The sequence below is a fragment of the Fructilactobacillus sp. X8R2C1 genome (assembly GCF_059900955.1).
Genome location: NZ_JBWXVI010000001.1, coordinates 346029 through 403699 on the forward strand (window position 1 = coordinate 346029; position 57671 = coordinate 403699).

The following is a 57671-nucleotide window of genomic DNA, read 5'->3' on the forward strand; positions in this document are numbered from 1 at the left end:
TCCCGAACGATTAAAGAAGGTCAGAGATTCTGACGCCATTCTACGCGACGAGTTCAAAAATGCCGGTCTGGACAAGAAGGTTTGGCAGTATTTCACTGCCCTTCCTGGGATTCGGACCGTTGGTGTCATGGGTGATGAACGAACCTATGATGAAGCCATCAATATCCGAGCCGTCAATTCCGTTGATGGAATGACCGCTGAATTTGCCGAAATTCCGTGGGATGTTTTGAGTAAGGTCTCATCACGAATTGTCGATGAAGTCCCCGGGATCAACCGCGTACTCTACGACATTACCGGGAAACCACCGGCAACCATTGAGTATCAATAAAAATAATTTTTAAAACAAAATGCTCTATAACTAATAGATAATCTAATGGTTATAGAGCATTTTTTTGTGTTTGCCATTTAAAATAATTAAAGGCTTTAAAATTATTGTCATTGCAGGGATAATAAAGGTGTAAGCAAATACATGCGGCATTTGGAGGTTTGATAATGAAAGATTCGGCGAATAAAACAACTGGCAATAATTTTTTAGATACACCTACAGCACAAAATGCGAAAAAAGATGCTGAAACTAATAACGTAACCACAATTGGATCGTTAAGTGATTTTGATGCTTGGGTAGATAAACTAAACGAAAACTAAAGTACCATAATCAACGAATACATAACTATTATTAGGAGGATGAATATCATCGATAATTTAAGTGAATACCAGCAACTATTAAAAATTTCTTATAACGATGCAGTTAAAAAACTGTTGGACAAGTAAAGGGTAATTATTTCAATAAAGTATCATATTGTCATTACATACATTATCAGAATAAAAGAATACACAAGGGAAAATATAAAAAGACAGGATTATATTGTCATCATGTAAAAGAAGATAAGTACCCTAATTTATCTACTTCACGTTCTGTAAGAAAACAACAGGCACCTTTTTGTACACAGATTAAAAAAAATCTTGTTTACTGTAATTTAATTGAACACACAATCTTACATGCTTTAATATATAGTCAAGATAAAAGTCATACTTATCCTGATGGACTATTAGCCAATATACACTCATGGTATATAGACAATAAAAAGCCAACAAAAGGGTACAATCAATATTTATATAATGAATCACGTTTAAACTCTAAGGATGCAGAAATGATTATAAATGACATTAAAAATAAAATACCAAAATGATAATTTAAATATACAACTTTATTTCAAAAGAACCATTTCCACTAACATTGGAAATGGTTCTTTTGATGATTGTACTAGTTACCCCCCTATTTTGATGTATACTTATCCTTGGATTTTATATCAAAATACATAACGAGGATGGTTATTATGAATATCAAGAAAATCGCTCTTTCACTTCTAGTCGGTACTACCATGTTTGTCAGTGGACTGTTTGTAACCCATCCAAACACGGTCTATGCTGACTCAAATGTCGCGGCAGGTACTGCGCAAGGTCAAGTTGTCGTCCAGTACGTCAATGCTTTAACTGGTCAACCAATTCGTGCCAGTAAAGTTATCTATGGTGCTCCTAACAGTATGCTTGACCTATCAAACGACGTTCCAAACATTCCCGGCTACGTTGCCGGAAGCAACCGAGCTGATAACGGTGGTAACACTTATCCAGCTGCTGGTCAGTCAATGACGGTCACCATTGCGTACCAACCACTTAATAAGCCACAGCAAAGTGGGAATTATCAGGGTGGAAACGCAACGTCTCCTTCAAATGGCACGACCACAAACGGACAGAATAACGGTTCAAGTGGCGGAAACGCAGCGATAAATAAAAACGGTAATTCTCAAGCAAATAATAACCAAGGACAAACCGCTGGTAGTAACGAACCCAACCAAGCAAATAAAACCAAGCAACAAAATAAAGAACAAACGACTAAAAATCGTAATAATCAAAATAAAACCAAAAAAGACCAACAAAAGCAGAAGAACAAGCATCATAATGACAAGAACCAAAAGGCTAAAAGAGACAAGTGGAACCACAAATCAGCCAAAAAAGACCATACCAAATGGATGATCGGTGGTATTATTGTCATTCTAATTGTCGGAATTGGAGCTTTTGTCTGGTATCGCGTAAAAAAAGCACATCATTTTAGACACTAAGTTAACTTAATCAATTGTAGGTGAAAAGACTGTCAAATAATGTTGTTTGACAGTCTTTTTAAGTCGGAATTAGTAAGCATTGAATTAGTAGGGAATTTTAATAATGGAAACAAATATGGCAAAAAATCGTTTTATCACTGGCTTCACAGGACTTAGAGCACTAGCAGTTATTTGTGTTATTCTCTACCATCTCAATCAAAATATCTTTAGTGGTGGCTACTTAGGTGTTCCGGTATTTTTGACTCTTTCAGGATACCTAATTACCGACCATTTAATTAACGAATATGAATCAACTGGACATTTTCGGTATGGTCACTTCTGGTACAAAAGATTAAAACGTTTATATCCAACCTTAATCGTGATGTTATTTGCTACAGCAACTTATATCACATTATTTCAACGAAATTTACTAGCCAATTTGTGGCAAAGTGTCGTTACCAATTTAACGTACGTCTATAACTGGTATGAAATTGCTAACGGTCAATCATACTTTCAAAATTTTGCTGGATCTGAATCACCCTTTACCCACTTGTGGACCCTTGCGATTGAAGGTCAATTCTACCTAATCTGGCCTTTAATTGTCGTTTTGTTGCTGTATCTTTTCAACAGAAACAAACACGGTTTTTTAAACAAGAAAAGCATTTTCTTTGTTGCTATTGGCTTATCCGTTTTATCAGCAATCCTGATGGCAATCTTATTTAAGCCTGGCACTGATCCAAGCCGAGTTTACTACGGGACCGATACCCGGATGTTCTCAATCTTATTGGGAGCTGCCTTAGCAATTGTGTGGCCCAGTAATCGAATCGTTAGAAATTCCGCTCAAGGCCAAAGGACCTTCTTTGACGTCGTTGGACTAATCGGTATCATTGGAATGGTATGGTTGATATTTACGGTAGGAGCTCAATCCACATTTTTGTATCATGGTGGAATGGTACTGTTCTCACTATTTACCGTTCTGATTATGTGGGCCATTCTCTCAAACATTAGTCATTGGAACTGGTTGATGACCAATCCCGTTTTTGATTGGATTGGTTCCAGAAGTTATGAAATTTATGTCTATCAGCTGCCTGTCTTTATCTTTTTCGAGGATAAATTCAAAAATGTTGCCAATCATCAGTTGTTATATGCCGTTATTGAAATTCTATTGATTATTGGTATTTCCGAGATATCGTATCGCTTTGTTGAAGTTCCATTTGGCAAATATGACTACAAAATCCTTTTTAGTAAACTAATTGAATTCATGAGTCACACCAAAATACGTGAAATCATTCTCAGTGTACTTGTAATAATCGGTGGAATTGGTATTCTTCAATCCACTACCATTAATCCTAAACAGGCTAATCACACTCAGCTTGCCAATAAAATTCAAAAGAACGCTAAAACCGAAAAAGAAAACAACAAAAATCTCGCTAAAGAAATCAAGAGTGGTAAAAAGGTTAAACGATCTACCAAAGACCAAAGCCAGTTGGAAAAAAATGGCTTAACTGCCGCACAAGTAAAAGAAGCTCAAAATCTATCCGGAACTGCAGTGGGTGACTCAGTTATGTTAGCTGGTCATGATGATTTACAGAAGATTTTCCCGCGCTTCTACATTGATGCCCAAGTTTCACGCCAACCAGCAGCTGCCGTCCCTGATATTAAAAGCTTAGCCAATCAAGGACTACTAGGCAAAAACGTTGTCATTGGGCTCGGAACAAACGGTAATATTTCACCAGAAACGATGAAACAAATTATGGAGATTGCTGGTCCTAAGCGTCACGTTTTCTGGATTAACGTCCACATTCCAACTGAAACTTGGCAAAATTCCGTGAATGCCATGCTGAAAGACTCGCAAAAGAAGTATAAAAACTTGTACATCATTGATTGGAATGACTATATCAACAAGCATCCGAACTGGTTATACTCCGATCAAGCCCATCCAAATAATCAAGGAGCCCCAAAATACGCAACTTTTGTGGCTCAAAATGTTTTAAAGAACGCTATAAAATAAATATAACTAAAAAAGGAACTCCCAAATCTTTCGACTTGAGGGTCCTTTTTTGGATACCTAACGTTAGAGTGTCTTACATATAATGTGACTTATTAGTTTTCGACTTATTTCGTTAGATACCACTATTCAATAGTAGAACTACGTAATCGTGACTTAATTTGCTTCTGACTACCTTCGTTTCTTCTTTTGCATACCAGCACCATTGACTAACCTGTCAATTCGCTCAGTTTCTCGCAGATCCCACTTGTTACTGGGAGTGTTATTGGCCGTGAAACCTGCTTAAGCAATGCATTTCCCACCACCCCGCGCAAAACGAAAAAACTCCAACAATCGCTACCAAACTAATCAGTGACAGCAATCCTACTATTAAAACAATCAGGCCATAAATGCCCAATTGTCGGTGATTGATACACATCTTCCACAAGTATTAATTCCGAAATGGCCCACCCGAAAATTAACTCATTTGATATTAAAGAAACCGCCAGGATCTTTTTATCATTATGTGTTTAGTATTTATTTATGTTTATATCCCTCAATACTTGTGGCCTGACATGTATACATACGACAATCTAAGTTGTTGTTATTAGTTATTTTTGATTAATATGAAATACTTTTCTCACATTCAAAACTCCCGCAAACGAAACTTGATTTATCTTTAATTATAGAGATGAAACCACCTTCTCAATCTTTAATTCCACAAGTTATTTCATAAATAACGGCCTTTTATGACGTAAAAATCTGATTGACTAAGTGGTTAAGCGTTTGCGCAAATTGTTTAAATCAAGTTGGTCAATTACAGCTAAAGTCACTCAAACTCCTTGACCCCTTCTACAAGCGATACACGTTATTCAAACTGTAAACAATCCCACTAATCTTTAAGAATGGTCAAAAATAATGGTCGCGTTGCCCGTCATACCAACGCTTCAATTGATTTCATGTTTATTTTTTAAAACAAACATATTTCTCATTAATCCTCATGCAGGCATGCCCGGTTAACCGTTTTCTCAATTTTATAACAACAATAACCTTAATTTCAATCTTAATTGAGATCGTTTTGCTTTTTATAATTTTATTAGATATGATAATTCCATGCAGTTAGCAGTTATGAAATAAAATTTGAGGAAATGAGAAATGAACAAAAAACGAGTCACCATTAAAGAAGTTGCCAAACACGCCAAAGTTTCAACGGCCACCGTGTCACGGTTCTTAAACAACCATCTTAACTCGATGTCCAAGAACACGGCGAATCGCATTAAACGATCAATCAAACACCTCGGGTACGTTCCTAACTCAATGGCGCGTGGCTTAAGCCGCCAAAATGACAGTGGGAGCATCATTGCGGTAGGAGTGTCAGACATCGAGGATCCCTTTTCAATCAGGATGTTTGAAGGAATCCAGGACCAACTGTCCATTTACAAGTACATCCCCTTGCTGATTAATTCCGCCAGTAAGTACAAAAACGAACGCGACCTCTTTCTAGCCTTAGATACTAGCCTCATCAGGGGTGCCATCATTCATCCGGTCAACAGCCACATCAAGGACATTGCCGAACTTTTAAAACCGCGTTTCCCCGTTATTTTGACCGATAAATCCATTAACGATGGCTTTTTTTATAACATCGTCATTAACAACTTTGCGATTTCTCAGAAAGCCGCCGCCTATTTTAAAAACAACCTGGGGCTTTCCAAGTTAATCTTGGTTACTAACGCTGAAAGCGAGATGAAGGTCGTCAGAGAGCGTGTTGCCGGGATTAAATACGTCTACCCCGAACCTGATATTACAATCGTCAAGCCCGGTTATTCCAAAACGTCACTTCATCGTGCCTATCATGAAATCGTCCGCCAATTAAAAAAGCAACCCAACAGTTTGATTTTCTGCCTAACGGAAAAGTGGTTGTTAAGCTTTTTGCCCCGGTTGTTGCGTAACAACATTATTGACCGCGACAAGATTCCAAACATCACTGGTTTTGTGAGTTCCAACATCGTCAACCTAATCCAGCCAAAAACGAAGTGTATCAGGACAGACGCGTACACCATGGGAAAATACGCCGCGCAACTCATGTACGACATCTTAAACAAAAAAGTGGACCCAAGTAAAAAACGCTACATGGTCCACGCCAAATTTGAATAATATCTGTAACCGACTAAGTCCATGCTTAGCCGGTTTTTGTCTAATAAATAAAAAGTGCCACTTCTGAGAAGCAGCATTTTTTGGAGTTTGAAGCTATGTGTGCTCCAGAAGTAGGAAGCATTGTGAAAGTATCTTTTTTGGAGCGACTAAAGAATAACATGGCAAAATGCCTTACCAGATGTCGTTTAAACCCCACTCAAAGTAATAATGAAAGATTTACTGCCAAAACGACACCCATCACGTTTAGTTAATCGTTTACGAAACTTATCTTAGGCCTAATTGAGGCTCAAAAAAATTTAGGCCAGCGTCAAACTCATCCGCGCCAATCACTTTAGCTGTCCTAACTCTTGTTTAATGATTATTTCAAAATCATAATTAGTCTCTTTTTATTATTTTGGTGATATACTCCTCTCATCGACTAGTTAAGAAACATTTTTATCGGACTCCCTAACTAATATAGATACTTTTTAAAACTCGATAACTCACAAGCGTCAGGCATCCACAAACTACTATACTGTCAACTTGACTAGCCGAATCTTCCTAATTGCTCTGACTTCTTCAGCGAAGCCAGGGTTTTTCTTTTGGATTTTTGGTAATACTTAGATTATTCTATTTAAGGGAGGAAATTAAATGATAAATTGGTTTGATTTATTCTTTATGATTGGTACTTTGTTGTTAACAGTACTTCTAGTTTTACTAATTATCTTAGTATTATACTTGTGTATCCACTTAGGAATAAAACTAAATAGGTTCTTAAATAGAGCGAAAGAGAATCATGGAAAAAAACATTAAATTATTAGTCACTAGTGTTATGCCCTTAGCTTCTGAATCAAAACTAGCAAATTATTTATAAATATAATTTGCTAGTTTTTTTGTTTATTTAAAATACTCTTCAGCGAACGCCCTGGTCTTATTAACGTAAACCTGTCCCTCTTTGTTCAAAGAATCGGCGTGTGTCGCGTGGTTCACGATCCACAATTTCTTAGGACCGTGGTCGTTTTTATAATTGATATAGGCGTCTTTAACGGGGACAAACTTATCGGCATTGCCATGAATGATAAATAGCGGAATTTGATTGTGGGCTAACGTCTGCTTCGTGTCGGCATCGTAGAAGTCGTACTTAGCAAAAATATCACCGTAGATGCGGGCAATGGGTAAGATTGGGAAGGTCGGCAAATGAAACAACGTTCCCAGTTCATATTTCAACTCGTCATAAATACTGTTATAACCACAGTCGGTAATCGCAAAGTCAACGTTGTGCGGGACCTTTGGCAAGGTAAAGAGAACGGCAGCCGCTCCCATACTGATCCCAAACATACCAAGTCGTCCATTCGGTATGTTCTGGTTAATCATGTTCATCCATGTCACAATGTCAGACCGATCTTTCCATCCATAACCAGCGTACTCACCCTGACTGCGCCCAAATGATTCGTCATCGGGTGCGAGAACATTATAACCATCATCATGAAACATTCTAATGTAGTTATTCATCTTGTGCCCGGTACTTCCGTAACCGTGGATTACGATCACGGTCTTATTCGTTGCTTGCTTAGCTGGTAAGTAGTAGGCCGTGAGTTTTAGGCCACCCTTGTTCGTTTGGTGCCAAATCTGGGGCTTTTGTTCTTTAATCCAAGTGGTGTTAACCTTTTCGCCGACCTGCGTGCTGTATCCACCCCGTTTAAACGCGAAGTTAAACAGGAAGTAGGTTCCCACAAAGATTAAAATAATCACGGTAATTACGATGGCAATTGTAACTTTGTGCCAGCGCTTCAGCTTTCCTTTTTTCATAATTTCGCTCCTTTTTGCAACACTTGCCATTATACGGGCAGAGCGATTCAAATCATGATTAATTTTTAAGCGTCGCGTGGTACCGGTAACTAGCCAGCTTCAGACAAGTTACAGATTAATTTGAATGTCATTATATTAATCACAAATCGTTTTAGTTTGCTTCAAGCTAATTTTCAACTAAAATGTAAGATATAACTAACTAATAATAAGTAGGGAGTAATTAAATTGAAAACAAGTCCAATAACTAAAATGCTTGGAATTAAGTATCCAATCATTCAGGCGTCACTCAACTGGCTAACTGACGCTAAGTTTGTCGCCGCGGTCTCAAATGCTGGTGGTCTCGGGACGTTTGGCCCAAACGCTGGCAAGACTAGTCCCACTCAAGATGCCACGAAAACGTTAAAAAAGCAGATTAAAGAGGCCAAACAGCTCACCGACAATCCCTTTGCTGTCAACATGATTGTCGGAAGTGAAGATGAGTTTGATTACCCAGATAAGACCTTTAGAGTTGCTTTTGACGCTGGGGTTAACATCTTCATCATTTCTGGTGTCATCAATCCAAAACTTTTTAAAGAAATCAAGGATTCAGGGAGTACCTTAATCTTTCGCGAACTTAATCCGTCCGTTAAGGGCGCTCAAAGAGCCGAAGAATTAGGCGTCGACATCTTGATTTCCACTGGTTACGATGAAGGGGGGATCATTCCAACGACCGGCCTTGGGACGTTTACCACCATTCCACGCATTGTGGATGCCGTCTCCATTCCAGTCGTTGGCGCTGGTGGTATCACGGACGTTCGTGGCGTGCGAGCTGCCTTTGCACTGGGTGCTCAGGGAGTCTACGTTGGAACTCGGTTCATTGTGACTGACGAAAACCGGACTTCAGATGCTGCTAAAGAAAAAATCATCAACTCGACAGTCGATGACGTAGTATTAGTATCTCCTAACCAACGTTCAATCAAGAATCCGTTGGCCGACAAATGGGCCAAGGAGTTTGAAAATGGCGTCAAAGACACCTACGAACAGACCCGCAAGGCCGGTGGCGTTCGTCCTGCAATGCTTGACGGCAAACTTGATGACGGTGTGATTTCCACTGACGTTGGTATCAACAACATTCACGACGTCAAGAGCGTCCAGGAAGTAGTAGACGAAATGATGCAGGATTTTGAAAAATAAGCACTATAAGCGATAATCTCTAACTCACAAAGTTAATTGGTGTGAAAATGCTTATAACATAGATAAGCAATACAAAAGACTAAATATAGTACAGCAAATATATCACCTGTTGGAATTATTTTAGTGTTATTAGTGAGAAATAAATTTTTTAATGTATATCCACAATTCTCATTCACCCAAGATCCAAAATAAAAAAAGGATACAGTTCCAAAAAGAATTCCAAATACCTTATACAATTTTCCAGGCACTTTTAATAAGCACCATAGACAAACAAAGACTCCAATAAACCATGAATAATTAATTAATAGTGATAATAAATATTTAAAATCTGCATTCATTTTTATAACTTACCTTCCCTAAAAAATTACTTATAAAACGAATAAATAATCAAATTTATATAAAATGTCTAATATAACATTGACTTTTAAAAAAAATATGAGAGTATGAAGTTACAAACTCATAGCAACTACATACTCTCATATTGTACTATTGTTGAAGAATCATACTAATTACTCTATGGATATCTTCAAGAGTACTTTGTGGACAGGAACCAATTCTTTCAACATTTCTTTCAGTAGCTGAAGGATCAATTGATCGAATTTGTCCAACTAAAACCTGACCGTTTATACCGTGATTGCCAATATTGGCATTAATTGGTACAGACAGTCTTTTTTTATTGGTTGATGTGATGGGAACTAGCCAAATAACCCCAGCCAATCGTTCGAGGTCGCCAATTGAAACTACCACCGCTGGACGTCTTCCTCGTTGCTCATGACCATTAGTAGGCGAGAAATTCACCCAAACAACATCACCATCTTGAAACTTTGAAACTTTGGAATTTTTCATAAAAATTCCTCCTATAAAAATTATTTGTGCCTTATTGTGTGAAACACGTACCACTTTCAGGCACATTATTACAGGATAACTTCATTTCCAACGTCTTTACCCCAATCAATTTCACCTTCATTAGGTTCATCCAAGAGGTAGCCAAATTTTTTCATTAATCTAGATTCATTACCCACTTTCTTAATAGAAATTTCGTTGTTCTTCTTATTCACTGAAACTTTTACTTTTTGATTGTTAGGGCTATTAATGCCAATTTCTTTCAGCATGCTCTTTGGTATTCTTATTCCCTGAGAATTGCCCCACTTTACTATTTTTGTTTCTGTCATTAATAACGCATCTCCTCCAAAACGTATTATCCCTCTCCTTTTTGAATGTTGTATTTAAACAACATATTAAGTATATACTACTGTATATACTGTGTCAATATAAAAAGCTTCAAGTGACATATATATTAGTCACTTGAAGCTTTTTGGTTCTGTTTTACCCATTCTCATTGTGATAAGATGTTTCCTATGTGATAAATTACATAAATTCTTACAAAGGAACGTTCAATTTGAAAACCATTAAGAAAATTCTCAACCCTTTTAATACCAGAATGGGCTTCTTTTTCCTGTTAGTGATCCTGTTCTGGTTCAAAACCGTATACGCTTACTACCACGTCTTTTACCTCATTCCAGCGAGCCGCATGCAGCACATCATCTTACTGATAAATCCGCTGGCTGCGATTATCATCACGCTAAGTCTGGCGTTGTATTTCAAGCCCGCGAAGCTCTTTTATCCCTTTATCATCTTCATTGACTTCTTAAACACCGTCTTACTGTACATAAACATCGTCTACTTCCGGGGTTTTCTGGGCTTTATGACCGCCGACACGATGACAACCGGTCATTCCAACTTAAACGGTGGGTTAATTACCAGTGCGACCGCCCTTATCAACAAATGGGACGCCTTATACTGGCTTGATTTAATCGTGATTATCCTGTTACTTGTATTTCGTGTTATTAAAATCGACAAAAAGCCTTTGAAGCTTAGGTTTAGCTTACTAACCACCCTGGTCGGAATTATCTTTTTGTTTCTCAACCTTTTTCTTACTCACATCGATAATCCCAACCTGTTCGCTCAGTCAAGTACGCAAAGCAAGCAGAATGACATCGTGAAATACATCGGAATCGACAACTACACCGTCTATGACTGGACCAAGTCCATTCAGACCAACATCGCGCGTTCGACCGCTAAGAAATCAGATCTAAATGACATTTTAGGCTTTACAAAAAAACACTATGCTGCCCCGAATCCCGAAATGTACGGGAAAGCTCGCGGTAAAAACGTGATTGTCATTCACCTAGAAAGTTTTCAACAGTTCTTGATCGACAAAAAGGTTAATGGCAAGGAGGTAACGCCTTTTCTGAATAAAATTTACCATAGTCAGTTAACTGACTCATTTGATAACTTCTATCACCAAGTCGGGCAGGGACGAACGGCCGATGCCGAAAACATGCTTGAAACCAGCACGTACGGACTTCCTGAGGGCTCCTTGTTCTCTCAGTACGGAAACGACAATACCTTTCAGGCGGCTCCCGCTATTTTGAAACAGCAGCAAAACTACACGTCCGCCGTTTTCCATGGTAACGACGCCAATTTCTACAACCGTAACAACACCTACAAACGGCTTGGCTTTCAATATTTCTTTAGTTCCAAGGACTACAACATGAAGGGCGATCGGACCGAAGGCATGGGCTTAAAGGACAAGTATCTGTTTCAAGATTCCAACAAGTACTTAGAGAACCTTCAACAACCCTTCTACGTCAAGTACTTGACGGTCACCAATCATCTCCCGTACGTTCTGGACCAAAAAGACCAAAAACAGATGCACTTTAAGACCACCAACACTGACAATCCCGAGGTCAATAACTACTTTGTAACCGCCCACTACCTCGACCAGTCCGTCAAAGAATTTTACGACTACCTGCATCAGACGGGACTCGACAAGAACTCAATGATTATCATCTACGGTGACCACTATGGTTTGATGGACCAAGATGAACGGAGTTTGGCACCGCTTTTAGGCGTCAAACCAAACGACTGGAATGCTTTTGATCACAGCCAAATCCAGAAGGTTCCATTTATGATTAACATTCCAGGAACTACTGGTGGGAAAATCCACCACACGTACGGCGGTGAGATCGACGTGCTACCAACGGTCCTGCATCTGTTGGGAATTAATTCCAAGCCGTACGTTCAGTTTGGAACCGACCTCTTCTCCAAGCAACACGACCAGGTGGTTGCCTTTAGAAACCGTGACTGGGTCTCACCCAAGTTCACCTCCACGAACGGCACGGTTTACGATAATCAGACCAAACGTCAGCTTCATCCAAGTCAGAAGCAGCAAAACCAAATCAATCAGAATCAGCACCAGGTCAACCACGAACTGGAACTGTCGGACAAGTTAAACAAGGATAACCTATTGCGTTTCTATCATCCCAAGGGCTTTAAGCCAGTTAATCCAAAAGATTACCACTATAATCATGAATTGAACCGCGAAAAAAGCCTTGAGAAGCAGTTGGGCCAAAAGTCAACAAGTCTAGCTTCCCTAGACAAATAACAATAGCACTTAACTCACATGAGTTAGGTGCTATTTTAGTCTTTTATTTATTTAATACCTGTGAAATGGCCGTTGCCATCCGTTTAATTCCTTCATCGATCTCATCGTCATTCATGTTGGAAAAGTTTAAGCGGAAGGTCCCTGGTTTTACCTTACCCGCGTAAAACGAAGAGCCGGGAACAAACACCACGTTATTTTTTAAACAAGTCTGATACAGTTCCTCCGTGTTCACTCCGGGAACTTCAACCCAGATGAACATCCCACCTTCAGGATGACTGTGGCGCACGTTCTTTGGGAAGTACTTATCAATGCGGTCCATCATCAGATTAGCCCGATGCTCATAGGTATCGGTAATCTTCTTGATGTGGTCGTTAATGTTCACGTCATCTAAGTACTGGGACACGATGTACTGGGTTAAGTTATCCGTATGTAAATCGGCATTTTGTTTAAACAAGATGAACTTGTCCATAAAGTTTAATGGTGCATCGATCCACCCCAACCGGAGTCCTGGTGCTAAAATCTTGGAAAAAGAGCTCAGATAGATTACCCCACCGTCATGGTCAAAGTGCTTGAGTGGCGGTAAGTATTTGCCAGCGTAACGAATGGCACCGTATGGGTCGTCTTCCAGAATTGGAATCCCAGCCTCTTTACCAATCTGAACTAACTTCTTCCGCCGCTCTTCCGTCATGGTCCGTCCGGTTGGATTCTGGAAATTGGGAATCGTGTAGATAAACTTGGCCTGCGGGTATTTTTTGATTAACCGTTCTAAGGCATCTGTCTCCATCCCGTCCTCGTCCATGGGAATGCCAACGATTTTGGCACCATAGGACTTAAAAACGTCGATGGCTGAGAGGTAGGTTGGATCCTCGGTCAAAACCACATCACCAGGATTAATCAACATCCTGGAAACAATGTCAATGGCCTGTTCCGACCCCGTCACGATGCCAACGTTAGCAACTGTTGTATTAACGTGGCGTTCTTTCATAATGGCCACAATCTGTTGTCTTAGTTTTTCGTAACCAAGCGACTGCGAGTACTGCAGAACCGTTTGCCCATACTGTTCAAAAACCTGGTTTGCGGCCTTTTGGATCTCTGAAACCGGAAACAACTCGGGAGCTGGCATTCCACCACCTAATGAAATCACCTTGGGATCAGAAGCCGCTTTAAAAAGATCTGAAGTTACCGTACTAACATGAGCTGGCACACCGCTTGCGTATCTAAATTCCATTTTAATCGCCTCGTTTTTCTAAATATTCCATAATTTAATCATAAAGTTATTTCAATTATAGTCTCCAAACTAAAACCACAACAATTGAAGCAATCAAAAAGTTAAAATGAAATATAAAATTTCTTCATAAAACATCATTTTTTTAATTCATTGATAATTTGTTCAGCAATCTTTTCTGGGGATAACTCATCACAATGAATCACCATATCAGCACATTCATGATATCGCTGATTGCGTGATTGTTTCAACTGACTCATCGTGGTGAAATTTAAATGACTGGCGATTGGTCTTCCCGATTCTTTACTAATTCGCGTATACAAAGTTTGGGACCGAACGTCCAGTAAAACAACCGTGGCAGTACTCTTTTTTAAAAGTTCTGCATTCTTTCGGTCAACTGGTGTTCCTCCACCAGTAGCCAGGATCCCATCTTTAGCAAGTTGGAACTTTAACTCCATTTGTTCCAGTCTGCGAAAGGCCACTTCCCCATCATCCGAAAAAATTGTTGAAATAGATTTTCCGGCAAATCTTTCAACTACCCGATCCAGATCAGCAACTGGCAAATTCATTTTCTCAGCTAACAGTTCACCAACTGTTGTTTTCCCGCTTCCCATAAAACCAATTAAAATGACTTGCATATGATTACCTCTTTACTACTTGATACTGATCTTCGAGCACAGCTTGAGCTCGTTCTAAATCCCTTTGACTTCTAAAAGTAAGTTGTAAAACACCACTAATATCTTCCCTAATTTCTAAGACTTGTAAATTCACTAAGCTAATATTAAGTTGCTCTAATCGTTTGGTCACGTCAGCTAATACACCAACTTGATCGGAGACGTTCAAAAATAAATCATAGAATGAAGCAATCTCCTCAACTTGCTCTTTTCCTAACTGATCCCGACTGATTTTTGCTTGGGTAAAATAAGCTTGAATGGCGCGTGAATCATGCCGTTCAATTTTCTGTTCGATACCATTTAAAATGGTGATGTATTGTTGCAGTTGCTTGACCACCAAATTCGCATTACTCAACAAAATATCATTCCACATTTTAGGATCAGAGGACGCAATTCGCGTAATGGATTTAAACCCACCGGCAGCAAGCTTCATCCCAATGGGTTCATCCCTAAAAGCAACCTGGGTTTGATTCACTAATCCAGCTGCCACAAGATGGGGTATATCACTTAGTTGAGCTACAATCTGATCATGTTGTTTTGGTTTAACGTTAATCCACTTGGATTTAGTGGCTTTTAACAGTTTTTGAATTTGTTTAGCCGCATTTCCCCCATTTGGTCCAGTTGGAAGTAGAAAATAGAAGGAATTTTCAAACAGATTACTCATCCCAGATTTCACACCAGACTTGTGTGAGCCTGCCATGGGATGACCTCCAACAAACGTGATTGAAGGAGTTAGCCATGTCTTGGCGGCTTTCATTACCTTTTGCTTTGTGCTTCCCACGTCTGTGATAATTACGTGTGATTTTAAAGCCTCCCGTGATAATTGCTTAATATCTTCTACAATTTGTGAGACCGGAGTAGCTAAAAAGATAAAATCAGCTTCACCTGCTCCCTTTAGATTAGAACTCTGATCGTCAATAATTTGATGATTAAGTGCATATACCAAACTTTCAGAATTAGTATCACTACCAATGATTCTGATATTGGAATCACTTTGTTTAATAGACCGCGCAATTGAACCCCCGATTAATCCTAGTCCCTTAATAAACACAGTTGTCATTTATTCCTCCAATTGAGCCAGGTCATTAAAAAATTCAGGGTAAGAAATGTTGATGGCACCTTCGTGATTTAACATGAGAGGAATTCGTGACTTTAGGGTTGCAATCACGTCCATCATCCCAATACGATGATCACCATAACTATCTAAATGAGCATCCTGAATCCGCCAAAATGGCTGACCCTTAATAATCATGCCATCAGGCAATTCTTTGATTTCAACTCCGAATTTACTTAATTCATTAGTAACGGAACGAATGCGATCAGTTTCCTTCACCCGTAGTTCGGCTGCGCCCGTAATTTTACTTGTTCCATTTGCAGTCGCTGCCAGTAGTGCTACAAGTGGCAATTCATCAATTAAAGCTGGAATTTCTCTTGCTGTAATTTGAATCGGTTTTAACTGACTGGATTTAATCCTAAGGTTCCCGCTAAGCTCACTAGTGGTTGTTCGATGTGCAATTTCAATTTTAGCTCCCATTTTAAGCATTACATCTAATATTCCCGTTCTGGTGGGATTCAAACTCACGTTCGTTAAAGTGATGTCAGAATTAGGAACAATGGTGGCGGCTACCATAAAAAAGGCAGCCGAAGATATATCACCTGGAACATGAACTTCTTGGCCAATCAAATGAGGATGTGGCTGGACCGTAATCGTCAAGTGATCAGGGGCCGTTTGCACATCAGCCCCAAACGCACGTAACATCAATTCGGTATGATTCCTGGTAGGTAACTTTTCAACGATTGTCACGGGAGCTTTAGCTGACAACGATGCAAGGATAACAGCGCTCTTAACCTGTGCACTAGCTACCTCTAGCCGGATGTTAGCTCCATGGATATTTCCCCCAGTGACCTGAGCTGGTAATGTACCCTTTGACGACAATTGAACTTGAACTCCCATTTCGCCAAGTGGATTACTGACCCGTTTCATTGGACGTCTGCTTAATGAACTGTCGCCAATCAAATGAGTGGTAAAGTTGGTGTTTGCTAGTAATCCCATCATGAGTCGAGTGGCAGTGCCAGAATTCCCCATATCTAAAGGATTTTTCGGCTTATGCAGACCAGCAATCCCTACTCCTTTAACTATTACATCGTCTCCTGTACGTTCAATTTTTATTCCCAGATCTTGAAGCGCATAAAGTGTGCTTAGGCAATCTTTCCCCGTCAAAAAATGATGAATGTGAGTATCACCATTACTAATTGCCCCAAGCATTAAAGCTCGATGTGAAATGCTCTTATCTCCGGGAACTACTAAGGTTCCATGTAATCCGTTTTGTGTTACTTTACTCAATAATTTCATCGTTAGTCTCCTTACGTAATAAAGCACTTGCTTATTTCATAACTGGTTTTATTACGTAACTCCTTATGAATACATTTGAAAATTAAAGATTATAGTTAGTAATTTTTTAATTCGTCACGATAGGCTTGAACCTGTTCCCTTAAACGAGCTAAATTACTGCTATCAAATGTTGCAGTGATCGCTTTAACCATTTCAATCGCAATCACGTTTTCAACGACAATTGAAGCAGGGACAATTGCTGTCGTATCTGACCTTTCTACGTTTGCTTTCTTAATTTCCTTAGTATTAACATCGGCTGTTTGTAGTGGCTTGTATAGGGTCGGAATCGGCTTCATGGCGGCATTAACAATGATTGGCATTCCATTAGTCATTCCACCTTCAAAGCCACCCAAATGATCACTAGTACGAGTCCAACCGGTGTCTTTATTCCACACAATAGGATCCATCACCTGACTGCCAAAATTTTTAGCACCATTAAATCCAGCACCGATGCTCACACCTTTCATCGCATTAACTCCCATCACTGCGGCAGCTAATTTAGCATCCAATTTGGTATCCCAGCTAACGTAACTTCCTAGTCCAGCTGGAACGTTTTCAACAACTACCCTAATTGTTCCACCAAGTGTGTTTCCATCTCGCTTCGTTTGGTCAATCAGTTGATGGATGGCTTCCACCTCATCCTGATCAATCATTCGTAGATCATTCTTACTAACGGCGGATTCAATCTTATCAACGTTTTTAGTAGGATTAAAATTACTGGAAATAGAGCCCACTTGCTGCACAAAACCAACCAATTTAATATCAAGTTCCCGTAAAAGTTGCTCACAAATATTACCAATAGCAACTCGCATGGCAGTTTCTCGTGCTGAGGAACGTTCCAAAACGTTCCTTAAATCGCGATGGCGATACTTCATCCCACCAACCAAATCGGCATGCCCTGGTCTTGGACGTTCCACTTTTCGTAATGTATTCTCAGGAGTTTCCGGAGAAATCGGATCCATAATTTTGTTCCAGTGAGCGTGGTCTCGGTTTTGAACCACCAATGCAATGGGGCTACCAAGGGTAATACTATGGCGAACTCCTCCAACAATCTCAATTTGATCATGTTCAATTTTTTGCCGATTTCCACGACCGTAACCACCTTGACGACTTGCTAAGGCTGCGTTGATTTCATCAAGATCTAGTTTTAACCCGGCTGGAATTCCAGTTATAATTCCAGTCAATTGTGGTCCGTGTGATTCACCTGCAGTAATAAAGTTCATGTTATTATCCCCTTTTCGATTCCGACTTTTTGGTCTCGTCCATGATGTTTTGATAAATAGCGATCAGGTGCTTTTGTTCTGTTTGATTATTAAACCGCTTTTTAACACGTTCAATCACCTGTAATTCTCGTGTCTGATCCAAAACTAGCAGGTGATGTTGCTCTTTATACTTAGCAACTTGGGAGGTCACTTCAAATCTTTGCATTAATAAGTCCAAAAGTTGGTCATCAATTCCATTAATTTTGTTCCTTAATTCATTTAGTTCACTCATTTTTATTCCTCACCCCGTCTCCTAGTTGAAAATAAAATAACTAATACCAAGATAATTCCTAATGAACCTACCAATAAATCAAATCCAAAGACTAATCGGATACTTTGCTTCGATAGAAATCCCGTAATCAGTGGGATTGTTAGTGAAGCAATACTGCCAAAAAAGTAAAAGATTCCAGTGACCATTCCACGATGATGCGGGTAAAATTCCATAAAGATTGTCAATCCAGTTTGCATCACTCCACCAGCAGCACTGAAACCAAAAACTAACGCACTGATACCAACTATCATTAACGAGTTACTAATAAAAATGACTAGTAAAGCCAGAAAAGCACCAACATTAAGTCCTAACAATAGGAGGCTTTCTTTTACTTCTCGTTTTAGTAGGAGATACAAGATGACCACCCCAATAATCGAGCCAATGCTGTATAACGACATCAAAAATTGCGAATGACCTAAGCTAAAATGCAACACCATGTGGGCATATAAACTAATCCATTGAGTAAATAAGATCATAAGCGCCATTGATGTGTAACCATATCCGATTAATCCGATCGTAGCAATTAGTTTTCGTCCTCTGGTTAACTCTTCAATAACAACTTCATTAGCTTTGGAAGCTACATTTGGTTTTGGAAAATGGGTAGAAATCAAATTAAGAAAGTTAAGAATAAGTAAAACTGCCATGATGACAAAGGACCAACCAAACCAGAACCCGTAACTAGCAAGAAAAGTCACTATCAAAGGTAACGTGAATTCACCAGCTGACATAAAGGCTTTAAGTAAAACCGTCGATTGCCCTGCACCATCATGAATTTCAACTAAAGTAGTGTAAGTCCCAGCATCCAGCGCTGAGTTCGCGATTCCAGCCAATATTGCAAGCCCATAAGCAATGACAATTTGATGGGTAACCACAATGCTAATGGCAAAAATTAGGTAACATATCATTCCAATGTACACAAACATCTTTCGACTCAACCGATCAGCTAGTGCTCCAGCAATGGGATAAGCAATTAAGCGACCAATTCCAATTCCGGAAATCACATAAGAGACCACTGCAACCGTGGTCATCCAGTGGGTTGCCAGTGATAGCACGTTTTGAGCTAAAATGACAAGTGCAAAACCATGAATAAAGTAATTACCGTACAATCCAAGTGTTAGATGCCTTTTTTGACGCTTAGTAAGTTCATTTCCCATGGTTCCCTCCCAAAAACGAATAAATACAAAAAGCCAGCCCAACTAACAATAAAGTTAGTCTAGCTGGCTCTCTTTTATTTAAATTCGTAAAAGAAAAAATTTGAAAGTGATCATCGAATTAGCAATGACTCAGCTAGATTAACATTGAATGTCAACGTATCTAGCTGAGTAGTATTCACTACTAAAGTCTTAGCTCTGCCTAGATACGAACGTCACCGCTCGTATCCAACTCAGGATTCAAACGGTTACATAAACCAAGCAAAGCTATAATAATCAGCATTTAATTCCACTGATTGATGTTGCGTATGTAACCAATCACTTTTCATCATTATTTCTCCTTCTTTTTTGATTGACACGATTTAAACACGAAAAAAATCAGAAGTCAAGTAAATTTTGATTCCCATTTATCTTTCAACATGACCCAATCATTTGCGTCGTAGGCGATACTCCCAATCACAATTTCACCAGGAAGAATTTGACTGCAACTAAATCCAGCACGTCTTGCCACATTGTTACTAGCATCATTATTAACCACAACCTTGATGTGAATTTGACTTAAATGGTAATTATTAAATCCAATTTGACACATCGCCTGAAGTGCCCGATGAACAATTCCATTTCCCGTAAATTGGTTTTCTAGCCAATAGCCGATTTCACCACTATGATTGAACGAATCAATGGTGATAAAACTAATCACCCCACTAATCTGATTGTGATAAACCATCAATAGATTTAAAGACTGACCGTTACGATAATGCACTAAGATTTGGTTCAAAAATTGTTGCTCTTGCTCCACTGATTTCATCGCATTAGCCCACGGAAGCCACTTTGCAAGCGTTGTGCGTGAGCCATCAACTAATCTATACACTTCTTGAGCATCAGAATCATGATTTGGCAATCGTAGAACAATCTCATCATCAACCTGATATGGAAATATCATTTCATCACCTACTTACCCGCTTTTGAAACCGAACCATTCATATCATCGTATTCATAGCGACTCATTTTTCCCTTTTGCATGGCTAATCGCAGTCGATCAACCTCTGCACCATGATCGGCATTCGTAATGTAATTATTTTCACCACGAACGGTGTTATCGTACTTAGCATCCGTTAATTGGCGTTTTAACACTGACTGAGTAAAGTCATAAACCCGACCATAAACAATGTTTCGATAATTAAATTGCTGACCATTAACCTGAAACTTGATGGCACCGTGTGGAACACCGCGTACAAAGGTCATCGAGTCAATCTCATTTTGGGGATAGTGGATGACGGAATCATCACCGCCTTCATCATGAAAAACAAGTAGTTCGTTTTTGGTGATCATCAGAATCGTTCTTTGTCGGCCAATTGCGTTAACCAACAATTCCCTTACTTTTTCTTTGGGTAAATGGTTACTTAAATATTGATCGAACTCAGTTCCAATCACTTTTAGCAGCCCATGAAATTTACCTAACTTGGCATGCATTTTGCTTCACCTTTCCTCTTAGTTAGTTGTAATTATGTTATAACGTTTCTTCACTCATATTTTTGGGTACAATAAAACCAGTTCCATTAAAAAGAATGTTAAGGAGTCAGTAATGAGCATCGAAGAACAAATTTTTACTAACCTGAAACCTGATTTTGCCAAACTGATTAATTTTGGTTTTCAACATGAAAATAATCGCTTTAAATACTCTACTAACATTCCACAAACCAACTTTTCGGTCACCATTACCGTTAAGCAAAACGGAAAGGTAACTGGCAAAATCATCGATGATGATTACCACGCCGAATACACTAACTTTCGAGTTGATAACCCAGAGGGCGGCTTCGCCAGCACCATCAAGCAGAGATACACTGCCATCTTAAAAAACATTGCGCAGCAATGTTTCGACTACGTTCCAGACAACATGGGAACGAAGTGGCTCATCCCCGCCAATCCAAAATACTTTGACTTAGAAAAAGACTTCGCCAAAACCGGTACCATCATGTGGAAACAAACCACTCACATTCATGTTGATGATTTAGTTTACATCTACGTGACGGCACCAGTTGCCGCCATCACGTATAAATGTGTGGCCATCAAGGTGAATCAACCGCACTACTACCACGATGAAAACATCACCATGCACTACGTTATGTTACTTCATTTACTTAGCAGATTTAATCCCAATGAATTTAACGTGGCCGTCCTAAAAAAGCACGGTGTCAAAGCCGTCAGAGGTCCGCGCCACGTTCCTCAATCTTTAAGTCGGATTCTCAAATAACCGCAACATTAATACTGAATATTTTGGTCTGCGACAATTGACTGGTAATTCATCTTTTCAAGCCATTTTGGTAAACTCAGGTTCTCCATAATGTTCATGTCAACGTCTGGAGTCAAAATCGAACCGCCAGGAACCGCATCAACTGGAATCGAAAAGTAGGGTCCAACGGTAATCGCGTTACCAATCTCACCCGGTTTCATCATGACGTGGGCAAAGCCAATCCACGAACTGGCAAACGAAGTGCCCGCATCTTGACCACACTGGGCAATCGAACGCGCGATGGCTTCTCTTCTTCTGGCCAAGAATTCGCCGAGGTCGTCCTCGTTGGGAGTGTTCCAGGTTCCAGCATCCTCAATGAACATGGAGGAATTATGAACGGGATCCTTCGCAATTGAAATGGCAATGGCGGACCAAACGCCGTAACTTTCACCCGGTTTTAGCGGGCGGTCTTCAATTGGTCGTTCGGCAGTGACGCCCTTGTTAGCACAAATAATGAAACTCCCCGGAGCTGGATAGTGCCGACGATTGTCAGCCGTTCCAAAGAATTCTACCAGCGAATCCTGCAGTGGTTTCCCATCGTAAATTGGTAGTTTCGAACCATCCCACTGGGTCACCTTAAACAACGGTTGTGCCCGATCGACTTCTGGATTTCTCAGGAGATCATATCCCAGAATGTGGCCCTGAACGCCCGTAAAGCTGGACGCCGTCATCATGTTAATCTGGCCGATGTAGGCGTTCTTACACTCGGCTCGGTCGTAAGACACGATTCCATCCAAGACGCCATCGTCCGTCTTTTCGCGGGTCCCAGCGTCAACTTTTAGGCCAGTAACATAGCCTGTTCCGAGATTCCCTGGCTCCATGTAACCCCGCGAATATTTTTGATAGGGACTAATCGCAATACGATCAATCCCCTCTTGATTTAAAACTTTGTCAATTTTAGCCATTTTTTGCCTCCTATAAGCGGAAAATTTATTTTGCTTTTGAGACTACGTTCATAATCGCCTAACTCAAAATTACTTGCAAGGAACATCACTTATTAATGCCCAAATGACGGTACTAAAACGATTTTATCTCCCTTTCTTATCAATCAATAAATATTTTATTAAAATTTCCTCATAAAAAGAGTGACACAATGTCAGCATTAGCGTTAAAATAATGTTAAGATTTACACAATAATAGGTGTGTATTGAAAGGAGATCCTAATAATGAAAAAAGTCTTAATACTAGGCGGTGGATTCGCTGGATTAAGGGCTTGCAAGCTTTTAGCTAAGAGTAAAGCCAATCTAGACATTACCTTGGTTAATAAAAATGCTTATCATTATGACTCGACCGGCCTCTACAAGGTCGCATCAGGAGATGAAGCACCAGAACGACTCATGTTTAGAATTACCGACATGATCAATCCTAAGATTCATTTCATAGAGGATGAAGTTATTAAAGTAAATGGTAAAGATAACACGGTCCAAACGAAAAACAACGGAGATTTAAGTTACGACTACCTGTTCAATGCGCTTGGATTTGAACCCGAAACGTTTGGCACCCCGGGTGCGGACGAGTTTGGGCTTCAGATCAGTGACATTGATAACTCAGTCGCTGACTACAAGAAGATTCAAACCACCCTAGATGCCTACGATGAGTTTAAGGATGCTAAGCTCTTGAACATCGTGGTTGTCGGTGGTGGTTTTACTGGCATCGAACTTTTAGGGGATCTCGTGCACATGGTGCCAAAATGGGCCAAAAAGTATGGTTTCAAAAAAGAAGAGTTCAAAATTACCTGTATCGCTCCGGGCTTTTTGCCAATGTTTAACAAAAAACTCGGTGACTACGCGCAACACTTCCTTGAAAAGAAGGGCGTTAAGTTCATCATGGGTGACACGGTGTCAAAGATTACGGCTGATGGTGCTTACTATGGTAAAGATAACAAGTTTATCCCATCTCACTTAGTCTTCTGGACTGCTGGAGTAAAAGGATCTGACGTTATTCCCGATTCACAGTATCCAAACGAGAAACGAAACCGGGTCGCCGTTAACACGAACATGAGCTTAGACGACTTTCCTAACCAGTACATCATTGGTGACGTCTCAGCCGTTAAAGATGACAAGTCCGGTCGGATGTTTCCAACGACTGGTCAGATTTCCATCTACGAAGCGGACGTTGCTGTCAATGATTTCTTAAACAAACTAAATGGTAAACCCGCCATTAAGTTCGACTACAAATCAATGGGAACCGTTTGTTCACTTGGCCCATACAGTGGAATTGCCGAAATTTACATGTTCGGCATGACCTTTAAGTTAAAGGGATGGATTGTCCCAATCTTTAAGAACATGATCTTCAAGAAGAACGGACTTGAACTCGGAAACATTCGGACCATGTTAGAAAGTTAAATTGATTTAAGGAGGAACTATTCACAATGCTTAATTTAGGTTTAAGTGTTTTGCCGCTAGCGCGGATTCAGTTCGCTGAAACCACGATTTTCCATTTCTTCTTCGTCCCAATGTCAATTGGATTGGCATTGATCGTTGCAATCATGGAAACCTTCTATGCGGTGACCAAAAAACCAGTCTATAAGACGATGACGAGATTTTGGAGTAAGATTTTCTTACTTAGTTTCGCGGTCGGAGTTGTAACTGGTTTGATTCAAGAATTCCAGTTCGGGATGAACTGGTCTGATTACTCAAGATTTATGGGTGACATCTTCGGGGCGCCGTTAGCCATTGAAGCTCTGTTGGCCTTCTTCTTGGAATCAACGTTTATCGGGGTTTGGATGTTCACCTGGGACAAATTAAAACCTGCTTGGCACGCCCTGATGATTTGGTTGGTCTTCTTTGGGTCAGCCATTTCAGCACTTTGGATTCTATCAGCCAACAGTTTCATGCAACATCCAGTTGGTTACCGGATTGACCCTAAGACCGGTCACGCTTTAATGACTAGTTTTAGCGCCATCCTGACCAACCAACAACTCTGGTACGAATTTCCCCACGTGATCTTCGGAGCCTGTGTTACCGGTGGCTTCATCGTTGCTGGTGCATCGGCTTGGATGATCTTTAGAAAGAAGTGGCCCGACTTCTTCAGAAAATCAATGCGAATTGGTTTAGTTGTTGGTTTGATTGCTGTCTGCGGTAGCTTCCTTAGTGGAGACCAACAGATGCTTTACTTAAGCCATCAACAACCAATGAAATTCGCCGCTGCTGAAGGTGAATTTGAAAATGTTAAAAGTCCAGCTGCTTGGACGGCCGTTGAATTCGCTCATACTAACGAACACCGTGCTAGTTTCAAGATTGAGATTCCATACATGATGGACATCTTGACCTACCACAAGCTAAGTGGATCGGTTACTGGTATGAATGAAACTAATGCAAAATTACACAAGAAGTGGAATAGTCAGTTTGGCAAAGATATGAACTACTACCCACCAGTAAACACCTTGTTCTACTCATTTAGAATCATGGTATTTGGTGCAATGACACTAGCTTTCTTAGCCATCTGTGGACTGTGGTTCTCAAGGAAAAAGAAGAATACGATTGGGAAGCAGTGGTGGTTGACTCTACTGCTGACGGTTGGAACATTTGGACCGTTCATTATTAACACCTGTGGTTGGCTGGTTACTGAAAGAGGTCGTGACCCATGGGTTGTCTACGGATTACTGCCAATTGCCAAAGCGGTTTCGCCAAGTACGACGGCAGCTTCCGTGCTCTTTACCATTATTATTTACTTCTTCTTATTTGCCACTTTGGGTGTCTTCATGTTTATTTACGCACGAAAATCACTTTACAAGGGGCCTGAAGGTGTCGGCGATCACGAGAGCTACGATACCGAAGATCCATTTTCAAAGGAGGCTTTTGAGAAATGAGTTTATTACAACTTTTATGGTATTTCTTAATCGGATTACTGTTTGCACTGTTCTTAATTCTCGATGGAGCTGATTTTGGGGCCGGAATGTCAACAAGACTTCTGGCTAGTAATTACGACGAAGCAGCTTTGGTACTTCGAACGATTGGACCCCACTGGAGTGGAAACGAAGTCTTCTTGGTTGCCGCTGGTGGTTCAATGTTTGCGGCGATGCCAATGTGGTACGCCTCGTTGTTCTCCGGATTTTATCTCCTGCTGTTCTTTATTCTGGTGGCCTTGATTTTTCGGGGAGTCTCGTTTGAATTCTCAGAAAACGCGGAAACCAAAAAGGGCCGAAACCGATGGATGTGGGCCAACTTCTTCGGAAGTGTCTTCATCCCCTTCCTGTTCGGAATGCTCTTTACCGACATGATTCAAAGTTTGCCAATGGATGGTCAGGGTAACATCTACGTCACCTTCTTCGACGTTGTTAACCCACTTTCAATCCTTGGTGGAATCACGGTAACTGCATTATGTCTCTACCAAGGCCTTCACTACATTTCCTTGCACACGGCGGGCTTAATTCGATACCACGCCTCAGCAATGGCATCCAACCTGTACTGGTTGGCATACCCAGTGGAAATTCTAGTTGTGATTGCTTTATATTTCCAAACCAACTTTTTCGAGACACATTTGGTCTCAACTGTAGTAGTATTAGCATTAATCGTTGCTACAACTATTTGGGGTCAAATTGCTAGTGGTTCTGGTCATGAAGTACAAGCTTATCTTGCAAGTACCAGCACCCTCGCCTTACTAGTAATCCTGATCTTTATTGGTTTATTCCCTAACGTATTGGGTGCCAATGATCCAGTTCACACGATTTCAATCGCAAACGCTTCTTCATCACCATATACGTTAGTTGTAATGACCATCGTGGCATGTATCCTCCTACCGCTCATCGCGATCTACTTTACCTGGAGTTACGTCTCACAATGGCATCGCATTTCGCTTAAAGATATGGAAGATGCCAATTCTGGATATTAAAAATTAAGGATTGATAAAACATGTTTGATAAACAACTTCTATCAATTCCTGGGGTCAAAAAATTAATTGCCAAGCTAAGTATTCTAGCAGTCGTTCAATCGGTCGCTATCATTCTAGAAGCCCTTTTTCTCTCACAGGCAATGGTGCTTACTTGGGAACAAAAAAAGATAGCAGCGTTAACCATACCTGTGCTATCTTTTTTTGTTGCTTTCGCATTAAGATACCTGATCACAAGAATTGAAAATCAAATTACCGATAAATTTGCCAGTCAGGCTAGTAGTCAGTTAAAAGAACAACTCCTACAAAAAGAATTCGAACTAGGACCCGCCATGGTCTCAAACATCGGATCAGGTCACATGGTAACCCTAGCACTTGAAGGGATTGATAAGGTCGAAAACTACCTTAACCTCATCTTGCAGAAGACCATTAACCTGGCAGTCATTCCCTGGATCATCCTTTTGTACTGTTTCTTCGTTAACTGGCTCTCAGCGGTCGTGATGCTACTGGTCTTCCCGGTAATCATCTTGTTCATGATTATTCTAGGACTCGCAGCTCAGGCTAAATCTGACCGACAGTATTCCGGCTTTAAAGAGATGTCCAATAACTTCATCGACAGCATGCGGGGACTTAAGACCCTCAAACTCTTTGGCCTCAGTAAATCCTACGGAGACAACATCTATCGGGTTAGTGAAAATTACCGAAAGAGCACGATGAGCGTGTTAAGAGTCGCTTTACTATCGACGTTTGCCCTCGACTTCTTTACGACCATGTCAATTGCCATCGTGGCCGTCTTATTAGGTGTGAAATTAATTAACGGAACGGTGACCTTGCTTCCAGCCCTAATCATCCTAATTCTCTGCCCGGACTACTTTTTACCGGTCAGAGATTACGGAAATGACTACCATGCCACTTTGGACGGCAAAAATGCCCTGATTGACATTAACAAGATTCTGGATTTACCAAGTCCAACCAGCAAAATTAAACTAACCAACTTTCACAACTGGACTAAGGACAGTACCTTAAAGGTCAGTGACTTAAACTTCAGTTACGACCAAAAGGAGGACAATATCGCTGATGCCAATTTCAATCTGAACGGATTCGTTAACATCGGAATCGTGGGTCGGTCTGGTTCAGGGAAGTCCACGCTTTTAAACCTCCTTGGAGGCTGGCTGTCTCCAACCAACGAAAACGGTCATCTCCCATTCAACGTTGACGGTCAAGCAATTGACAGTCTCGCTCAATCGGAATGGCAGAAGCACATCAGTTACATCCCCCAGGATCCATACATCTTTGCCGGAAGCATTGCCCAAAACGTCGCCTTTTATAAACCCGATGCTAAGGCTTACGCCATTAACTCGGCCATCGAAAAAGCGGGACTATCCAAGTTTGTTGCCAGTCTCCCAGATAAGGCGAACACCAAGATTGGTGAAGGTGGGAGAGGCATTAGTGGTGGTCAGGCCCAACGGATTGCCCTGGCCCGAACCTTGCTTGATACCGATCGAACCATTCTCCTGTTAGATGAACCAACCGCCCATCTGGACATTGAAACCGAATATCAACTAAAACAAACCATGGTTCCGATCTTCAAAAACCACCTCGTCATCTTTGCGACCCACAGACTTCATTGGATGAACGAAATGGACTACATTCTAGTCATGGAAGACGGCAAAATCGTTGAACAAGGAACTCAAACTGAATTATCCAACCAAAACGGAGCCTACAAGCAATTGATTAGTGAGATTCGAGGTGGAAACAATGCGTAAACTACTTAAAAACGATACGTGGATTAAACCATACCTGACCAAGTACAAGGTCCTGTTATTCTGGGTCTTCTTTCTCGGCGTCTTGACCTTTGGGTGTGGGATTGGATTGATGTTCGTTGCCGGCTACTTAATTAGTCGTTCGGCCACTCATCCCTACAACATCCTGATCGTTTACGTCCCGGTCATCTTAACGCGGGCCTTCGGAATTGGCCGACCGGTCTTTAAGTACTTAGAGCGACTAAACAGTCATAACTGGGTCTTAAAGGTAACGTCCGCCCTTCGAAAACGGCTCTACACTACCCTGGAATCATCCGCCCTTTTTTTGAGTGAGAAATTTCAGACCGGTGATTTACTAGGCGTCCTAGCCGACGACATTGACCACCTTGAAAACCTGTACCTGAGAACCATATTTCCAACCCTTGTGGCCTACATCACGGGTATCATCATCATTGTGGCCTTAGGCATCATTAGTTGGCCCTACGCCATCTTCATGTTCGTTGCGTTTACCATCATTTTGTTCTTTGTCCCACTTGCCTCTGAGGCCATGCGGGGGGCTTCTAAGGAATACCAGAAGTCGCTTCTCCACCAGTCTTATGAAAATCTGACGGATTCAACCCTTGGAATCGCGGACTGGATGATTTCTGGACGAGAAAAGGGCTTTCTTAATCATGTCAGAAAAAACGACCCGAAGATTGCCAAGTCTAACGATCAGACCCACTTATTTGAGTGGAATCGTGAATTTCTCATTAAAGTGGTCTTCGCAATCGTCATCATCGGGACCCTGCTTTGGTCTAACCTGTACTTCAAGGGGTCACAGGAACTCGTTAACTACGCGGCCGCCTTCGTCATGGGAATCTTTCCGTTGATGGACGCCTTCGTCCCGGTCTCTCAAGCCTTAGAAGAGTGGCCAATGTACAGTGATTCGGTGGTCCACTTGAATCAACTTTCAGACGAAGAGAGGAAACCGTACGTCTCAGACGAAAAGCTGCCCGCCCCATCTGACTTTAATTCCATTAAACTCGATCACGTGACTTTTCACTACCAAGATGATCCAAGTGACATCATCAAAGACGTCTCGTTTAAGATTGATAAACACCACAAGTTAGCAATCATCGGACCCAGCGGAGTTGGAAAGACGACCCTCTTGCAGCTTTTAACCGGAGCACTTACGCCAACGACTGGACACGTCTTAATCAACAACATCGATGCCTACAAGTTTGAGTCTGACAGCTATAAGTGGTTCAGTGTGCTGGATCAGAGTCCGTTTCTATTTGACACGTCGGTCTTAAACAACGTCCGAATCGGAAACGAAACCGCTACTGACGAAGACGTCAAAAGGGCCATCAAGGCCGTAGGATTGTCTGATTACATTGAATCACTACCAGACGGCTATGAAACGAACGTCAAGGAAAACGGAATCAGATTCTCTGGCGGACAACGGCAACGAATTGCGCTCGCCCGCATCCTCTTGCAGGACAATCCAATTGTCCTACTCGATGAACCCACGGTGGGACTGGACCCGATTACCGAAAATAACCTGATTAACACCATTAGTCGAGTTTTAAAAGACAAAACCATGATTTGGGTTACCCATCACCTTCAAGGCTTAGACGAAATGAATGAGGTCATCTTCCTTGAAAACGGCGTCATCAAGATGGAAGGAAACCCGCAAGCATTGTATAAAAATAACGCCCGTTATCGTAGACTGTACGCAATGGACGTTGGTAAGTAATTATTCGGTTATTTAGAATACTGAAACAATTCCGAAATGATGGTTTTAAGGACAGCGGTACTCTCAGATTGTGGTAACTGCGCAATTAGGTCAAAAGCGTCGTCTAAGTACTGCGTATAAATATGACGTGCCGCTTGCATTCCGCCACTGTCACTCACAATTTTAGCAATTTCTTTTAGATCAGCTTTTTTAAGCTGGTCTTTTTTTAGGATTTTTTTTAACTTCGGACCGTCAGCGGTCTTGAAAGTCTCAATGACGGGCAAGGTATACACGCCCTCACTGGCATCGTGCAGAGTGGGCTTTTCGGTTTCAACGTCTGGCTCAAAGTCTAGGAGGTCGTCTCGAATCTGAAACGCCATCCCAAAATTCAAACCAATCTGCTCAGCAATCTGGACGGTGTTATTGTCAGCCATTGAAAGGATGGCGCCCTCCCCCATTGCCACTTTGAAGAGTTCCGCCGTCTTTCCCTGAATTGAATCAAAGTAGTCCTGTTCACTTCGGTCTAAATCATACTTACTTTCGTCTTGGGCCAACTCGCCAAACAAGACGTCCTTCATGCTTTCAACGTTGTAACGCAAATTATCAAAACTCGGGGCATAGTCCAAAAGCATTTCAAAGTATTTCGTGAACAGGTAATCACCCAGGTAGATGGCTTCGCGCTGGCCAAATTGAGCGTTTAACGTATCTTCTCCCCGTCTTAGGTCCGATTGGTCAATGACGTCATCGTGGACCAAAGAAGCCAAATGAATGACCTCAATTGAAGCAGCGGCCTGGAGGAGTTTCTCTCGCTCAACTGCTTCCGTGCCAAAGTTACCCGCGATTAACAGGAGCGCCGCCCTTAGCATCTTGCCGTTTCCGTTAATTAGTTCTTCGATTCCCCGTTTAAACTCGGCCTCAGGAACCTGAATCTCTTTACTTATGAGTGATTGAACTTGAACCAGTTCAGATTCAATTTCAGGAAATTTATTCCAAATGGTTGTTTTCATGTCTTTTCCTTTTTTATGGTAACCTTACGATATTTTCATGGTACTATAATAACAGCATTATCCTTAATAATAATAACATTAACAATGACTTTCGGAGGCAAAACAATGAAGTGGAAATACTTTTATCAACTAACCGAGATGTACACCACCCCAGTCGACGTCTTAATCCTACTGTTCTGTGCCAGCTTTTCGTACTACTTTTACGGTTCCTTTAACTGGCTGTATGCCATCTGGGCCTTCTTCATCGTGTTCTTGATGCATCTGTTTTTAAACCTACATAACAACCTGGAAGACTACGAACACGCAACCGACGTGACCGACTACAAGCACGCCACCAGTATCATTGGTAAGTACCACCTAAGTACCCGGATGATCTGGAAATGGGTCGTAATAATGGGGATAATTGTCGCCGTCCTTGGACTCACGCTCGCATACCTCACCGGTTGGCCGACGCTAATCATCGGCATCATCGGCTTTGGCCTCGGACTAGCCTACTCGGCGGGTCCAAGACCAGTGGACTCCACCCCATTTTGTGAACTCGCAACCGGAATGCTAATCATGTTTTTTGACCCGCTGGTCTACGTCTATCTAGGAAGCATTCATCGCTTTCACTTTTCATGGGACAGTGTTGTCGACGTCTTCTTGGTCACCATGTTCCTGTTTGTGCTTGCCTACATCACCCAACTCGCCAACAACACCTGTGACCTAAGAGAAGACATCGGAAATCATCGCTACACCCTGGTGTATTACATCGGACCATCAGACGCAATTAAATTATTTACAATTGTTTTCTGGTTGACAATCTTAATCATACCAATTTTATCCTTCTTTGGATACGTCCCAATCATTTCAAATTTAATTATTTTGGCTTATCCGCTGGCCTGGAAGAAAGTTAAAGTTTTTCAAACCAACCAGAACAAGCAAGAAGTCTATCATCAAATCGTTGGTGGGGTAACAATGTTAATGGGGTTGTATATCATTACTTACATGATCGGAACCATCATCAAAATCTTTCTTTAATTCATTTACACTGGAGGTAAATCATGACCTGGAAGTATTTTTATCAACTAACTGAGATTTACACAACACCGCTGGACGTGACCTGGCTCATACTTGCGGCTAGTTTTTCTTATTATTACTACGGCTCGTTTAACTGGCTGTATGCCATCTGTGCCTTCGTGATTGTCATCGCCCTGCACCTCTTTTTAAACATGCAGAACAACCTCGAAGACTACGAACACGCCACCGACAAGACAGACTACAAGCACAGTACGAGCACCATTGGGAGTAATCATCTGAGCCTCACGATGATTCGGCACTGGTTGTACGGTTTTGCCGCTTTCATTATCATCGCCGGTTTGATACTCAGTTACTTTACTGGCTGGCCCACGCTGGTCATTGGTGTGATTGGTTTTCTATTGGGACTGGCGTACTCGGCGGGTCCGAAGCCCTTAGATGCCACCCCATTCTGTGAGTTAGCGGTCGCCACGTTAATTCCGTTCTTTGTCCCACTCATTTATATGTACATGGGAAGCATCCACCGATGGAACTTCACCATTATGAGTGTGCTGGACGCCTTTTTGGTGACGCTATTACCGTTTATCCTCTTCTTCATCATTCAACTCGCAAACGACACGTGTGACCTCGAACAAGACATTGGAAATAACCGTCATACGTTAGTCGACTACATCGGGAAAAAGAACGCCATTAGGGTGTTTGACTGGGTCTACTGGCTCTCAATCATCGTCATTCCAATTCTTTCTTTGGCAGTCGGCATTGTTCCCTACTTTGCCCTACTGACCATTCTAATTTATCCTTACGTTTGGACCAAAGTCAAAGTGTTTAACTTCAATCAAAACAAGGGAGAAATTTATAACGTCATCGTTAAAAACGTTTCACTGATCGTTATGTTATACATTTTGACGTACATGATTGGCACCATCATCATCTACCTATTTAAATAAACCAAAAGCACTTCTTTAAATAAACTAAAAGCACTTCAGAATTTTCTGAAGTGCTTTTTTAGGTTTAAAACTAGTGATGATTACTAACGTACCACGCTAGTTGATTCAGTAATTTATTTTGGTACTCATCATACAGACTTCTCAAGGGATGCAGATGATCCACCTTGACAATCCACGGCTTATCGAAGTTTGTGTAGTGCACAATGACGGGATGATCCAACGCCTCTACTTGAGAACGCTGACCGTCCGTCGTCTCACTTTTGCGGTACTTGCCCTTAATAAGGTTACTTTGCACGTTGTACTTGGAGGGTAATGACTGCCAATCACCGTTAAAAATGGCATTTAAGGCATCCTGGTCCTGAAACCGCAACATTTCCGGATGGTCATTCGCAAGTCCGCGTGCTTTTTGTGAAATACCAGCGCTACGCCATTTCTTGGTATCAATTAGTAACAAGCCGGCGTTAAAGTAGTGGCCAGTTTTCTCACTGACTCCCATTTCACGCAAGCGGTCCAAATAACCCGCATTTTCAACGGCCCCAATTACTTTCCCATTTAAATCAACGTGATAAAGTTCATCAATGTTTCCCACACAAATCATATCAGCGTCAAGATAGAGAATCCTGGGACGGTCAATTTCTTCTGGAATATCAATGCGATAGTAAGTATTGCGTTTGATGATGCTGTTTGGGGCGTCCGTGTTGGCCTTCTGGTAGCGGTCCTCGTGGGGCTTTAAAAATTTCACCGTTCGACAGTTTCTAAAAAGCTTCGGAAGCGTGGCAATTAAGTTCTGATTTTTGGGACTTAAATGATCGTTGACGACAAAAAACTCAAAATCCACGTCCGGATTGTTTAAAAGGATAGAAGTGTAATTAATCGCCAGCGGCAGTGCCATGTTGTTGTCAGTGGTGGACGCAACCGTGAGCGGATGAGCCACTTCAGTTGGTTTTTTCACTAGGCCCAGTCTCCGTTACGAAAGACGGGAACGACCGTCCCATCAGCTTTAACACCGTCGATGTTCATGTCGTCAGAACCCATCATGAAATCAACGTGTTCTTGACTGCTATTTAAGCCAGCCTGGTCTTGTTCTTCCGGACTCATCTCGGTCCCACCAACAACGCTGAATGGATAAGCAGCGCCCAGGGCCATGTGATCACTGGCATTTTCGTCGTACAGGGTGTTATAAAAAATGATCCCCGATTGTGAAATTGGACTAGGATCCGGCACCAGTGAAACTTCGCCGAGCGAACGAACTCCCGGATCGGTGGCAAGGAGGTGGTCAAGTGTCTTTTGCCCTTTCTTGGCAGTAGCCTTTACGACCTGTCCGTCCTTAAAAGTGAACTCCATGTCTTCAATCAAAGTGCCAGAATAGCTTAACGGTTTCGTTGAAGTGACGTGACCGTTAATGCGGCGTTTGTCAGGAGCAGTGAAGACCTCTTCGGTTGGCATGTTGGGCATGAACTTAATGCCGTCAACACTGGTACTGCCAGCCCCGACCCAGACGTGGTGCTTGGGTAATCCAACCTCCATGTCAGTTCGTGGGGAATGGTACTGCAGTGTGTCAAACTGTTCCTCATTTAACCAAGCTGCCTTTTCTTGGAGTTGGTTCTTGTGGTCTTCCCAAGCCTGAATGGGATCGTTGTTATCAACTCGGGCCGTTTTAAAAATTTCCCGCCACAACTTGTCAACCGCTTCGTCCTCTGGTAAATCTGGGAAAACTTGTTTCGCCCATGCGTTATCAGCAGCTCCTACTACCGTCCAAGTCAGGTCATTATTCTGGGTTGCTACGCGGACTGCATTGGTGGCTTTTCCCATGGCAGCAGAGTTTGTAGCAACTCGTTTGGGATCGATTTTGGCAAACGCCGCCGGGTCTTCAGATAGAACCGAAATCCGTGCGGCATGCTTGTCAACGATGTAGTTGGCCTCATCAATCATGTACTGGGGAATGTTTTCCAACCGGTCGTCACTAGCGTGTTCTAAGAACTGCTTAGAAACAAAGGTATCGTCCCACTTCACCATCACATCGGATGCCCCGGCTTTATAGGCTTCTTTCACAATCATGTGGGCCAAGTCCTGGTGATGATCAGAGATATACAGAACGACCGTCTGGCCCGGTTGGACGTTTACTCCGACCTTGACAATCAATTCCGCATACTTTTTTAAATTACGATCTAATTCTTCCTTCTTCATGTAATCATCCCTTCTTCTCTCGTTGCATCCATTCTATTGATTTTTATTTTCAATTACAATTAATAAGTGTAACGCTTTGCAATCAAAATTTAACTTACGGAATGTAAGTCCGAAGCCACGGCTTTTCAACTTATCTGACTTCACAATTTCTCAGAAAGGGACTGGAGCAAGCGCGTGATACCGTGCTAAAATGGATGATATTACTTAACGAAACGGGAGGGATCGACGTGTCAAAAGCTGCCAAACGAGCAATTTTCATCCTGATTATTGCGAACTTTATCATTTGTTTAGGGATGAGTCTGGTAATTCCAGTCGAACCCTTCATTAAAAACGAATATCATCTAACCACCGCTCAGATGGGAACCATGACTTCACTATACGCCTTAGCTCAGTTCATCGGATCGCCGTTTGTGGGCCGGATTTCAGACAAGATTGGACGAGCACCAATTCTGGCTGGAGGTCTAATCCTTTATTCCGTCTCGGAAATGATGTTTGCGGCCTCTAACACGCTGCTGTTATTCGATATTTCCCGACTAATTGGTGGAATTTCGGCCGCAATGGTGGTGCCAACGTCCATGGCAATGGCCGCTGACCTGTCATCTTCAGAACAACGGGCCAAGGTCATCGGCCTACTATCGGCCGCTTTTAGTGGTGGTTTAATCATCGGTCCCGGGATTGGTGGTGCCCTTGCCAAGTTTGGGTACAAGACGCCGTTCTGGTTTGCGGGCGTCCTTGGCATCATCGCTGTCATCTTCTTTGTCGTAGGACTTCCCAAGCACATCAAACAGACCAACCAAAAAAATCCCGTCATGGAGGAAGTCCACATCACCGAAAAGGGCTTGAAATCCATCCTAAACGGGGCCATGATTGCCCTTTTTGCCATGATTTTAATCTCATCATTTGGCCTGCAGGGCTTTGAAAGTATCTACACGATCTACGTGAACCAGGTCTTTCACTTTACCCTTGATAACATTGCCGTCGTCCTAATCATCAACGGGATGATTTCTCTGGTCCTTCAGGTCGTCTTCTTCGACCGCTTAGTCCGAATGCGCGGTGAACTAGGGCTGATTCGTGACTGTTTCATCCTCAGTTCCATCTGCATCGTCTGGATTCTGTTTGCTCACAGCAAAATTGAAGTTATCATTGCCACTCTAGTCGTCTTCTGTGCCTTCGACGTCTTGCGACCAGCCATCACCACGCTTTTAACCCGCTTTGGCAAAAACAATCAGGGGTTAATCAACGGCTTAAACATGTCACTAACCAGTGTTGGTAACATCATCGGACCCATCTTTTCCGGGGTTCTAATGGACATTAACCCGCACTATCCCTACACGATTGTCGCCATTATTTTGCTGTTTTCGGCGTTCATAACATTTGTAGTTCGTTACGAAATGCGTCACACTAAGGGCGTTAAAAGTGATGAATAGAAACGGAGGAATTGCATATGGCAAAAAAAGTACTAATCTTAGGTGCCGCGGGACAAATTCCTAGCATCGTAATTCAAAAATTACTAAAGGACACCGACGTTGATATGACCCTACTAGCTCGTAACGCTAAAAGTCGGTTAACTGTCAGTGACCCCAAACGAGAAACTGTCGTTGACGGTGACATCAATGATGATGAAACCTTGACAAGCGTCATGAAGGGCCAAGACATCGTCTTTTCGGATGTCCCTCACGCTGAGGCAATGAGTTCCATTATCAAGGCCATGGATCAGACAGATGTTAAACGATTAATCGTCGCTGGTCTCCTGGACGTTGACGATACGGTCGTTGGGCCATTTAAGAAATGGAACAACGAGATGATTGGCAGTACCTACGCCGATCCCAAGAAAGCCTATAAGGAACTGCTTGATTCCGACATTGACTACACCTACTTGAAGATGACTTGGCTTTATAACGACAAGAACAACGAAAAATACGAAGTTATCCCCGCTGGTAAACCGTTTAAGGGTGCGCAAGTCACCCGGGAAGCCATTGCCAAGTTAATCGTCAGCATCATCGAAGACCCAAGTAAATACCAACGTGAAGACATTGGCGTGGTTGAACCTGGTACTGAGGATCTTTCCAAACCTTCATTTTATTAAAAGTTAAACAATATAAATACCTTTAGATGGATTTTATCAATCCAATCTAAAGGTATTTTTCGTTATTTATAAAAAATATTAATCAAAAACTTTTTCTCTGAAAAATTATGTACCCTAACACTAAAAATGTGAGTGACCATCCCAATGTTCCAATCACTAATTGACCATTGCTCAAAAGAGTTGTTAAATGATAAGTTCCGTAGTTATAGTATTGATTAGTCAAGTTCAGCATATTAAAGGGATTCCATTTTAATATATTAGAAAATGAATCACTTTTATCTACTAAATTGCCTGAGACGAATTGACCAATCAAAACGATGAGAATATTAGTTGTAATAACTACCGCATTTGAATTAATAATGCACGATGCAATAAATACCAAACTAATTATCAATAAAGATGCAACCAAATCCACTAAATTAAAAATAATCATATTTATAATTAACGGACTGTGATATTGATATAAATCTAACCAATTTATCGACAAAGAAGTTAACTGAACTAACTGGAAAATAAAAAAGCAAATTATTGAAAATAAATGTAATATTATCGCATAACTACATGCAATCAGTACTTTAGCAAAATAAACGTCAGCTTTTTGCGGAGCTTTATAAAGGATCGTTAAAATCGCATTATTCTGATATTCCATCGTAAAAAGTGTCGAACAAACTATGATTAACACTAAGGGAATAATCTGATTAGAATCGTCATTTGTCATAGCTAACAAATTATTTTGTTGATTACCAGAAGCCATCTTAACAATGAGCATATAAACGGGAATTATAAATGGTGTAATATAAACAATTTTTCGATGAATACTTTTATAAAATTCCTGATGTAAACAACGTAGCATAACTAGATCCCCTCCATTTTAAATTCGTTGATGCTTAAAAATAAAATACCCAACAACAAAAAATCCTAGTCCATAAATAAGCGTGCCTATTATTAACTGAACATTACTTAAATTTGAAAATAGGAAGTACTTTTTATTAGATAATTGATTAATTACATAAATCATATTCAACGGATTCCATTTTATAAAATTGACTGAAGTCGGGATGCTTTTCATGATGGCGGTTGAGATATTCGATCCTAAAAACACGATTAATAGTCCCATTGCAATTACAAACGATTCATTTTGAGTTAAACAAATAAGAAGAAAAGTAAGTGCAATCACAAAAATCATATACAATAGATAACCAATGACATTCAATAAGAGGGAAATTAAAACAGTATGTTGATCATTAACAAGCGAAAACCAGGAAAATTCTTGATTAGCTAAAAAGAATGTAAATATCAAAGTCACAAAGGAACCAAGTCCTAATAAAGTTATTCCATAAAATATCACAATCATAAACTTAGATAAATAAATCTTGAATTTATTAGATGTTTTATAAAACAGAGTACTAATAGTATGATTACGGTATTCAATGGCAATAAAATCAGACGCAATCGCAATTAAAATCACGATGGACCATTGGCCCATACCGAAGCCTTGTGTAACCACTAAATTGTCATTATTTCTCGTTATGGCACTGTAAAGCATTAAAACAAACAAAATCGCAATTCCATATAAGGGTAATCTTTGGTGAACAAATTTATAAAATTCATGTCGTAAACTGGCAATCATTCTATTGAACCCCCTCTTTCTCCAGAATTTGGACTACAATCTTTTCCAAATTACCATTATCAGGAGTCAACTCTTCAAGATAAATACTATTATCAGCCAGAATTTCTTGAATTTTATCCAAATTGCTTCGATTAATTACATAAAAATCACTTTCATCAATAAAATCAACTTTGAATTTCTTTAAGATATCTTTTGTCTTATTCATATTTCGTGTAATTAATCGGTATTTTTGATCATTAGTTTCAAAAATTTCTTGTAATGACTTACTTAAAATTATTTTGCCATTTTTTAAAATTAAAATATCCGTCATGACTTTCTGTAATTCTGATAATATATGACTAGAAATTAAAAAGGCAGTCCCATTTTGGGCATATTCCCTAATGATCTTTCTAACACTAATGGTAGCTTCAATATCTAAACCGTTCATTGGCTCATCCAAAATAACTAAATCAGGCTTATTTAATAAAGCAATTGCAATCCCCAATTTTTGTTTCATTCCAATAGAATAATTTTTAGATTTTTGGTCAATGTATGAATTCATCTGTAATAACGAAACAATATGATACATATCTGTTGAATCTTTACTATATAGTTTAAGGTTCTCCATCCCTGTTAAAAATGGATAAATAGCTGGATTTTCAACCAACGCTCCCACTTTTTTCAGTGCAATATGGTTAGTAGTGGTGACACTTTGACCATTTAAGGAAACTGACCCCTTAAACTTTAGAAGACCTAAAATTGTTTTCATAATCGTACTTTTACCGGCTCCATTAGGACCGATTAAACCTACAATTTCACCAGATTTAACTTCAAATGAAACATTTTTCAAAACATGATTTTTCCCAAAAGAAACACTAATATCTTTTACTGAAAGCATACCAATTCCTCTCTATAAACTTAACTATGGAACATTTCTGAGACAGTAAACACAAATCCAGATACTAAAATCAAAATTAAAACAATCCACCAATATCTAGCTAAGAATTCCCACACATTATTAATCGGATGATATCTTTCGTTAACGTTTTGAGGAGAATTGTATCCATTTTGATTAGATGAATTTTTATCTGGTTTATTACCAAATAACAACACCTCTACTGGAATTTGAAAAATTTTGGCAATTTTCTCAATTGTATTTAAATTTGGAGTAGTTTCACCAAGTTCCCATTTCGAAACTGTTTGACGGGTCACATATAAATCATTTGCCAACTCTTCTTGAGAAATTCCCTTTTCTTTTCGTAATTTTTGTAATTGCTGAGCAAAAATAATTTTCATTTATGTACTCCTTTAAGTTTTATTAATTTAAATATAACGTAGACAGAAAAATAATAAAGCACTCCTTTATAAGGAATAGCACTTCTAAGGTGGAATTATGTTAATTAATGTTTGCATAGTTAGGTGCATAAATGTTCCCAAATCACACACTATCAACGTGCAGTTAGCTGCTTTTTATTTACACCATTCCCTACAAACTACGTTATAATTGACCACGTAATAGCTTTAAATAAAGGGAGCGTTTTATATGTTTAATGAAAAAGAAAAAGGTTTTGATGGATGGGCCTTAATTGCGGGAATTATCTTTGTTGCCGCTGGACTCTTTGTCTTCATCAAGCCATTTGCCACACTGCAGGCACTAGCCGTTATTTTAGGAATCGTGGCACTCTGCATTGGCCTGTATCACTTGGTGCTTCATCATCAACTGCAAAAGAACTTTGATGTTTCGGGATATTTGATTATCATTAATGGAATTATCGATATCATCATTGGTCTGATCCTGTTATTCAGCCGCTCATTTGGCTTCTACCTCATCGCCATCGCCTTTGCGATCTGGTTCATCGTTGACTCTGGTCTAAGCATCTACTCGGCAACCAAAGCACAACAGAAATCAGCCAAACGTTACTACTGGTTAATCGTAACGGCCGGTATTATCGGAATCATCATTGGAATTATCCTTTTGTTTACCCCATACCTTTCAAACGCCGTTGTTATTATCTTCATTGGCATCTACTTCATAGTTGAAGGAATTAAGTTGTTGGTAATGGCATTTTAGCTAAAAGAGTCAAACCAAAAATGACCTCACGTACTCAAATACGTGAGGTCATTTTACTTTGTCAATTTTATTTAAATTAATGAATTTCCCAAAAATAGCATGATAAACACGAGCACTTATTTTAAACAAACTTACTTGTATTATCTAACTAATAAAGATACAATTAATGTAGTTAAAAGGTAAATCGGTTTAAGTAAAGAGAGGTATATAATGACACCAGTTGTAAATACTAAAATATCTAAACAAGGTCAAGTTACTATTCCTGCTAGCGTACGAAAAGAATTAGATATAACTGACAGTACAAATATTTGTCTTACAGTTAAAGGTAACTCAATCGTAATTACCAAAAGAGATAATAAATCTGTTTGGAATAGCATATTAAATCAAGTCCCCGCCAAAAAAACTAAAACCAATGCTAAGGGCGAGATTGTTATTAATGATAATACTGATGATCAAGCATTAGTCGACTGGGGTCTCAATGGTTGATCAATTTGAAATTTATATTGCACGAGTAACTTTCATTACCCAAAATGGATTTAAAGATAGACCACTTCTAGTGTTGGGAACATTAGACAAAAATAAAATTGGATACTTTCCAATAACTTCTAGATATAAAACAAAGTCAGCTACTATAAAAAAGTCTTATTATCCTATTGTCGAATGGAAAATTGCAGGATTAAAAAAGCAATCATATGTTGATTGTGGAGTTTTAAGATCAATTGATAAAAAAGCAATCATAAATGAATCACCCATAGGAAAACTAACTGCTATAGATGCTAATGGAATAACAGACTTTGTACAAAAATTAAAGAACTTACATTAAACCAAAAATGGCCTCACGTACCCAAATACGTGAAGCCATTTTCTTTTGTCAATCTTATTTAAATTAATGAGTTTCCCAGAAGCAGCATGATAAACACAAGCACTAGATCCAAGTAAACAAAGCTACTAACAACCTGCCATTTGCCCATCGTGTAACTGGACCAAATTGAATTAATGATAATAAACACCAGTTCAATGTAAATCAAGAGGGCAATCAAACTGCCACCCACCATCGTAAAACCACCGATGATGGAATGCGGGCCAAGGTGAAGGTGAAACGGTCCAAATTTCAGCCAGAAAACCACGACCGCCGACTGAATGACCAACAGGACGCTCAACACCACGTTAATCCAGAACATGATGCTGTTTTTAATGAGCAAAGGTTCTAACTGCCCACGAATCAAGAAGTAGCCGATTGCCGTCAAAATCACCATCACTAACAGGGTAATTCCAATAATTTCAAGATTAGCGCTCAAAAGTTGCTTATGACTCTCGGTCACAATGTTAATCTTGCGTCCCGTCCACGTGATGATGTCGCATCCCAAGATGAACACCATCCAGTAGATCAACATCATCCAAAACTTAGGATACAGACTAATCGGGTGATAAATCATGAAGGCATAAACGGCGGTAAAGAACAGCACAGCCAACACAAAGTACGGTCGATTCATTACGGAAGCGGCTGCTCCACAAATCAAGGTCGAAGCCGCGAGCCACGACCACTGATAACCCTTCCCCTTTGACTCAAAGAAAGCCATTGGAACCGCCATAAAAATGAAGATTAGACCAATCTCAGCCGACAGGTGAAAAGCTTCATAATAAAGTAAGTCTAAAATGACGAAAGCATACGCCACGAATTCCAGCGATAACGTTTTGAATTGACGCGTCTTGACAAGTTTTTTTAACATGAAATTCCCCTTTATTAGTTCTTCTGGTATCTATTTTACACCCAATTAAACTCAATTTTCTAAATGTTTGTACTATCGTGAGCGTTTGGGTATGATGAAATTGAGCCCAGGAGGTGAATAAAATGGAAGACATTGATATTGATGAACTCAATCCCACCACGATGGTGGAATACTTTGAAAATGAACGGAAAAATAAATTCGACGTTGGTTACATTTTAAAACATAACGACAAGTATGCGCTGATGAGGACCATTGACCTCGAAGGTCGTCTTGATAACTACGAATTAATCGATCTGACGAAAGAAGTTCCGGTTTTTAACACGGGAACTCCGTACTTAAAACAGATGATCGAGTATCGGACCCTTGCGACTGAATATGGGCTTAAGGATACACCACAAATTAAAACAATTGAAGACCTTCCTTTTAAGAATCCACTTCAGGAGGTCCTTGATTATCTGTCACGGAGTGAAGTGAATTTTGAAGTCGTCACAATTAACAAGAAGAACCAGAAAAAAGACCGCATCGGCTACATGAAAAATCGAGAACCGTCCAATTTCTCACTGATTTCACGAGCCGTTGACGATCCGTTTGACCCCATTTTAAATGAGGAACACAAGATCAAACTAAAAAAGATCGAGATTGTGTGTTTCAATTCATGGGAGCTCATCTTTTTGACTGATCTAATCAAAAATGATTAGGAGGAGATTTATGCCCAAGTCAACTAAGATTATTATTGCCATCGCTGTTGTACTTGTAATCGTACTACTCGTCTGCATGGCGTTAGTACTGTTAATTCCCGGTCCAATTGGTGAAATTTCAAACGCAGTTTAAGGTTCAAACTAAAAAGGTGATCACGCGATTCGATCGTGTGATCACCTTTTCGTTAATATTAGCATTTAAAATCATTCTAATCTTGTCGCTCCTTGAGTTTCCCCCGAAAATCAGACAACTGATGGTAGCCCTTGTGAAGCATGATATCTGTCAGTTCAGAATCCAAACGTGAAAAGATTTCAGGGCCTTCCTTTAAAAGGGCCGTTCCGACCTCAACCACATCAGCACCACACAGGATTAACTCAAAGGCGTCCTTTCCGGTGCTAACGCCACCAGTTCCGATAATCTTGATTTCTGGCTTCAAACGCTTTCTGAAGGCTCGTACATTAGCTAACGCCACGGGCTTGACGTATGAACCACCGATGCCGCCAAAACCACCCTTGGGGGAAATGACTGCTGATTCGGTGTCAGCGTCCACAATTAAGCCGTTACCCACACTGTTAATGGTGTTGATGTAGGTCAAGGGGTACTGGTTTAAAATCTTACTTACGACGTCGTATTGTTGTAAGTCAAAATACGGTGGTAACTTGAGGCCCAGTGGCTTGGTATAAAAACTAAAAATGGCTTCCATGGCCGCGTGAACGGCCGCAAAGTCGTAACCAATCTGGGGCTTGCCAATCACATTCGGACACGACAAGTTGAGTTCACAGAGACCGGTAAAGCTACTATCTTGAATTTTTCTTAAAGCCGTAATGTTGTCACCAAGGGAGGTTCCTGAGATTGATAAATCGATTGGCTTATCAATCTGATTCTGTTTAATGTAATCGAGATAGTATGTCAGTCCCTTGTTTGGCAGTCCCATGGAATTGATACTGCCAAATTCTGTTTCGGCATAGCGCGGCTTGGGGTTCCCCTCACGTGGCTCTAACGTGGCACTCTTGGTCGTCACGCCACCAGCTTCGGATTTCAGGATTTGATTCATCTCTTCAGCGGTTTCGTCAAAGACTCCAGCGGCATTTAAAAAGGGATGGGCAAACGTCTCGTTACCGATCTGTGCTGCAATTGAAATGTGATCCATTGTAAATAACTCCTTTGGTATATAAAAAGTCACAACTATTAGTGGGCATTCAGAGAAGTTCCCATTTGTCATAGTTGCGACCGCGATTAGTTTAATTAGGATGAATAATCTTTGGATTCTCTGAACCAATTAAAGATTGATTGTCATTATCATAACGACCCCCACCCTCAATTGTCAACTTAGAAAACCTGCCTAAAAAATAATTGACTTTCTACGTCAATTTAGTTAGAGTATTTATCAAATAAATCGAGACTACTTTAATTCAATCCAGAGAGATTGAAAAGTTAACTGGTCATGTCAAAAAATGGGCGTGCTACGTTAATTTGTAGTAGGCCCTTTATTTATGTAATTCAACCAAGTGAAAATCTAGGAGGATAAAATGGCATATTCATACAAGCATGACTTAGTGACGGTCTCTGACATGGACGAGAAACAGGTTTTACATAAGATTAAACTGGCGCAACTCTTTAAAGAAGGCAAATCGGTGCACCTAAACCGCCCCACCTACGCAATGAACCTCTTCTTTGAGAACAGTACCAGAACGCACACCAGCTTTGAGATGGCGGAACGCAGACTCGGAATCCAGGTCCTCCAGTTTAACGCGGATACCAGTTCGGTCACCAAGGGTGAGACCCTCTTAGACACCATCAAAACGCTTCAGGCGATTGGCGTTGACATCGCGGTGATTCGGCATCCCGAAAACGAGTACTACCAACAACTACTGGACGACAACCTGAAAATTAGTGTGGTCAACGGTGGTGACGGAAGTGGCCAGCACCCGTCGCAATCACTCCTCGACATGATGACTATCTACCAGGAATTTGGCACCTTCAAGGATTTAAACGTCGGGATCATTGGCGATTTAAACCACTCCCGAGTGGCCCGTTCCAACATGGAACTTTTAACTAAACTCGGAGCGAACGTGTCGTTTGCGGGTCCCGACCAGTGGTACGACCCGAAATTTAAGGAGTACGGTAAGCATTTAACCGTTGACGAACTGGCTCACAAATCCGACATCGTGATGTTACTCAGGGTGCAAAAGGAACGCCTCGGAAAAGAACTGGCAAACTTTGACGCCACCAGTTATCACGAACAATTTGGCCTAACCAAGGAACGCTACCAAACGATGAGGGATAACGCCATCATCATGCACCCCGCTCCCGTCAACCGTGGGATTGAGATTGATTCCGACCTCGTGGAAGCCGACAAGTCCCGAATCTTTAAACAGATGACGAACGGGATGTACATGCGCATGGCCATTTTGACCGACGTCCTCGTTAATAAGGGCATTGTGAATAAAGCAGATATTGAGGGAATTGACGAACGATGAAAATTTTAATTCAAAACGGGCAACTTTTTCAAAATCAAGCGCTCAAACGGTGTGATTTACTGTTAGATGATGGTGTTATTAAACAAATCAAACCTCAAATTGAGCCAACGCAAACCGACAGGGTCATTGACGCCATGAATAAGGTGGTACTGCCCGGTTTGGTGGACGTGCACGTTCACTTCAGAGACCCCGGTCAAACGGAAAAGGAAACCGTCAAAACCGGTAGTAAAGCGTCCGCTCACGGTGGTTACACGACCGTCTGTGCCATGCCAAACGTCACACCCATCCCCAATACTCCTGATAAACTAAGGACGATGATTGAGCATAACCTGCAACAGGGCGCTATCAACGTGAAACAGTTTGCCCCCGTCACTTACAACGAACGTGGTGACCAACTCGTGAACTTTGCCGAGATGAAACAGGCTGGAGCCATAGCTTTCAGTAACGATGGGATTGGGATTCAGAGCGCCCAGACCATGTACAAGGCCATGAAAGAAATCGCTCAAACTGAATTGCCTCTGGCCGCCCACGTCGAAGACCGCTCGTTAATGAACGGCGGCGTCATTAATGAAGGATTAACAGCTAAAAAACTAGGCCTAACGGGTATTTCCGAAGTGACGGAAACCAGCCAACTAGCTCGCGACCTCGAACTAGCACGGACGAGCGGTGTTCATTACCACGTCTGTCACGTCTCAACGGCGCGCAGTGTAGAACTAATTCGACGAGCTAAAGCGGATGACGTCAACGTCACCGCTGAGGTTTCCCCGCATCACCTGTTATTAGACGACACCATGATTACCAGTGACAACCCCATTTACAAGATGAATCCGCCACTGAGAACCAAAAAAGACCGGCAAGCGTTACTAGATGGATTGCTTGACGGCACCATCGACATGATTGCGACCGACCACGCTCCTCACACCGTCTCTGACAAGGGGAATTCTTTTAACGATGCGGCTTTCGGGATCACCGGCACCGAAACGGCCTTCCCACTGCTGTACACCAGACTGGTTAAAACCGGCCAGGTGACTCTGAGTCAACTATTAGAATGGATGAGTAGTAAGCCAACCGCCTCCTTCAATCTCTCAAAAGAAAACCAAATCAAGGTTGGTAATCACGCCAATTTCTCAGTCTGGAATCTAAATGCGCCGCATCAAATTACAACCAAAAACATGAAATCAAAGGGAATTAATTCGCCGTTTATTGGCGAGCAAGTTGACGCGCAGAACCTCATGACCTTTGTTAACGGCCAAATCGTTTACCACCCATAATTAAAAAATGCTTTACGTAATTAAATACGTAAAGCATTTTTACTATTGCTAGTTTAAATTAAGTCTTCGACAATGGCAGCGTTGAACTGATCCAAATCATCCGGTGTTCGACTCGTAATCAAGTGGTGATCCTTTACAACCGGTTCATCTTTTACAATGGCACCAGCGTAGTAAATGTCAGTCTGAACGGTTTTATAAGCGGTCATCGTGCGACCCTTAACCAGTCCCGTTTGCATGAACAATTGGGGACCATGACAAATTGCAAACGTTGGCTTGTCAGCTAACAAGAAACTTCTCGCAAATTTAACAAACCGTGGGTCACCCCGCAGTTGATCTGGTGAAAAGCCACCGGGAACTAGCAAAGCATCAAAGCTTTCCGGCATAACATCGGCAATTCCAGCGTCAACCTTGGTCTTGTGTCCGTGTTTACCAGTAATCTCTTCGCCTGCCTTCTTATCGATGATCGTAATATCGTGACCAGCTTTTTTCAATGCTTCGACTGGTGAAGTCAATTCAACATCTTCAACGTCATTAGTTACAAGTACAGCTACTTTAGCCATTTCTTATCACTTCCTTACCTATAATTTTACATGGAATGAAATTTCAGGGAAAATATTTTGCTTAACAATTTATCACAATTTTAGAACCAATGAAACTTAACGGAAATTTGATTTACACTTCTCACGGAAAGCCGCTATAATTAATGTAACTACATTTTCCAGAATTCGAGGGTATTTTATGAACAAGTCCAAACATGACGTCAACCTAGTTTGTGTGACGGTTGCATCCTGCATCATCTTCGTCTTAGTGATCCTGATAGGATGTCTGTTAGTCTCAACTCATCACGCCAAGGCTAAAAACCAACAACTTATGACCAAGATTAGGACAACCCGGCAGGAAACCAATACGTTAAACGCCAAAAAGACCGCGCAAAAAGTTCAGAAACAACATCAGACCGGCGTCGACATCACATCCATTCAGAAAAATAACGACCAGGTCTACCAAAAGGCCATGAAGATGGCATACACGGCCAAATCAAGCAAACAGCGTCAAGCCGTTAGCAAGCAGTTTAAAAAGGATCGTTTCGATCCAGCCTTTACTAAGACCATTTTAAGCACCAAGGGACACAATAAAAAATACCTAAACCAAAAGATTGAGGACGTCTCCGTCAACAACGCTCGTTACGACAGCCAGTCTCAATCCTACAACTCGATGATCACCATTACCTTTGCCTCAAGGAAGAATAAGAAGCCAAACGTCTTGAATTACGTCGTTAACTACAACGTTAAGAAACGAAAGACGACCCTCGTTGGGGCTTCATGGACCAGCACGTTCGTGGCGTTAGGAGGTCAAGAAATCAATGGCTAAAAACAACAAATTTCACCTCAATAAAAACGTCAGTGTTCTAGCAATCATGTTCGTAATCATTGTCGTCTTGCTCCTCGCCATCTTCACCCTGATGATTCATAATGACACCATTAACACCCAGGTTAAAACTAATCAGGCCACTCTTTCTGCCGAACAAAAAACGTACAACCAGCGGTTTAACTCCCTAAACAAGCGTTATAAGAATCGCCTTTTAAACACCGATAATCAAAAGGCCGGCAGTATTCTGCAAAACCAGCACATGTCTGACACGACCTACAAGAACCTAAACGAATTCTTCCAGATTTTCTACACCTACGACAACGACGACCAATTCTTGGCACGTTCCCAAGTCCTAAGGGAAGCGGGACTCATTGGACCCAATTACGCCAGCAACCAAAGGGTCTTTGGTAAACAGGGAAACAAGCAGACCAAGGATAAAGTCAAAAGCATGGGCGTCAAGAGTAAAATGGTTGGACTACAGATGTACGACAATCCCAACAGTCCCGAAACGATAAAAAAGATTCGCGTCATCGTCACGTACGCAACCAAGTATAACCAAAACGGCGGTGACAACGTCGACAAGCTGGGTGACGTGCTGTACAACACCAAGACCAATCAAGTATTAAGCTATCAGCCAATCGTGACCGTGGGCCACTCGCTAGTGACGAAGTGGGCTCAATGAAAATAGCCTTCAGGAAATTCCTGAAGGCTATTTTTTTGAACTAATTTACTTTAATTAAACAAATTTTTCAAACTTCTCGTATTTAACCATGATACCAAGTTATTTGACCCGATGTTTCAAATCACGAAGTGCCAAAGCCATTGCTGAAGCAATAAAGCCAAGACCGATTAACTCGAGGATTAACGAGTCGTTCTCACCAGTTTGTGGCAAGTTCTTGGAATTCTGCTTAGCATTCTTTTCTGAAGAATTGAAAGCCTGATGAATGGCTTGCGTACTTTGCGGTTCGACTACTTGACTACCGTTCTGCTTTGTTGAAGCTTCTGGTGTACCGGTCTGACTGCCATTATTTGGAACTACCGCAGATCCACCATTGTTAGTTGGTTGACCTGGCATGACAGAATTGCCACTTGGTTGGTTTGGAGTTACCGAACTGCCACCATTACCGTTTCCACCGTTATGACTTGGTGTAATCGGGTTAGTGCCGTTGCCACCATTGTTGCTTGGATGGTTCGGGGTTGGTGCATTCTTAGCCAAAACCGTGACCGTTACTACCAATGTGTCCCCGTTTGAAGCGGTAATGATGACCTTGTATTGACCAGGAACTTGGTTATTAACTTTCGAGGTGTCAATGCTTGTGATCGTTGCTTCCGTACCATCAGCGTTAGTTGCTCTAGCACCGTAGGCAGCGGCATTGGTAGGAACTAGATCACCAACGTGAATGGTAATTCCGTGACCTTCAAGACTCGTCTTATCCGCTAAGACGGTCACCGTTACTACTAGTTTCTTGCCATTTGATGAAGTAATGGTGACTGGATATTGACCCGGCACCTTATTATTAACCTTGGAAGTATCGACGTTAGTGATACTTGCTTCTGTACCGTCTGTGTTAGTGGAACTGGCCCCATAAGCTTGTGGATCAGTTGGAACCTGATCACCAACGTAAATGGTCAATCCGTGTCCCACTAACGTTGCTTCGTCAGGGAGCACTGTAACCGTGACACCCAGTTTTTCACCATTGTTGGCGGTAATCGTTACCGGATAAACGCCAGGAACCTCATTGTTTACTTTGGATACGTCAATGTTTGTGATCTGGGCTGGATTGCCGTCGTAATCAGTTGCTTGAGCATCGTATGCCGCTGGGTCGGTTGGAACTTTTTGACCAACGTAAATCTTGATGTTGTTAGCACTTAAACGCGTGTGATTCTTCAAGACAGTGACGGTCACGGTGATACTTTCGCCATTATCTGAAGTGATGGTGACCGGATAATCACCAGGGATTTGGTTATTAACCTTTGAAACGTCAATCTTGGTAATCTTAGCGGGTTTCCCATTCTTGTAGGTTGCTTTAGCACCATATGCACTTGGCCACGTTGGAACCTGTCTCCCAATTCTGATGCTGGTTCCATGAGCGGCAATGCTAATCCGACTCTTAACGACCGTGACGGTGACACCTAGTGTCTCACCATTGTCAGCGTGAATCCAAACTGGATATACTCCAGGGACGTGATTATTTACCTTCGACACATCAATCTTAGTGATTTTAGCCGGATTACCATCATAATCGGTTGCCTTAGCGTCATACGCAGCTGGGTCAGTTGGAACCTGGTCGCCAGTGTAGATGGTCAGGTTATGCGCACTCAAACTAGTGTGGTTAAAGAGCACGTGAACGTAAACCGTCTTGGTTAAACCGTTTGACGCACTGATGACAACCGGATAATCTCCCGCCTTAGTGTTATTGACTTTAGAAGTGTCAATCCCAGTAATCGTTGCCGGACTGCCATCTGGGTTCAGAGCGGTCGCACCATAGGATTTAGCGTCGTCTGGAACGGCTTGCCCAATTCGAATGCTGATATCGTGACCGGTAATCGCGTCAGCGGGAATGGGAACAACGGTGACGGTTCTATTGAGTTGCGGACCATTAGGATCACTAGTACCCATTATTATGACGTGATAAGTCCCTGGCTTGTTGGCATCTACACCACCATAGACACCCCAAATGGCCATGCTAGGCCATGTTGGGTTTCCCATAATTGCGTCATAACTATCTGGATCGGAAAAATCAATATTAGTTGGATTTCCTTGATAGACGACAAGATTATTAGCGGTAAAATTAACCACTTGGACAATTCCAGTGGTCCAAACACTTCCATCAGAAAGGGTAAAACCATACTTGTATGTTCCAGGAACCTCATTATTAACATCTGAAACATCGATGGAAGTAACCGTTAATGGAGTGCCATTTACACTAGCAGTAATACTGTAGTCAGCGGGATCAGTCGGAACTGGCTGACCTTTCATAACATCAATGGCACCCGCCGTTATGTTATAAACCTTGTCACTTAACTGAACGTTTTTAGTCGTTTGTTTTGCTTGTTGATTAATTACCGCTGGTTGGTTAGTCTGAGCATTATTGGTGGTTTTCGGTGCTTGCTTTTCTGGAGCAACTACTTGTTTATTAAAATTGGCACCTTGATTATCAGTTTTTTGACTAGCTTGATTAGCGGGTGCTGGGGCAGTCTTTTGGTCAGTTGCGTTTTGTTGACCGCTATTTTGAGTTGGTTGGGTCGATTGATTTTTGCTTTGCGCATCGTTCTGACTAGCCGTGGCTTGGTTGTTAGTCGGTTGTGAATTTGTTTGAGCTGCTCTTTCGGTTTGACCGTTACCATTCTTTGCTGACGATTGGTCCACCTGTGCAGTGTTAGTCGTCGGTTTAGATGAATCAGTTTGTCCTGGTTGAGCACTGGCCATTGGAGCTGTCCCAGTGGTCTGACTGGTATTAGCTTGTGCTACATTATCTTGCGTTTGAGTTACGGCTGGATTCGACTTACTTTGATTTTCTGGTTGCGATTGAGCAGACGTCGTGACTAGGTCACCCTTTACTGGTTGACTGGACGCTGTCTTTTGAATAATTTGTACATTGTGATTATTATTATTAGATTGACCGTTAGTATCGGCGCTTGCGCCAACCGTCAATCCTCCGACGGTAGCGACGGTCACAATGGCTGCAACCATCCACCGCTTTCCGGCTTTATACATCTTGTAATGTTTCTTGGTATTGTTCTGCATAAGGTTTCCCCTCTCGTTCTAAAATACATTTTGTGAATTATCAGAATATATAGTAAAACTGCTGTTTATATATTCACAATCAACATTATAAACATGATGATGTCGGCATTCAACCCTTTAATATGTTTCACAATATCTGTAAAACGTACTAGAAAAGAGAGGTTATAAAATAATAATTACTACGTAAAAACAGCGTGCAAAATCTAGCAACCCATGAGTTTTATCGAATTTCCGATATTTAAATTTTCTCTTACGAATGGTTAGTCAATTTATCATTGATTTACCGGTGATTATAGCTAATCTTGTCAAAAAACATTTCGTATTTAATTGATTGATTAAAATAACATGAACCTTATCCAATCGTTCACAATTTATCTACTGTCAATTCTTTTTTTGACCGATTTTGTGTGAGTAAAATTCACAAAAATATTTGCAAAAATTTTTTTATTCACTCACCAAATTAATTTTAAAAGTTTGATTAAATCCGGCTTTTGTTAAATAACTTTCCATAAATTAGCCACAAAAAAATGGCCAACATCCCTTTCATAGATGCCGACCATTCAATTTAATTTAAAGCTTATTTGGTTTCTTTTTTATCTTTAAACCATTTTCCTAGTCCAAAGATGCCAAGAATTGAAAGTAACATAATTCCAATGGTACTTAGAACATTGTTATCTTTTTGACCAGTTTGTGGCAACTCACCCTTTTTATTAGTGTTGGTTGCATTTTCCTTAGCTTCATTAGTCTCATGTTTTTGTGACTTAACATGAGTATTATTTTCTGAAGTAGAAGATTTCGGTGTGGTTGTTTCTGAAGAATTCGAGTTGTTCTTATTTGAACTTCCATTACTTTCAGGAACCGCATTGCCATTGTGATCATTTGGTGTCATTGTACCATTTCCACCATTGTTGTTTGGTGTGTTTGGTTCAACGTTGTTCCCACTTTCACCATTGTTTCCATTAGTTGGATTCTCTGGTTCCGTTGGGTTTCCACCATTGTGGTCCCCCGGATGATTTGGTGTTGGGTTAGTTTCACCTGTCTGTTCCTTAGAATAGATAACTTTTTCTGTTCCCATCTCATCTGGACCGATGGTTCCATTGACGACCGCTTGATCGGGAGTCATGTCAGCAACACTTGGTGATTTAACACTATAAGTATTGTCATCACTCGTCCAATCGTTCCATGTGACTTCGCCCGTTGCCAAATCTTTGGTTCCAGTTCGAGTGAAGTGAGCAGTAACTGTCTTGGATGGTGCTACCTCGTTACCAGCTTGGTCAACATAGTGAATGGTCTTTTGGCCAGTTGTCTGATCCGAAACTGCTTCAGTATTATGCGTGTAAACAACGTTTACTGAATCATACTCATTTGGTGTGATGGTTCCGCTAACTGAGTTCTTATCAGGCGTCATGTTAGCAATTTCTGGTGAGGCAACGTTGTAAGTATCACTACCGTCGCTCATCCATGGTCCCCAAGTAAGGTCACCAGTGGCAAAGTCCTTCGTCCCATTTCGAGTGAAGTTAACGGTAATGGTCTTTGAAGGTGCCACTTGGTTACCATTTTGATCAACATAGTGAATGGTTCTTTGACCAGTAGCAGTACCAATTACTGAAGCCGTGTCATGCGTGTAGTAGACATTAATTGTATTATTTTCTCCACGAACAACGTTTCCAATAACTTGATATTTATCGGGTACCATGTTGTAAACCTTAGGTGAATCAACGTTGTAATGAGCATCATCACTTGTCCAATCATTCCAAGTAACATCATTCGTTACTAAATTCTTAGTCCCAGTCCGGGTGAAATGACCAGTAATAACCTTTGATGGTGCCACTTGGTTGCCACCAGTCTTGTCAATGTAATTAATGGTAGTTTGACCAGTTGCTTGCTCACTTACTTCCGTAGTGTCGTCAGCATAAGTAATATTTATTTCACTGTTATCATTTGGGTTAATCGTTCCGATAACTGATTTCTGACTAGGAGTTCTGTTAGGAACATTTGGCGATGTCACGTCGTAAGTGTTGTCAGTACTTATCCAATCGTTCCAAGTAACTTTACCAGTTACCAAATCCTTAGTTCCAGTCCGAGTAAAGTGGGCAACAACTGTCTTCGATGGGGCAACCTGATTGCCATTTTGATCAACATAGTTAATGGTTACTTGCCCATTTGCTTCATCCTTTAAATCTTCAGTATTATCAGTGTAAATCACTTTTGTTGAACCATTTTCGTCAGGATTGATGGTTCCACTGACTGAATCCTGACTAGGAGTTCTGTTAGGAACACTTGGTGATGGAATGTCATAAGTGTTATCGGTACTTGTCCACTTATTCCAGCTAGTCTTATTTGTCAATGGGTCTCTTTGACCAGTCCGGGTGAAGTGCGCGGTAATGACCTTATCTGGTTGGAGGGTATTACCATTTTGATCAACGTAATGAATGGTAAATGTTCCAGTGGTTGAGTCTGTAACTTCTTGACTAAGAACGACTGTGACACTCACCGTCTTATAACTCGTCAATCCTTTCGAATTGGTTGTCTTATAAGTCACGTTATAGACACCAGCTTGCTTGTTAGCAATGGCTTCTCTTAAAGCGGCATCATCGGAGATTTCAACTTTATCGCTGGTTCCGTCTTGAACATCACTTGAACTTACACCTTCTAACAAGTAGCTGTCTAAGTTGTTAATGTTGAAGGTGTCAGCATTTAATGACTTATCACTGGCCGTAATGGATGGGAAGAATCCTTGTTGGTCATTGTTTTGGTAAACAAAACCCATGGGAATATTATTATTTTTCGAAGTTCCCTGATCATCATGATAACCAAAGGTAACGGAATATCTACCACCAGTATTGGGAGCAATAAAATTACCAGTAAACTGTAAGTACTGAATGGTTACTCCATCTGGGAAAGTAATGGACAATACTGCGTGGTTCGCATTAATTTGATTGACTTGAACTTGAACGCCAGGTAAGACTTGTCTCAACTGGTCTAGCGTAATCCACTGACCAGCATATTGTCCGGCCCATCCAGGTGTATAAACTCCAGGACTAGGAATTCCAAAACGAAGTCCATTTAAATCAAAAGAAGCTCCGTCACCCTGAATGTCAACGGTCCAGGTTCTGCCAGTCAAATTATTTAGATTAGGGTCAGGATCTTGATTTGGGTAAAGCACGTTAGCAAAACTAGGTTGATCACCCTTAGCCGGATCATAAATTGAATCACCATAAGTAGGAGTTGAAACCGGATTATTAGCAGTTGGCCCACCGTATGGTGCTGCAACTCCAGCATAGTTATTTCCGATTCCAGATCCTAGGTTAGGCGCCTGAACTCGGTTAGGTGATGGTTGGTCATTATTAGAAGCAACGTATCCATAGTAAAATTTGTTTATCAAATAAGTGGAATTACCCTGCTGAAATTCAGTTGAGAAATCAACTCCAACATTATTGGGAACATCTGGACTCGTTTGAAAGGGAATGTTCAAAGTAAATGAGAACGAACCAGTAGTAAACTCAATGTTTTTATCGAAAATGTAATAAACTTGACCATTTGCGGCATCAACCTCTAAGTGTCCATATTCTGAACCACCAGTCATTGAAATTTTATTCCAATTAATAACTTTTTTCATCATGCCATCACTGCCAGGATCAGTACTGTTGGCAATGTTAAAGACGATTCTGTCACCCGCATTGATGGTAGCATCCGCATCGGTAATATTAATGTCGGTTCGAACTGACATACTCCCAAATTGGTTAAAATTAGTATTGTCTGGAGATGCGTCACTTGTGATGTTGATACCCTTCGGCAAAGTACTACTGTCACTAGTGGTATCAGCATTCATTTGTTGATTACTTCTTACAACATCAGGATTAGGCTGATTGGCCCTTTTGGCGTCATCATTTTTAGCCTGCTTAGTATCATCCGGTTTGGCTTGGGTATCAGTTCCTTGATTCTTCTGGTCATCAGTTTTTGCCTGATCAGCTTGTGAATCAGATTTAGCTGTGGCATCATTTTTATTTGATGAATCCTGCGTCTGATTTTGATTGTCAGAAGTAGCACTTGATTGATTATTAGTCTGCTTCTTTACATCACTTGACTGGTCAGTCTTCGATTGGTCAGTTTTACTATCTTGTGACGATTGCTCAGTTTTCTGGTCCTGAGTTGTTTGATTAGAATTATCCGTCGATGATTGTGATTCTTGTTTGCTATCATCCTGTTTTGACTGGTCATTCTGCACCTGAATTTGTGAATCATTCGCTGGTTGAGTTGCTTGATCCGCCTGCTTTTGTGAATCAGCTGTTTGACTCTTATTATCCTTTGTCTGGCCATCTGTTACACTGACAGCTTGGTCTGAACTACTTGGGTTTGCACCATTTTGATTAGATGATGTGGTTCCCGGTTGCGTCGCCGTACTCGTCTGGTCTGCTTTTTGTTCAGACGGAACGGTTCCTGCATTGGTCTGAGTAGCAGTGGTATCGGCGTTTGCCCCAAGTGTCATTCCACCGATTGTGAAAGTGGTGACAAGGGCGGCAACCATCCACCGTTTCCCAGACTTATACATCTTAAAATGTTTCTTTGAATCCCTAAACATAAATAAACACTCCTTAGTACCCTGGCGGTTACAAAATAATAAATCACAAACTACACTTATTATTCATTATTACGGAGACTTATTATACATAAAAAATACGATAACTCAATCATTCTGTTTATCAAACTCGTCAATTAATTAGGTAATTCAGGTTGTGAATTTTCAAATCTAAATCACCCTATGCTAGTACCAACACGTTTTCAGCAATTTATTCATTTCTTAATAAATTGCTGAATTTTTTAATTATTAAAAAAATATAAAAAAAGGCTAACACCCAAAATGGATGTTAGCCTTTAAACTTATTAATCTCGCTTAATCTTTAAATCACAAACTTACTTGGTTTCTTTTCGGTCTTTAAACCATTTTCCTAAGCCAAAGAAGCTGAGAAGTGACAGCAGCATGGTTCCGATCAGGCTTAAGAAGCTATCAGAACTTTGACCAGTTTGTGGTAACGTCGTCTTCTTTTCAGACTTTTTAGCTGGCTTAGCTGTTGGAACTTGCTTTGCTTGTGGTTTAGCTGGTTGAGCCGGTGCTTTAGCAGGAGTTTGTGGAGCCTGCTTAGCCTTCGGAGCTTCCGGTTGTGCGGCCGGAACTTCCTTTGGTGCACTTGGCTTAGTTGGCTCCGGTTGTACTGAAGGCTTTTCT

General features: G+C 41.0%; 52 protein-coding genes and 1 pseudogene (2 of these 53 cut by a window edge). 27 read left to right on the top strand and 26 right to left on the bottom strand.

What is annotated here, in order from left to right; all coding sequences use genetic code 11:
• The 6 genes and pseudogenes from guaA to AC6UD6_RS01830 form a co-directional block, all read left to right on the top strand.
• Window positions 1–328: the 3' portion of a glutamine-hydrolyzing GMP synthase gene (gene guaA, locus AC6UD6_RS01805; protein WP_500695458.1), read on the top strand. The gene continues 1232 nt to the left of window position 1, outside the view; only the last 328 of its 1560 coding nucleotides appear in the window; its start codon lies off the left edge, out of view; it ends in the stop codon at window positions 326–328.
• 164 nt (window positions 329–492) lie between these two features.
• Window positions 493–645, top strand: coding sequence for a hypothetical protein (locus AC6UD6_RS01810; protein ID WP_500695459.1), 153 nt, complete (start codon window positions 493–495; stop codon window positions 643–645).
• Between the two features lie 128 nt (window positions 646–773).
• Window positions 774–1190, top strand: a pseudogene (locus tag AC6UD6_RS01815) (SAV1803-related protein); the annotation flags it as partial.
• A gap of 147 nt (window positions 1191–1337) precedes the next feature.
• Complete coding sequence (locus tag AC6UD6_RS01820; protein WP_500695460.1) at window positions 1338–2120, top strand: hypothetical protein; 783 nt, start codon at window positions 1338–1340, stop codon at window positions 2118–2120.
• Between the two features lie 115 nt (window positions 2121–2235).
• Window positions 2236–4110, top strand: a complete 1875-nt coding sequence (locus AC6UD6_RS01825) for an acyltransferase family protein (protein ID WP_500695461.1) — start codon at window positions 2236–2238, stop codon at window positions 4108–4110.
• A 1131-nt stretch (window positions 4111–5241) separates the two neighbouring features.
• Window positions 5242–6240: a LacI family DNA-binding transcriptional regulator gene (locus tag AC6UD6_RS01830; RefSeq protein WP_500695462.1), complete on the top strand. Its 999-nt coding sequence runs from the start codon at window positions 5242–5244 to the stop codon at window positions 6238–6240.
• An 876-nt stretch (window positions 6241–7116) separates the two neighbouring features.
• Here the strand turns inward: AC6UD6_RS01830 and AC6UD6_RS01835 are convergent.
• Complete coding sequence (locus tag AC6UD6_RS01835; protein WP_500695463.1) at window positions 7117–8028, bottom strand: alpha/beta hydrolase; 912 nt, start codon at window positions 8026–8028, stop codon at window positions 7117–7119.
• Between the two features lie 225 nt (window positions 8029–8253).
• Here AC6UD6_RS01835 and AC6UD6_RS01840 point away from each other — a divergent pair, with 225 nt between their 5' ends.
• Window positions 8254–9201 carry an NAD(P)H-dependent flavin oxidoreductase gene (locus AC6UD6_RS01840; protein WP_500695464.1) on the top strand — a complete coding sequence of 316 codons (948 nt, stop codon included), beginning with the start codon at window positions 8254–8256 and terminating at the stop codon, window positions 9199–9201.
• A 486-nt stretch (window positions 9202–9687) separates the two neighbouring features.
• Here the strand turns inward: AC6UD6_RS01840 and AC6UD6_RS01845 are convergent, their stop codons facing one another.
• The gene (locus tag AC6UD6_RS01845; RefSeq protein WP_500695465.1) at window positions 9688–10047 is read right to left on the bottom strand and encodes a type II toxin-antitoxin system PemK/MazF family toxin; all 360 of its coding nucleotides are present in this window, start codon (window positions 10045–10047) and stop codon (window positions 9688–9690) included.
• A gap of 68 nt (window positions 10048–10115) precedes the next feature.
• Complete coding sequence (locus AC6UD6_RS01850) at window positions 10116–10373, bottom strand: AbrB/MazE/SpoVT family DNA-binding domain-containing protein (RefSeq protein ID WP_500695466.1); 258 nt, start codon at window positions 10371–10373, stop codon at window positions 10116–10118.
• Window positions 10374–10600: 227 nt separating this feature from the next.
• Here AC6UD6_RS01850 and AC6UD6_RS01855 point away from each other — a divergent pair, with 227 nt between their 5' ends.
• Entirely contained in the window at window positions 10601–12649 is a 2049-nt protein-coding gene (locus tag AC6UD6_RS01855) for an LTA synthase family protein (protein ID WP_500695467.1), read from the top strand.
• Window positions 12650–12692: 43 nt separating this feature from the next.
• On the opposite strand, the gene AC6UD6_RS01860 is transcribed toward AC6UD6_RS01855, so the two are convergent.
• The 9 genes from AC6UD6_RS01860 to hdcB all read right to left on the bottom strand — a co-directional run bounded on the left by AC6UD6_RS01860 (window position 12693) and on the right by hdcB (window position 21097).
• Window positions 12693–13877, bottom strand: a complete 1185-nt coding sequence (locus tag AC6UD6_RS01860; RefSeq protein ID WP_500695468.1) for an aminotransferase-like domain-containing protein — start codon at window positions 13875–13877, stop codon at window positions 12693–12695.
• A gap of 134 nt (window positions 13878–14011) precedes the next feature.
• Window positions 14012–14512, bottom strand: coding sequence for a shikimate kinase (locus tag AC6UD6_RS01865; RefSeq protein WP_500695469.1), 501 nt, complete (start codon window positions 14510–14512; stop codon window positions 14012–14014).
• Between the two features lie 4 nt (window positions 14513–14516).
• Window positions 14517–15608, bottom strand: a complete 1092-nt coding sequence (locus AC6UD6_RS01870) for a prephenate dehydrogenase (RefSeq protein ID WP_500695470.1) — start codon at window positions 15606–15608, stop codon at window positions 14517–14519.
• Window positions 15609–16901, bottom strand: a complete 1293-nt coding sequence (gene aroA / locus AC6UD6_RS01875; protein ID WP_500695471.1) for a 3-phosphoshikimate 1-carboxyvinyltransferase — start codon at window positions 16899–16901, stop codon at window positions 15609–15611. It abuts the gene before it with no gap.
• Between the two features lie 95 nt (window positions 16902–16996).
• A complete protein-coding gene (gene aroC / locus AC6UD6_RS01880) occupies window positions 16997–18163 on the bottom strand; it encodes a chorismate synthase (protein ID WP_500695472.1) in 1167 nt (388 codons plus the stop codon).
• Window positions 18164–18167: 4 nt separating this feature from the next.
• Entirely contained in the window at window positions 18168–18434 is a 267-nt protein-coding gene (locus tag AC6UD6_RS01885) for a chorismate mutase (protein WP_500695473.1), read from the bottom strand.
• A 2-nt stretch (window positions 18435–18436) separates the two neighbouring features.
• The gene (locus tag AC6UD6_RS01890) at window positions 18437–19627 is read right to left on the bottom strand and encodes an MFS transporter (protein WP_500695474.1); all 1191 of its coding nucleotides are present in this window, start codon (window positions 19625–19627) and stop codon (window positions 18437–18439) included.
• Between the two features lie 382 nt (window positions 19628–20009).
• On the bottom strand, window positions 20010–20567 hold the full coding sequence (locus AC6UD6_RS01895; RefSeq protein WP_500695475.1) for a GNAT family N-acetyltransferase: 558 nt from the start codon (window positions 20565–20567) through the stop codon (window positions 20010–20012).
• A gap of 8 nt (window positions 20568–20575) precedes the next feature.
• The gene (gene hdcB / locus AC6UD6_RS01900) at window positions 20576–21097 is read right to left on the bottom strand and encodes a histidine decarboxylase maturation protein HdcB (RefSeq protein ID WP_500695476.1); all 522 of its coding nucleotides are present in this window, start codon (window positions 21095–21097) and stop codon (window positions 20576–20578) included.
• A gap of 112 nt (window positions 21098–21209) precedes the next feature.
• Between hdcB and AC6UD6_RS01905 the strand changes: the two genes are divergently transcribed.
• Window positions 21210–21878: an MmcQ protein gene (locus AC6UD6_RS01905; RefSeq protein ID WP_500695477.1), complete on the top strand. Its 669-nt coding sequence runs from the start codon at window positions 21210–21212 to the stop codon at window positions 21876–21878.
• An 8-nt stretch (window positions 21879–21886) separates the two neighbouring features.
• Here AC6UD6_RS01905 and hdcA read toward each other — a convergent pair whose 3' ends face one another.
• Complete coding sequence (gene hdcA, locus AC6UD6_RS01910) at window positions 21887–22822, bottom strand: histidine decarboxylase, pyruvoyl type (protein ID WP_500695478.1); 936 nt, start codon at window positions 22820–22822, stop codon at window positions 21887–21889.
• Window positions 22823–23083: 261 nt separating this feature from the next.
• Between hdcA and AC6UD6_RS01915 the strand changes: the two genes are divergently transcribed.
• The 5 genes from AC6UD6_RS01915 to cydC are packed head-to-tail and all read left to right on the top strand — an operon-like array spanning window position 23084 to window position 30245.
• Window positions 23084–24262 (top strand): NAD(P)/FAD-dependent oxidoreductase, encoded by a 1179-nt coding sequence (locus tag AC6UD6_RS01915; RefSeq protein WP_500693276.1) that lies wholly within the window; start codon window positions 23084–23086, stop codon window positions 24260–24262.
• A 26-nt stretch (window positions 24263–24288) separates the two neighbouring features.
• Window positions 24289–25728, top strand: a complete 1440-nt coding sequence (locus AC6UD6_RS01920) for a cytochrome ubiquinol oxidase subunit I (protein ID WP_500693275.1) — start codon at window positions 24289–24291, stop codon at window positions 25726–25728.
• Complete coding sequence (gene cydB, locus AC6UD6_RS01925; protein ID WP_500693274.1) at window positions 25725–26750, top strand: cytochrome d ubiquinol oxidase subunit II; 1026 nt, start codon at window positions 25725–25727, stop codon at window positions 26748–26750. Before AC6UD6_RS01920 ends, cydB begins: the two co-directional genes overlap by 4 nt.
• 20 nt (window positions 26751–26770) lie before the next feature.
• Window positions 26771–28513 (top strand): thiol reductant ABC exporter subunit CydD, encoded by a 1743-nt coding sequence (cydD, locus tag AC6UD6_RS01930; RefSeq protein ID WP_500695479.1) that lies wholly within the window; start codon window positions 26771–26773, stop codon window positions 28511–28513.
• Window positions 28506–30245 (top strand): thiol reductant ABC exporter subunit CydC, encoded by a 1740-nt coding sequence (gene cydC / locus AC6UD6_RS01935; RefSeq protein ID WP_500695480.1) that lies wholly within the window; start codon window positions 28506–28508, stop codon window positions 30243–30245. The genes cydD and cydC overlap by 8 nt, the downstream gene beginning before the upstream one ends.
• An 8-nt stretch (window positions 30246–30253) precedes the next feature.
• Here the strand turns inward: cydC and AC6UD6_RS01940 are convergent, their stop codons facing one another.
• Window positions 30254–31231, bottom strand: a complete 978-nt coding sequence (locus tag AC6UD6_RS01940; protein ID WP_500695481.1) for a polyprenyl synthetase family protein — start codon at window positions 31229–31231, stop codon at window positions 30254–30256.
• Window positions 31232–31336: 105 nt separating this feature from the next.
• Here AC6UD6_RS01940 and AC6UD6_RS01945 point away from each other — a divergent pair, with 105 nt between their 5' ends.
• Window positions 31337–32251: a prenyltransferase gene (locus AC6UD6_RS01945; protein ID WP_500695482.1), complete on the top strand. Its 915-nt coding sequence runs from the start codon at window positions 31337–31339 to the stop codon at window positions 32249–32251.
• A 23-nt stretch (window positions 32252–32274) separates the two neighbouring features.
• Window positions 32275–33195, top strand: coding sequence for a prenyltransferase (locus tag AC6UD6_RS01950; protein ID WP_500695483.1), 921 nt, complete (start codon window positions 32275–32277; stop codon window positions 33193–33195).
• Between the two features lie 70 nt (window positions 33196–33265).
• On the opposite strand, the gene AC6UD6_RS01955 is transcribed toward AC6UD6_RS01950, so the two are convergent.
• Entirely contained in the window at window positions 33266–34147 is an 882-nt protein-coding gene (locus tag AC6UD6_RS01955; protein ID WP_500695484.1) for a glycosyltransferase family 8 protein, read from the bottom strand.
• Window positions 34147–35382, bottom strand: coding sequence for an aminopeptidase (locus AC6UD6_RS01960; RefSeq protein ID WP_500695485.1), 1236 nt, complete (start codon window positions 35380–35382; stop codon window positions 34147–34149). Before AC6UD6_RS01960 ends, AC6UD6_RS01955 begins: the two co-directional genes overlap by 1 nt.
• 227 nt (window positions 35383–35609) lie before the next feature.
• On the opposite strand from AC6UD6_RS01960, the gene AC6UD6_RS01965 reads away from it, so the two are divergent.
• Window positions 35610–36809 carry an MFS transporter gene (locus AC6UD6_RS01965; protein WP_500695486.1) on the top strand — a complete coding sequence of 400 codons (1200 nt, stop codon included), beginning with the start codon at window positions 35610–35612 and terminating at the stop codon, window positions 36807–36809.
• Between the two features lie 17 nt (window positions 36810–36826).
• Entirely contained in the window at window positions 36827–37468 is a 642-nt protein-coding gene (locus AC6UD6_RS01970; protein ID WP_500695487.1) for an NAD(P)H-binding protein, read from the top strand.
• Window positions 37469–37550: 82 nt separating this feature from the next.
• Here AC6UD6_RS01970 and AC6UD6_RS01975 read toward each other — a convergent pair whose 3' ends face one another.
• Genes AC6UD6_RS01975 through AC6UD6_RS01990 form a run of 4 tightly spaced genes read right to left on the bottom strand, consistent with a single transcriptional unit; the run spans window position 37551 to window position 40373 of the window.
• Window positions 37551–38321, bottom strand: a complete 771-nt coding sequence (locus AC6UD6_RS01975; RefSeq protein ID WP_500695488.1) for an ABC transporter permease — start codon at window positions 38319–38321, stop codon at window positions 37551–37553.
• A gap of 18 nt (window positions 38322–38339) precedes the next feature.
• Window positions 38340–39098 (bottom strand): ABC transporter permease, encoded by a 759-nt coding sequence (locus AC6UD6_RS01980; RefSeq protein WP_500695489.1) that lies wholly within the window; start codon window positions 39096–39098, stop codon window positions 38340–38342.
• A 1-nt stretch (window position 39099) separates the two neighbouring features.
• Window positions 39100–39975: an ABC transporter ATP-binding protein gene (locus tag AC6UD6_RS01985; protein ID WP_500695490.1), complete on the bottom strand. Its 876-nt coding sequence runs from the start codon at window positions 39973–39975 to the stop codon at window positions 39100–39102.
• 20 nt (window positions 39976–39995) lie between these two features.
• Window positions 39996–40373, bottom strand: a complete 378-nt coding sequence (locus tag AC6UD6_RS01990) for a helix-turn-helix transcriptional regulator (protein WP_500695491.1) — start codon at window positions 40371–40373, stop codon at window positions 39996–39998.
• 247 nt (window positions 40374–40620) lie between these two features.
• Here AC6UD6_RS01990 and AC6UD6_RS01995 point away from each other — a divergent pair, with 247 nt between their 5' ends.
• The 3 genes from AC6UD6_RS01995 (at window position 40621) to AC6UD6_RS02005 (ending at window position 41971) form a co-directional block, all read left to right on the top strand.
• Complete coding sequence (locus AC6UD6_RS01995; protein WP_500695492.1) at window positions 40621–41148, top strand: DUF308 domain-containing protein; 528 nt, start codon at window positions 40621–40623, stop codon at window positions 41146–41148.
• Window positions 41149–41358: 210 nt separating this feature from the next.
• A complete protein-coding gene (locus AC6UD6_RS02000) occupies window positions 41359–41634 on the top strand; it encodes an AbrB/MazE/SpoVT family DNA-binding domain-containing protein (RefSeq protein WP_500695493.1) in 276 nt (91 codons plus the stop codon).
• Entirely contained in the window at window positions 41627–41971 is a 345-nt protein-coding gene (locus tag AC6UD6_RS02005; protein WP_500695494.1) for a hypothetical protein, read from the top strand. Before AC6UD6_RS02000 ends, AC6UD6_RS02005 begins: the two co-directional genes overlap by 8 nt.
• 58 nt (window positions 41972–42029) lie before the next feature.
• Here the strand turns inward: AC6UD6_RS02005 and AC6UD6_RS02010 are convergent, their stop codons facing one another.
• Window positions 42030–42878: a hypothetical protein gene (locus AC6UD6_RS02010; protein ID WP_500695495.1), complete on the bottom strand. Its 849-nt coding sequence runs from the start codon at window positions 42876–42878 to the stop codon at window positions 42030–42032.
• 122 nt (window positions 42879–43000) lie between these two features.
• Between AC6UD6_RS02010 and AC6UD6_RS02015 the strand changes: the two genes are divergently transcribed.
• A complete protein-coding gene (locus AC6UD6_RS02015; RefSeq protein ID WP_500693257.1) occupies window positions 43001–43576 on the top strand; it encodes a hypothetical protein in 576 nt (191 codons plus the stop codon).
• Window positions 43577–43586: 10 nt separating this feature from the next.
• A complete protein-coding gene (locus AC6UD6_RS02020; RefSeq protein ID WP_500695496.1) occupies window positions 43587–43709 on the top strand; it encodes a hypothetical protein in 123 nt (40 codons plus the stop codon).
• A 76-nt stretch (window positions 43710–43785) separates the two neighbouring features.
• Here AC6UD6_RS02020 and AC6UD6_RS02025 read toward each other — a convergent pair whose 3' ends face one another.
• A complete protein-coding gene (locus tag AC6UD6_RS02025) occupies window positions 43786–44727 on the bottom strand; it encodes a dihydroorotate oxidase (protein WP_500695497.1) in 942 nt (313 codons plus the stop codon).
• Window positions 44728–45106: 379 nt separating this feature from the next.
• Between AC6UD6_RS02025 and AC6UD6_RS02030 the strand changes: the two genes are divergently transcribed.
• Window positions 45107–46057: an aspartate carbamoyltransferase catalytic subunit gene (locus AC6UD6_RS02030; protein WP_500695498.1), complete on the top strand. Its 951-nt coding sequence runs from the start codon at window positions 45107–45109 to the stop codon at window positions 46055–46057.
• Window positions 46054–47328: a dihydroorotase gene (gene pyrC, locus AC6UD6_RS02035; RefSeq protein WP_500695499.1), complete on the top strand. Its 1275-nt coding sequence runs from the start codon at window positions 46054–46056 to the stop codon at window positions 47326–47328. Before AC6UD6_RS02030 ends, pyrC begins: the two co-directional genes overlap by 4 nt.
• Before the next feature lie 53 nt (window positions 47329–47381).
• Here pyrC and AC6UD6_RS02040 read toward each other — a convergent pair whose 3' ends face one another.
• On the bottom strand, window positions 47382–47888 hold the full coding sequence (locus tag AC6UD6_RS02040; protein ID WP_500695500.1) for a type 1 glutamine amidotransferase domain-containing protein: 507 nt from the start codon (window positions 47886–47888) through the stop codon (window positions 47382–47384).
• A gap of 178 nt (window positions 47889–48066) precedes the next feature.
• Between AC6UD6_RS02040 and AC6UD6_RS02045 the strand changes: the two genes are divergently transcribed.
• A complete protein-coding gene (locus AC6UD6_RS02045; RefSeq protein ID WP_500695501.1) occupies window positions 48067–48696 on the top strand; it encodes a hypothetical protein in 630 nt (209 codons plus the stop codon).
• Window positions 48689–49378: a hypothetical protein gene (locus AC6UD6_RS02050; RefSeq protein ID WP_500695502.1), complete on the top strand. Its 690-nt coding sequence runs from the start codon at window positions 48689–48691 to the stop codon at window positions 49376–49378. Before AC6UD6_RS02045 ends, AC6UD6_RS02050 begins: the two co-directional genes overlap by 8 nt.
• 99 nt (window positions 49379–49477) lie before the next feature.
• On the opposite strand, the gene AC6UD6_RS02055 is transcribed toward AC6UD6_RS02050, so the two are convergent.
• The 3 genes from AC6UD6_RS02055 to AC6UD6_RS02065 form a co-directional block, all read right to left on the bottom strand.
• A complete protein-coding gene (locus AC6UD6_RS02055) occupies window positions 49478–52444 on the bottom strand; it encodes a KxYKxGKxW signal peptide domain-containing protein (RefSeq protein WP_500695503.1) in 2967 nt (988 codons plus the stop codon).
• Between the two features lie 577 nt (window positions 52445–53021).
• Entirely contained in the window at window positions 53022–57026 is a 4005-nt protein-coding gene (locus AC6UD6_RS02060; protein ID WP_500695504.1) for a mucin-binding protein, read from the bottom strand.
• 332 nt (window positions 57027–57358) lie between these two features.
• Window positions 57359–57671: part of an LPXTG cell wall anchor domain-containing protein coding region (locus AC6UD6_RS02065; protein WP_500695505.1), annotated on the bottom strand (this coding region is incomplete at its 5' end). 248 nt of the annotated region lie beyond the right edge of the window; the window shows 313 of its 561 annotated nt.

Excerpts from the sequence above, each read along its gene's own strand:
- AC6UD6_RS01810 (WP_500695459.1), top strand. The coding sequence starts at position 493 with ATGAAAGATTCGGCGAATAAAACAACTGGCAATAATTTTTTAGATACA.
- AC6UD6_RS01820 (WP_500695460.1), top strand. The coding sequence starts at position 1,338 with ATGAATATCAAGAAAATCGCTCTTTCACTTCTAGTCGGTACTACCATG.
- AC6UD6_RS01825 (WP_500695461.1), top strand. The coding sequence starts at position 2,236 with ATGGCAAAAAATCGTTTTATCACTGGCTTCACAGGACTTAGAGCACTA.
- AC6UD6_RS01830 (WP_500695462.1), top strand. The coding sequence starts at position 5,242 with ATGAACAAAAAACGAGTCACCATTAAAGAAGTTGCCAAACACGCCAAA.
- AC6UD6_RS01835 (WP_500695463.1), bottom strand. The coding sequence starts at position 8,028 with ATGAAAAAAGGAAAGCTGAAGCGCTGGCACAAAGTTACAATTGCCATC.
- AC6UD6_RS01845 (WP_500695465.1), bottom strand. The coding sequence starts at position 10,047 with ATGAAAAATTCCAAAGTTTCAAAGTTTCAAGATGGTGATGTTGTTTGG.
- AC6UD6_RS01850 (WP_500695466.1), bottom strand. The coding sequence starts at position 10,373 with ATGACAGAAACAAAAATAGTAAAGTGGGGCAATTCTCAGGGAATAAGA.
- AC6UD6_RS01860 (WP_500695468.1), bottom strand. The coding sequence starts at position 13,877 with ATGGAATTTAGATACGCAAGCGGTGTGCCAGCTCATGTTAGTACGGTA.
- AC6UD6_RS01865 (WP_500695469.1), bottom strand. The coding sequence starts at position 14,512 with ATGCAAGTCATTTTAATTGGTTTTATGGGAAGCGGGAAAACAACAGTT.
- AC6UD6_RS01870 (WP_500695470.1), bottom strand. The coding sequence starts at position 15,608 with ATGACAACTGTGTTTATTAAGGGACTAGGATTAATCGGGGGTTCAATT.
- aroA (WP_500695471.1), bottom strand. The coding sequence starts at position 16,901 with ATGAAATTATTGAGTAAAGTAACACAAAACGGATTACATGGAACCTTA.
- aroC (WP_500695472.1), bottom strand. The coding sequence starts at position 18,163 with ATGAACTTTATTACTGCAGGTGAATCACACGGACCACAATTGACTGGA.
- AC6UD6_RS01885 (WP_500695473.1), bottom strand. The coding sequence starts at position 18,434 with ATGAGTGAACTAAATGAATTAAGGAACAAAATTAATGGAATTGATGAC.
- AC6UD6_RS01890 (WP_500695474.1), bottom strand. The coding sequence starts at position 19,627 with ATGGGAAATGAACTTACTAAGCGTCAAAAAAGGCATCTAACACTTGGA.
- AC6UD6_RS01895 (WP_500695475.1), bottom strand. The coding sequence starts at position 20,567 with ATGATATTTCCATATCAGGTTGATGATGAGATTGTTCTACGATTGCCA.
- hdcB (WP_500695476.1), bottom strand. The coding sequence starts at position 21,097 with ATGCATGCCAAGTTAGGTAAATTTCATGGGCTGCTAAAAGTGATTGGA.
- AC6UD6_RS01905 (WP_500695477.1), top strand. The coding sequence starts at position 21,210 with ATGAGCATCGAAGAACAAATTTTTACTAACCTGAAACCTGATTTTGCC.
- hdcA (WP_500695478.1), bottom strand. The coding sequence starts at position 22,822 with ATGGCTAAAATTGACAAAGTTTTAAATCAAGAGGGGATTGATCGTATT.
- AC6UD6_RS01915 (WP_500693276.1), top strand. The coding sequence starts at position 23,084 with ATGAAAAAAGTCTTAATACTAGGCGGTGGATTCGCTGGATTAAGGGCT.
- AC6UD6_RS01920 (WP_500693275.1), top strand. The coding sequence starts at position 24,289 with ATGCTTAATTTAGGTTTAAGTGTTTTGCCGCTAGCGCGGATTCAGTTC.
- cydB (WP_500693274.1), top strand. The coding sequence starts at position 25,725 with ATGAGTTTATTACAACTTTTATGGTATTTCTTAATCGGATTACTGTTT.
- cydD (WP_500695479.1), top strand. The coding sequence starts at position 26,771 with ATGTTTGATAAACAACTTCTATCAATTCCTGGGGTCAAAAAATTAATT.
- cydC (WP_500695480.1), top strand. The coding sequence starts at position 28,506 with ATGCGTAAACTACTTAAAAACGATACGTGGATTAAACCATACCTGACC.
- AC6UD6_RS01940 (WP_500695481.1), bottom strand. The coding sequence starts at position 31,231 with ATGAAAACAACCATTTGGAATAAATTTCCTGAAATTGAATCTGAACTG.
- AC6UD6_RS01945 (WP_500695482.1), top strand. The coding sequence starts at position 31,337 with ATGAAGTGGAAATACTTTTATCAACTAACCGAGATGTACACCACCCCA.
- AC6UD6_RS01950 (WP_500695483.1), top strand. The coding sequence starts at position 32,275 with ATGACCTGGAAGTATTTTTATCAACTAACTGAGATTTACACAACACCG.
- AC6UD6_RS01960 (WP_500695485.1), bottom strand. The coding sequence starts at position 35,382 with ATGAAGAAGGAAGAATTAGATCGTAATTTAAAAAAGTATGCGGAATTG.
- AC6UD6_RS01970 (WP_500695487.1), top strand. The coding sequence starts at position 36,827 with ATGGCAAAAAAAGTACTAATCTTAGGTGCCGCGGGACAAATTCCTAGC.
- AC6UD6_RS01975 (WP_500695488.1), bottom strand. The coding sequence starts at position 38,321 with ATGCTACGTTGTTTACATCAGGAATTTTATAAAAGTATTCATCGAAAA.
- AC6UD6_RS01980 (WP_500695489.1), bottom strand. The coding sequence starts at position 39,098 with ATGATTGCCAGTTTACGACATGAATTTTATAAATTTGTTCACCAAAGA.
- AC6UD6_RS01985 (WP_500695490.1), bottom strand. The coding sequence starts at position 39,975 with ATGCTTTCAGTAAAAGATATTAGTGTTTCTTTTGGGAAAAATCATGTT.
- AC6UD6_RS01990 (WP_500695491.1), bottom strand. The coding sequence starts at position 40,373 with ATGAAAATTATTTTTGCTCAGCAATTACAAAAATTACGAAAAGAAAAG.
- AC6UD6_RS01995 (WP_500695492.1), top strand. The coding sequence starts at position 40,621 with ATGTTTAATGAAAAAGAAAAAGGTTTTGATGGATGGGCCTTAATTGCG.
- AC6UD6_RS02000 (WP_500695493.1), top strand. The coding sequence starts at position 41,359 with ATGACACCAGTTGTAAATACTAAAATATCTAAACAAGGTCAAGTTACT.
- AC6UD6_RS02005 (WP_500695494.1), top strand. The coding sequence starts at position 41,627 with ATGGTTGATCAATTTGAAATTTATATTGCACGAGTAACTTTCATTACC.
- AC6UD6_RS02010 (WP_500695495.1), bottom strand. The coding sequence starts at position 42,878 with ATGTTAAAAAAACTTGTCAAGACGCGTCAATTCAAAACGTTATCGCTG.
- AC6UD6_RS02015 (WP_500693257.1), top strand. The coding sequence starts at position 43,001 with ATGGAAGACATTGATATTGATGAACTCAATCCCACCACGATGGTGGAA.
- AC6UD6_RS02020 (WP_500695496.1), top strand. The coding sequence starts at position 43,587 with ATGCCCAAGTCAACTAAGATTATTATTGCCATCGCTGTTGTACTTGTA.
- AC6UD6_RS02025 (WP_500695497.1), bottom strand. The coding sequence starts at position 44,727 with ATGGATCACATTTCAATTGCAGCACAGATCGGTAACGAGACGTTTGCC.
- AC6UD6_RS02030 (WP_500695498.1), top strand. The coding sequence starts at position 45,107 with ATGGCATATTCATACAAGCATGACTTAGTGACGGTCTCTGACATGGAC.
- pyrC (WP_500695499.1), top strand. The coding sequence starts at position 46,054 with ATGAAAATTTTAATTCAAAACGGGCAACTTTTTCAAAATCAAGCGCTC.
- AC6UD6_RS02040 (WP_500695500.1), bottom strand. The coding sequence starts at position 47,888 with ATGGCTAAAGTAGCTGTACTTGTAACTAATGACGTTGAAGATGTTGAA.
- AC6UD6_RS02045 (WP_500695501.1), top strand. The coding sequence starts at position 48,067 with ATGAACAAGTCCAAACATGACGTCAACCTAGTTTGTGTGACGGTTGCA.
- AC6UD6_RS02050 (WP_500695502.1), top strand. The coding sequence starts at position 48,689 with ATGGCTAAAAACAACAAATTTCACCTCAATAAAAACGTCAGTGTTCTA.
- AC6UD6_RS02055 (WP_500695503.1), bottom strand. The coding sequence starts at position 52,444 with ATGCAGAACAATACCAAGAAACATTACAAGATGTATAAAGCCGGAAAG.
- AC6UD6_RS02060 (WP_500695504.1), bottom strand. The coding sequence starts at position 57,026 with ATGTTTAGGGATTCAAAGAAACATTTTAAGATGTATAAGTCTGGGAAA.